This is a genomic window from Mycobacterium sp. 1245499.0, assembly GCF_001673615.1.
GTDB classification, from domain to species: Bacteria; Actinomycetota; Actinomycetes; order Mycobacteriales; family Mycobacteriaceae; genus Mycobacterium; species Mycobacterium europaeum_A.
On the sequence record NZ_LZMG01000159.1, the window covers coordinates 1 to 45,255 of the forward strand.

The 45,255-nt window shown below is 68.4% G+C and carries 42 protein-coding genes; 21 read left to right on the top strand and 21 right to left on the bottom strand.

Annotation, left to right across the window (positions count from 1 at the left end):
- The 7 genes from A5646_RS08870 to A5646_RS08900 form a co-directional block, all read left to right on the top strand.
- Positions 1 to 807: glycosyltransferase family 9 protein (locus A5646_RS08870; RefSeq protein ID WP_067021303.1), on the top strand; the 807-nt coding region annotated here is incomplete at its 5' end.
- The gene (locus A5646_RS08875; RefSeq protein ID WP_066870992.1) at positions 804 to 1,373 is read left to right on the top strand and encodes an SIS domain-containing protein; all 570 of its coding nucleotides are present in this window, start codon (positions 804 to 806) and stop codon (positions 1,371 to 1,373) included. The genes A5646_RS08870 and A5646_RS08875, both read left to right, overlap by 4 nt.
- The gene (locus A5646_RS08880) at positions 1,370 to 2,776 is read left to right on the top strand and encodes a PfkB family carbohydrate kinase (RefSeq protein ID WP_231998270.1); all 1,407 of its coding nucleotides are present in this window, start codon (positions 1,370 to 1,372) and stop codon (positions 2,774 to 2,776) included. Before A5646_RS08875 ends, A5646_RS08880 begins: the two co-directional genes overlap by 4 nt.
- Before the next feature lie 11 nt (positions 2,777 to 2,787).
- Positions 2,788 to 3,483, top strand: a complete 696-nt coding sequence (locus A5646_RS08885) for an SDR family oxidoreductase (RefSeq protein ID WP_066881964.1) — start codon at positions 2,788 to 2,790, stop codon at positions 3,481 to 3,483.
- Entirely contained in the window at positions 3,474 to 4,442 is a 969-nt protein-coding gene (locus tag A5646_RS08890; protein ID WP_066881962.1) for a glycosyltransferase family 9 protein, read from the top strand. Before A5646_RS08885 ends, A5646_RS08890 begins: the two co-directional genes overlap by 10 nt.
- Entirely contained in the window at positions 4,439 to 5,743 is a 1,305-nt protein-coding gene (locus A5646_RS08895; RefSeq protein ID WP_066881960.1) for a UDP-glucose/GDP-mannose dehydrogenase family protein, read from the top strand. The genes A5646_RS08890 and A5646_RS08895 overlap by 4 nt, the downstream gene beginning before the upstream one ends.
- Before the next feature lie 306 nt (positions 5,744 to 6,049).
- Positions 6,050 to 7,843: a thiamine pyrophosphate-requiring protein gene (locus tag A5646_RS08900; protein WP_066871008.1), complete on the top strand. Its 1,794-nt coding sequence runs from the start codon at positions 6,050 to 6,052 to the stop codon at positions 7,841 to 7,843.
- Positions 7,844 to 7,863: 20 nt separating this feature from the next.
- Here the strand turns inward: A5646_RS08900 and A5646_RS08905 are convergent, their stop codons facing one another.
- Entirely contained in the window at positions 7,864 to 8,532 is a 669-nt protein-coding gene (locus A5646_RS08905) for a UdgX family uracil-DNA binding protein (protein ID WP_066881958.1), read from the bottom strand.
- 70 nt (positions 8,533 to 8,602) lie between these two features.
- Positions 8,603 to 9,163, bottom strand: coding sequence for a hemerythrin domain-containing protein (locus A5646_RS08910; protein ID WP_066881956.1), 561 nt, complete (start codon positions 9,161 to 9,163; stop codon positions 8,603 to 8,605).
- A 143-nt stretch (positions 9,164 to 9,306) separates the two neighbouring features.
- Between A5646_RS08910 and A5646_RS08915 the strand changes: the two genes are divergently transcribed.
- The 3 genes from A5646_RS08915 (at position 9,307) to A5646_RS08925 (ending at position 12,438) form a co-directional block, all read left to right on the top strand.
- A complete protein-coding gene (locus A5646_RS08915; protein ID WP_066876916.1) occupies positions 9,307 to 10,374 on the top strand; it encodes a hypothetical protein in 1,068 nt (355 codons plus the stop codon).
- 68 nt (positions 10,375 to 10,442) lie between these two features.
- A complete protein-coding gene (locus A5646_RS08920) occupies positions 10,443 to 11,456 on the top strand; it encodes a sensor domain-containing protein (RefSeq protein WP_066876915.1) in 1,014 nt (337 codons plus the stop codon).
- Positions 11,457 to 11,469: 13 nt separating this feature from the next.
- Positions 11,470 to 12,438: an aldo/keto reductase gene (locus tag A5646_RS08925; protein ID WP_066876913.1), complete on the top strand. Its 969-nt coding sequence runs from the start codon at positions 11,470 to 11,472 to the stop codon at positions 12,436 to 12,438.
- 9 nt (positions 12,439 to 12,447) lie between these two features.
- On the opposite strand, the gene A5646_RS08930 is transcribed toward A5646_RS08925, so the two are convergent.
- The 5 genes from A5646_RS08930 to A5646_RS08950 all read right to left on the bottom strand — a co-directional run bounded on the left by A5646_RS08930 (position 12,448) and on the right by A5646_RS08950 (position 19,606).
- Positions 12,448 to 13,215, bottom strand: a complete 768-nt coding sequence (locus tag A5646_RS08930; protein ID WP_082984681.1) for an SDR family oxidoreductase — start codon at positions 13,213 to 13,215, stop codon at positions 12,448 to 12,450.
- Between the two features lie 93 nt (positions 13,216 to 13,308).
- Positions 13,309 to 15,075, bottom strand: coding sequence for a sensor domain-containing diguanylate cyclase (locus A5646_RS08935; RefSeq protein WP_067021305.1), 1,767 nt, complete (start codon positions 15,073 to 15,075; stop codon positions 13,309 to 13,311).
- A 181-nt stretch (positions 15,076 to 15,256) separates the two neighbouring features.
- Entirely contained in the window at positions 15,257 to 17,407 is a 2,151-nt protein-coding gene (gene glgX / locus A5646_RS08940) for a glycogen debranching protein GlgX (protein ID WP_066871032.1), read from the bottom strand.
- A gap of 92 nt (positions 17,408 to 17,499) precedes the next feature.
- Positions 17,500 to 18,681, bottom strand: a complete 1,182-nt coding sequence (locus A5646_RS08945; protein ID WP_066871035.1) for a zinc-dependent alcohol dehydrogenase — start codon at positions 18,679 to 18,681, stop codon at positions 17,500 to 17,502.
- 217 nt (positions 18,682 to 18,898) lie between these two features.
- Positions 18,899 to 19,606, bottom strand: a complete 708-nt coding sequence (locus A5646_RS08950; RefSeq protein ID WP_066871038.1) for a GAF and ANTAR domain-containing protein — start codon at positions 19,604 to 19,606, stop codon at positions 18,899 to 18,901.
- 303 nt (positions 19,607 to 19,909) lie between these two features.
- Here A5646_RS08950 and A5646_RS08955 point away from each other — a divergent pair, with 303 nt between their 5' ends.
- The gene (locus A5646_RS08955) at positions 19,910 to 21,220 is read left to right on the top strand and encodes an NAD(P)/FAD-dependent oxidoreductase (protein WP_066876910.1); all 1,311 of its coding nucleotides are present in this window, start codon (positions 19,910 to 19,912) and stop codon (positions 21,218 to 21,220) included.
- 19 nt (positions 21,221 to 21,239) lie between these two features.
- Here A5646_RS08955 and A5646_RS08960 read toward each other — a convergent pair whose 3' ends face one another.
- Together A5646_RS08960 and A5646_RS08965 are read right to left on the bottom strand one after the other, a co-directional pair.
- Positions 21,240 to 21,776: a DUF1360 domain-containing protein gene (locus A5646_RS08960; protein WP_066876908.1), complete on the bottom strand. Its 537-nt coding sequence runs from the start codon at positions 21,774 to 21,776 to the stop codon at positions 21,240 to 21,242.
- Between the two features lie 63 nt (positions 21,777 to 21,839).
- Positions 21,840 to 22,205, bottom strand: a complete 366-nt coding sequence (locus tag A5646_RS08965; protein ID WP_066871047.1) for a helix-turn-helix transcriptional regulator — start codon at positions 22,203 to 22,205, stop codon at positions 21,840 to 21,842.
- Between the two features lie 142 nt (positions 22,206 to 22,347).
- On the opposite strand from A5646_RS08965, the gene A5646_RS08970 reads away from it, so the two are divergent.
- Together A5646_RS08970 and A5646_RS08975 are read left to right on the top strand one after the other, a co-directional pair.
- Positions 22,348 to 22,797, top strand: a complete 450-nt coding sequence (locus tag A5646_RS08970; RefSeq protein ID WP_066871189.1) for an Hsp20/alpha crystallin family protein — start codon at positions 22,348 to 22,350, stop codon at positions 22,795 to 22,797.
- A gap of 80 nt (positions 22,798 to 22,877) precedes the next feature.
- Entirely contained in the window at positions 22,878 to 23,555 is a 678-nt protein-coding gene (locus tag A5646_RS08975; protein ID WP_066876926.1) for a PAS and ANTAR domain-containing protein, read from the top strand.
- A gap of 26 nt (positions 23,556 to 23,581) precedes the next feature.
- On the opposite strand, the gene A5646_RS08980 is transcribed toward A5646_RS08975, so the two are convergent.
- Positions 23,582 to 25,231: a GAF domain-containing sensor histidine kinase gene (locus A5646_RS08980; RefSeq protein ID WP_066876923.1), complete on the bottom strand. Its 1,650-nt coding sequence runs from the start codon at positions 25,229 to 25,231 to the stop codon at positions 23,582 to 23,584.
- A 59-nt stretch (positions 25,232 to 25,290) separates the two neighbouring features.
- Entirely contained in the window at positions 25,291 to 25,959 is a 669-nt protein-coding gene (locus A5646_RS08985) for a response regulator transcription factor (RefSeq protein WP_066876907.1), read from the bottom strand.
- 217 nt (positions 25,960 to 26,176) lie between these two features.
- On the opposite strand from A5646_RS08985, the gene A5646_RS08990 reads away from it, so the two are divergent.
- The gene (locus A5646_RS08990) at positions 26,177 to 26,593 is read left to right on the top strand and encodes a pyridoxamine 5'-phosphate oxidase family protein (RefSeq protein WP_066876921.1); all 417 of its coding nucleotides are present in this window, start codon (positions 26,177 to 26,179) and stop codon (positions 26,591 to 26,593) included.
- Between the two features lie 9 nt (positions 26,594 to 26,602).
- Here A5646_RS08990 and A5646_RS08995 read toward each other — a convergent pair whose 3' ends face one another.
- Positions 26,603 to 27,577, bottom strand: coding sequence for an NAD(P)H nitroreductase (locus tag A5646_RS08995; protein ID WP_066876906.1), 975 nt, complete (start codon positions 27,575 to 27,577; stop codon positions 26,603 to 26,605).
- A gap of 143 nt (positions 27,578 to 27,720) precedes the next feature.
- Here A5646_RS08995 and macS point away from each other — a divergent pair, with 143 nt between their 5' ends.
- On the top strand, positions 27,721 to 28,881 hold the full coding sequence (gene macS / locus A5646_RS09000; RefSeq protein WP_066876905.1) for a MacS family sensor histidine kinase: 1,161 nt from the start codon (positions 27,721 to 27,723) through the stop codon (positions 28,879 to 28,881).
- Positions 28,871 to 29,536, top strand: coding sequence for a response regulator transcription factor (locus tag A5646_RS09005; protein WP_066871056.1), 666 nt, complete (start codon positions 28,871 to 28,873; stop codon positions 29,534 to 29,536). Before macS ends, A5646_RS09005 begins: the two co-directional genes overlap by 11 nt.
- A gap of 52 nt (positions 29,537 to 29,588) precedes the next feature.
- Here A5646_RS09005 and A5646_RS09010 read toward each other — a convergent pair whose 3' ends face one another.
- The 3 genes from A5646_RS09010 to A5646_RS09020 form a co-directional block, all read right to left on the bottom strand.
- The gene (locus A5646_RS09010) at positions 29,589 to 30,917 is read right to left on the bottom strand and encodes an acyltransferase (protein WP_067021307.1); all 1,329 of its coding nucleotides are present in this window, start codon (positions 30,915 to 30,917) and stop codon (positions 29,589 to 29,591) included.
- A gap of 136 nt (positions 30,918 to 31,053) precedes the next feature.
- Positions 31,054 to 31,344 carry a YiaA/YiaB family inner membrane protein gene (locus A5646_RS09015; RefSeq protein WP_066871062.1) on the bottom strand — a complete coding sequence of 97 codons (291 nt, stop codon included), beginning with the start codon at positions 31,342 to 31,344 and terminating at the stop codon, positions 31,054 to 31,056.
- Positions 31,345 to 31,389: 45 nt separating this feature from the next.
- Entirely contained in the window at positions 31,390 to 32,676 is a 1,287-nt protein-coding gene (locus tag A5646_RS09020; protein WP_067021310.1) for a hypothetical protein, read from the bottom strand.
- A 147-nt stretch (positions 32,677 to 32,823) separates the two neighbouring features.
- Between A5646_RS09020 and A5646_RS09025 the strand changes: the two genes are divergently transcribed.
- The 3 genes from A5646_RS09025 to A5646_RS09035 are packed head-to-tail and all read left to right on the top strand — an operon-like array spanning position 32,824 to position 34,928.
- Positions 32,824 to 33,351: a MarR family winged helix-turn-helix transcriptional regulator gene (locus A5646_RS09025; RefSeq protein ID WP_067021312.1), complete on the top strand. Its 528-nt coding sequence runs from the start codon at positions 32,824 to 32,826 to the stop codon at positions 33,349 to 33,351.
- Positions 33,348 to 34,181, top strand: a complete 834-nt coding sequence (locus tag A5646_RS09030; RefSeq protein ID WP_066876894.1) for an alpha/beta fold hydrolase — start codon at positions 33,348 to 33,350, stop codon at positions 34,179 to 34,181. The genes A5646_RS09025 and A5646_RS09030 overlap by 4 nt, the downstream gene beginning before the upstream one ends.
- A gap of 42 nt (positions 34,182 to 34,223) precedes the next feature.
- Positions 34,224 to 34,928, top strand: coding sequence for a class I SAM-dependent methyltransferase (locus tag A5646_RS09035; RefSeq protein ID WP_066876892.1), 705 nt, complete (start codon positions 34,224 to 34,226; stop codon positions 34,926 to 34,928).
- 13 nt (positions 34,929 to 34,941) lie between these two features.
- Here the strand turns inward: A5646_RS09035 and A5646_RS09040 are convergent, their stop codons facing one another.
- The 5 genes from A5646_RS09040 to A5646_RS09060 all read right to left on the bottom strand — a co-directional run bounded on the left by A5646_RS09040 (position 34,942) and on the right by A5646_RS09060 (position 42,598).
- A complete protein-coding gene (locus A5646_RS09040; protein ID WP_066871077.1) occupies positions 34,942 to 36,024 on the bottom strand; it encodes a PDR/VanB family oxidoreductase in 1,083 nt (360 codons plus the stop codon).
- 2 nt (positions 36,025 to 36,026) lie between these two features.
- On the bottom strand, positions 36,027 to 36,959 hold the full coding sequence (locus A5646_RS09045; RefSeq protein ID WP_066876890.1) for an alpha/beta fold hydrolase: 933 nt from the start codon (positions 36,957 to 36,959) through the stop codon (positions 36,027 to 36,029).
- Between the two features lie 13 nt (positions 36,960 to 36,972).
- A complete protein-coding gene (locus A5646_RS09050; RefSeq protein WP_066876919.1) occupies positions 36,973 to 37,881 on the bottom strand; it encodes a metal-dependent hydrolase in 909 nt (302 codons plus the stop codon).
- 38 nt (positions 37,882 to 37,919) lie between these two features.
- On the bottom strand, positions 37,920 to 41,177 hold the full coding sequence (locus tag A5646_RS09055; protein WP_066876888.1) for a thioester reductase domain-containing protein: 3,258 nt from the start codon (positions 41,175 to 41,177) through the stop codon (positions 37,920 to 37,922).
- 428 nt (positions 41,178 to 41,605) lie between these two features.
- Positions 41,606 to 42,598, bottom strand: coding sequence for a diacylglycerol kinase family protein (locus tag A5646_RS09060; protein ID WP_067021314.1), 993 nt, complete (start codon positions 42,596 to 42,598; stop codon positions 41,606 to 41,608).
- 149 nt (positions 42,599 to 42,747) lie between these two features.
- On the opposite strand from A5646_RS09060, the gene A5646_RS09065 reads away from it, so the two are divergent.
- Complete coding sequence (locus A5646_RS09065; RefSeq protein WP_067021316.1) at positions 42,748 to 43,641, top strand: oxidoreductase; 894 nt, start codon at positions 42,748 to 42,750, stop codon at positions 43,639 to 43,641.
- A 100-nt stretch (positions 43,642 to 43,741) separates the two neighbouring features.
- Positions 43,742 to 44,659, top strand: a complete 918-nt coding sequence (locus A5646_RS09070) for a DMT family transporter (RefSeq protein ID WP_066871095.1) — start codon at positions 43,742 to 43,744, stop codon at positions 44,657 to 44,659.
- A 53-nt stretch (positions 44,660 to 44,712) separates the two neighbouring features.
- On the opposite strand, the gene A5646_RS09075 is transcribed toward A5646_RS09070, so the two are convergent.
- Positions 44,713 to 45,255: MCE family protein (locus A5646_RS09075; RefSeq protein ID WP_197505151.1), on the bottom strand; the 543-nt coding region annotated here is incomplete at its 5' end.

The following is a 45,255-nucleotide window of genomic DNA, read 5'->3' on the forward strand; positions in this document are numbered from 1 at the left end:
GCCGCGCATGCCGAGGCGCTGATCAAGCAGCTGCGCGATCTGGCCCCCGACCGGGTGTACATCTTCACGTCGTTTCATCAGTCGCCGCTGCCGCTGGCCCTGTTGTGCCGCATGGCGGCGGTGCCCTGGGTGGGCGCCATCTGCGTGGACTACCCCGGCGCGCTGTTGAACCTGCGGCATCAGGTGCCCGACGGAATCCCCGAGCCGGAGCGGGCGCTGTCGCTGGTGCGGGCGGCCGGTTGCGCCCTGCCCGCGGGCGACGACGGCGGGCTGCGCGTGCGGGCGACGGACCCGGTGCCGCCGCGGCTGGCGACCGAGATCGGGACCGGGCCGTTCGTGGTGTTTCACCCCGGCGCGGCCGTGCCGGCCCGGCGGCCCAGTGCGGGGCGCAGCGCGGCCATGGTGGCCGCGCTCGTCGACGCCGGCCACCGCGTCGTCGTCACGGGCGGCCCCGACGAGGCCGCGCTGACCGCATCGGTAGCGCGGGATGTGGCCGCCGATCTCGGCGGTCGTACCAGCCTCGCGGAACTCGCCGCGGTGTTCGCGGCGGCGCAGGTGGTCGTCGCCCCCAACACCGGCCCGGCCCACCTGGCCGCCGCGGTGAACACCCCGGTGGTGTCGCTGTTCGCCCCCGTGGTGCCGGCCGCGCAATGGCGGCCCTACGGGCCGCACGTCAGCGTCCTCGGCGATCAGTCCGCGCCGTGCCGGGCCAGCCGCGCGCGGGTCTGCCCGGTACCCGGGCACCCCTGCCTGGACCACATCACCGATGCGGAATTGATCGCCGCGGTAAAAGGAGGACAGCCATGATCGAGGTGCACTTCGATGCGCTGCAAGACGCGGTGCGGCGGACCAGCGCCGAGGCGGCCCGGCTGCGCGGCTGGGGCCGTCAGCTGGCGATGGTGCTGCCCGGCGGGGGCCGCCTGCTGGCGTGCGGGAACGGTGGCAGCGCCGCCGAGGCCCAGCACCTCACCGCGGAACTGGTCGGGCGCTTTCACGAGGAGCGGATCCCGATGTCGGCCATCGCTTTACACGCGGACACCTCCGCGTTGACCGCGATCGCCAACGACTACGGCGACGAGGAGATGTTCGCGCGCGGGGTGCGCGCACACGGCCGGGCGGGCGACGTGCTGGTCGCGTTGTCGACCAGCGGCGCCAGCCGCAACGTGATAGCGGCGGCCAAAGCCGCGCAGGACGTAGGCATGGTGACCTGGGCGTTGACCGGCCGGGGACCCAACGAGCTGGCCGGCATATGCGACGAGGCGATCTGCGTGGACGCCGGCAGCACGGCGACCGTGCAGGAGGTCCACCTGATGCTGATTCACGGGTTATGCATGGCCCTCGACGATGTCCTATTGCGGCGGGAAGCATCGTGAGCACCAAACCGCTTGTCATCGTCGGTGATTCGATCCTGGACATCGATATCTTGGGCTCGGCGAGCAGGCTCAGCCCCGAGGCCCCGGTGCCGGTGGTCGATGCCGAACGGCTCGTACAGCGGCCGGGTGGGGCCGGGCTGGCGGCCCTGCTCGCGGCCCGCACCGAGACCGCCGTGGTGTTGATCACCGGCATCGCCGACGACGACGCGGGCCGAAGGCTGCACGACCTGCTGGCCGCCTCGGGGGTGCGGGTGCTGGCACTGCCGATGAGCGGGACGACGGTGAGCAAGATCAGGATCCGGGCCCGCGGTCAGTCGATGCTTCGGGTCGATCGCGGTGACGGCGCCCCGATCGACCGGCCGGTGGCCGCCGAGGTCGCCGACGCCCTGGCCGGCGCCCGGGCGATCTGCGTCGCCGACTACGGCGCGGGCGTGACCGCGCTGCCGGCAATCCGGACGGCGTTGACCGAAGCGGCGCGCCGGATACCCACCGTCTGGGATCCGCACCCGCGCGGCGCGCCGCCAATACCCGGATGCGCGCTGGTGACGCCGAATCATGAAGAGGCGCAAGCGTTCTGTGGGGAATCGCCGGGTGACGGCCCAGAACTGCTGCTGCAGAGGTGGGGTGCGGCCGCGGTGTGCATCACTCGCGGAGCCCAGGGCGCTCGGGTCTACCTGCCACAGGCGGGCGTCCATCACATCGGAGTCCCGCAGGGCGCCGCGGCGGGTGCGGCCGACGTCTGCGGGGCCGGCGACCGGTTCGCGGTCGCCGCGGCGGTGGCGCTCGGTGACGGTGCCGACGCGGTCACCGCAGTGCGAGCCGCGGTCGGCGACGCGGCACGGTTCGTCAGCGCCGGTGGCGCTGCGTCGGTGTCGACACCGGTGTCCAGCAAGGGATCTGACGTGCTGGCCGGCGCCGCGGGCCTCGAGGACGCCAGCACGGTCGACCCGGTTGCGCTGGCGGCGCGGCTGCGCCGTCGCGGGGGCACGCTGGTAGCCACCGGCGGCTGTTTCGACTTGTTGCACACCGGGCACATCCGACTGCTTCGGCAGGCCCGCGAACTCGGCGACGCGCTGATCGTGTTGGTGAATTCGGACGCGTCGGTGCGGGCGCTGAAAGGCAGTGGGCGGCCGGTGATGCGTGACGCGGATCGGGCCCGCGTCCTGGCCGCGCTGGCCTGCGTCGACGCGGTGGCCATCTTCGACGGCCCCACCCCGGAGCGCATGCTGGAAGATCTGCGACCCGACATCTGGGTCAAGGGCGGCGACTATGTGGCCGCCGACCTGCCCGAAGCCGATGTGGTGTACCGCCACGGCGGCGAGGTGATGATCCTGCCCACGGTGGCGGGCTATTCGTCTTCCCGATTGATCGCCGCGGCAACGTCGCGCCGCGAACATAGCTGAAAGGTGTTGATATGAACCAACAATCGCTTCAAGGCGTGCTGATCTCCGGCGGCTCCTCCGGATTGGGTGCGGCCACCGTGGCCGCGGTATCCGCCCGCGGTGGCCTGCCGCTGGTGATCGACAAGAAACCGCCGGCGGCCGACGTCCCCTATGTCGCTTGCGATTTGGCCGACACCGGTGCGGTCGCGACCGCCGTCGAGTCCCTGGCCGACAAGGTGAACGGCCGCATCACCGGTGTATTCACCCCGGCCGGCATCGACTCCTGCGGCACGCTCGAGCAGGTCCCCGCCAAGGAATGGGAGCAGGTCATCGCCGTCAACCTGGTCGGCACGGCCGCGGTCATCCGCGCCGCGCTGCCGTACCTGAAGGCCACCCGGGGGCGCATCGTCACCTGCGCCTCCACGCTGGGCATCAAGGCGGTCAGCGACGCCACCGCCTACTGCGCGTCGAAGTTCGGGGTCGTCGGTTTCACTCGCGCGCTGGCGGCCGAGCTGGCCGGACAGGTGGGCGTGACGTTACTGATCCCCGGCGGCATGCACACCCCGTTCTTCGACGGGCGCCCCGAGCAGTACAAGCCGCCGGCGGACGCCAAGCTCAATCAGCCCGAAGACGTCGCCCAGACCGTGCTCTTCGCGCTTTCCCAACCGGCCGGCTGTGAGGTGCGTGAGATGGTGGTCTGCGCCTCGACGGAGTCGTCGTGGCCCTAAGGGGCGCAGCGACTCTCGACGCCGGTGCGCCGGGCAGGATCGTGGTGCTGCGCGCCCTGGGGCTCGGCGACCTGCTCACGGCGGTGCCGGCGCTGCGTGGGTTGCGGCGACACTATCCGGGGGCGCGGGTGATGCTCGCCGCCCCCGACCGCTACCGCGACCTGGCCATGCTCACCGGCGCGATCGACGAGTTGTTGCCCACCAACGAGCTGGGCGACGTCCAGCCGCTGGGCGGCCCGCCGGAGCTGGCGATCAACCTGCATGGCTGCGGACCGCAGAGCATCGAGCACCTGCTGGCCTGGGAACCGCAGTCGGTGATCAGTCATTGTCACCATTGCCATCCCGGCGTGGCGGGCCCGCGCTGGCGCGCCGATCTGCATGAGATGCACCGGTGGTGCGCGTTGCTCGAATGGGCCGGAATCCCTTGCGATTTGACCGACACGCTGCTACCCCGCCCACCACTTCCCCGCGACCAGACCGGGGCGGTCGTGATCCATCCCGGCGCGTCGGCGCCGGCGCGGCAGTGGCCACCGCAACGGTTCGCCGCGGTGGCCGCCGCATTGCGCGACGAGGGCTACGAGATCGTCGTCACCGGATCGCCGAGCGAATTCGACCTGGCCCACGCCGTCGCCAGCGCCGCCCGGTTGCCGCGCACCGCCGTCGTGTCCGGACTGCTCGACCTGCCCGCGCTGACCGCGTTGATCAGCGACAGCCGGCTGGTCATCTGCGGTGACACCGGTGTGGCGCACCTGGCCGCCGCGACCGGAACCGCGTCGGTGGTGCTGTTCGGCCCCACCTCGCCCCGCCATTGGGGCCCGCGCGGGCCCGCGCCGCACGCCGCGCTGTGGGCGGGCCGCAGCGGCGACCCCCACGCCGCGGTGCCCGACGAGGGCCTGCTGTCGATCACCGTCGACCGGGTGCTGTCCGCAAGCCACGATGTCCTGGGCGAGCCGGCATGAGCAGCAAGCCTCTCGTCGGTGTGGTGGGCGTCGGTTACGTCGGTTTGACCACCGCGGTCTGTGTGGCCGGGCAAGGACTGAATACCGTTGCGGTGGACGCCGACCCGCACCGGGTGCGCAAACTCGCCACCGGGGTCTCGGTCATCGATGAACCCGGACTGACCGAATTGCTGAGCGACGGACTCGCGCGCGGCACGCTGAGTTTCAGCACCGACTTCGCCGCGTTGGCCGACCGGGACGTCGTGTTCGTCTGCGTCCCCACCCCCAGCGCCGCCGACGGTGCCGCGGACCTGGGCGCCGTCGAATCGGTGGTCGACGGCCTCAGCGGTGTGCTGCGGCGCGGGGCCATCGTCGCGTTGAAGTCCACCGTGCCGGTCGGTACCACCTCCCTCATGGGGCGGCGGCTCTGCCACAAGGGCATTCGTGTCGTTTCCACTCCGGAGTTCCTCCGCGAGGGGCGCGCCGTCGACGATTTCAGTCATCCGGACCGACTGGTGATCGGCACCGACGATGAACTGGCGGCCCAACTGGTACAGCAGTCGTACGGTTTCACCGCGCACCGCGTGCTGCGCATGAGCCCCGAGAGTGCCGAGCTCGCCAAGTACGCCAGCAACGCCTTCCTCGCGGTCAAGCTGTCCTACGCGAATTCGCTGGCGGCACTGTCCGCGCGGGTGGGCGCCGACATCAACGACGTGACCTGCTGCATGGGCGCCGATCGGCGCATCGGGCCGGAGTTCCTGCGCCCGGGCCCCGGTTGGGGCGGTTCGTGTCTGCCGAAGGACACCGCGGCGCTGGTGCACATCGCACACCGGCACGAGGTTTCCTTCGCGGAGGTCGAAGCGGCCCGGCGCACCAATACCGGGCAGGCGCAACGGATCGTCACCGCCCTGCGGCAAACGTTTGGCCGACCGTTGTCGGGCTGTCGGATCACCGCTTTGGGCCTCACGTTCAAGGCCGCCACGAGCGACACTCGCGACTCGCCTGCGCTGGCCGCATGCGAAGAATTCACTGCGGCCGGCGCCCAGGTGGTGGGTTTTGACCCGCAATTGCCCAACATCGATCCCACCGTCTTGCAGCAAAGCGGGGTCACGGCGGTCGACGACCCCTATCGCGCCGCCAAGGCCGCCGACGCGATCGTCGTGCTGACCGAATGGCCGCAATTCCGCGGGCTCGACTGGCAAGTCATCGCGCAGGACGCGCCGCTGGCCGTCGTCATCGATGCCAGAAACTCGCTGGATCCGGCCGCGGTGCGTGAAGCGGGCCTGGGTTACCTCGGAAACGGTGTGCCACAAGGCTTTTGATCCCGGCGCCGACCGTTCCGGTCGCGCCGCCGGGCGCCGTTGCACACTCGTCAGCTGAAAACTGGCTGAGAGTCGGCCCCGCCGGCGTCGTTTCGGCGAATAACACGGCCCGATCCGGGTAATACGGCTCGGGTGGGAAGTGCCGAAGCCGCCCATGCGGTGGCAGCCTGCATATGTCACGCCCGTCAGCGGGAGCCGCGCTCGGTGGGCGCGCGCACCGTCGGCGGTGCCATGCAGGTGGTTCAAACAATAGCCACACACGCCCACCCGCCAGCACAGTAGAACCGTCTGCCGAGGAGGGAAAACATGTCCAAAAAAGAGGTTTCCGATTATTTGCTGGAGCGCTTGCGGGCGTGGGGCGTTGAACATGTATTCGGGTATCCCGGCGACGGCATCAACGGGCTACTGGCCGCGTGGGGCCGCGCGGACAACAAACCCAAATTCATCCAGTCGCGCCACGAGGAGATGAGCGCCTTCGAGGCGGTCGGCTACGCGAAATTCACTGGCCGGGTCGGGGTCTGCGCGGCCACATCCGGCCCCGGAGCAATCCATCTGCTCAACGGCCTCTACGACGCCAAGCTCGACCACGTCCCGGTGGTGGCCATCGTCGGCCAGACCAACCGCAGCGCGATGGGCGGAAACTATCAGCAGGAGGTCGACCTGCTGAACCTCTTCAAGGACGTGGCCAGCGACTACGTCCAAATGGTCACCGTCCCCGAGCAATTGCCCAACGTGCTCGACCGCGCCATCCGGATAGCGATGACCCAACGGGCCCCGACCGCGTTGATCATCCCCAGCGACGTCCAGGAGCTGCCGTACTCGCCGCCCGAGCACGCGTTCAAGATGGTGCCCTCCAGCCTCGGCATCGAGTACCCGGAGATCGCGCCCGACGACACCGCCATCGCGCGGGCGGCCGACGTGCTCAACGCCGGCAAGAAGGTCGCCATCCTGGTGGGTACCGGCGCGCGCGGAGCCCACGAAGAGCTGGCCGAGGTGGCCGACCTGCTTGGCGCGGGAGCGGCCAAGGCCCTGCTGGGCAAGGACGTCCTGTCGGACGAATTGCCCTGGGTCACCGGCTCGATCGGGCTGCTCGGGACGCGGCCGAGCTACGAGATGATGCGCGACTGCGACACGCTGCTGACGGTCGGGTCCAGCTTCCCGTACACCCAGTTCCTGCCCGAATTCGGTCAGGCCCGCGCGGTGCAGATCGACGTCGACGGCCGGATGATCGGCATGCGCTACCCCTACGAGGTCAACCTCGTCGCCGACGCGAAGACCGCGCTGCGGGCGCTGATCCCGCACCTGCGCCGCAAGGAGGACCGGTCCTGGCGCGAGGGCATCGAGAAGACCGTGGCCCGCTGGTGGGAGACCATGGACAAGGAGGCGATGGTCAGCGCGAACCCGGTCAACCCGCTGCGATTGTTCTCCGAGCTGTCGCCCCAGCTGCCCGAAAATGCCATCGTCGCAGCCGATTCCGGCTCATCCGCCAACTGGTACGCGCGCAACCTGCGGTTCCGCGGCAACATGCGGGGCTCGCTGTCGGGCACGCTGGCCACGATGGGCCCCGGGGTTCCGTACGGGATCGGCGCGAAATTCGGCCACCCGGACCGGCCCGTCATCGTGTTCAGCGGTGACGGCGCCATGCAGATGAACGGCATGGCCGAGCTGATCACGATCAAGCGGTACTGGAACGAATGGAAAGACCCGCGCCTGATCATCGCGATCCTGCACAACAACGACCTCAACCAGGTCACCTGGGAAATGCGCGCCATGGCCGGCGCCCCGAAATTCGCTGAATCCCAGAATCTTCCGGATATCGACTTTGCCGCCTTCGCCGCCAGCCTGGGCCTGAACGCGATGGCGATCAAGGATCCGGAGGAACTGTCGGACGCCTGGCGCAACGCGCTGTCGGCGGACCGTCCCACGGTGCTGGACGTGCACACCGACCCCGACATGCCGCCGATCCCGCCGCACGCGACGTGGGAGCAGTTCAAGTCGGCGACCGCGGCGGTGCTCTCCGGTGACGAGGACCGGGTGGGCTTCGTCAAGGTCGGCCTCAAGACCAAGGCGCAGGAGTTCTTGCCGCACAAGAAGAGTTGACCCGCGGGCGGGTTCGGGCCTCAGCCGCGCTTGGTGACGCCCGAACCCGCACTGCGCAGGTCGTCGACGAACGACTTGTAGACCTCGTCGTGTCGGTCGCTGCGGTCGCGCAACACCGCCGAGGGATGTACCGTCGCGACCACGGTCGGTGCGGGCTCCACGTGCACGTCGACCGATGAGGGCAACCGCAACTGCTGGCCGCGCTGGGTGGACACCCGAAAAGTGTTGCCCAGCAACGACTGTGCGGCGGTGGCACCCAGGCACACGATGACCTGCGGCCGCACCGCTTCGATCTCCGCGATGAGCCAGGGCCGGCAGGCGACGACCTCGGTGCGGCCGGGCTTTTGGTGAATGCGCCGCTTCCCGCCCTTGCGGGTGAACTTGAAGTGCTTGACCGCGTTGGTCTCATAGACCAGCGCCGGCTCGATGCCGGCGTCCTCGAGGGCGCGGTCGAGCAGACGCCCGGCCGGGCCGACGAACGGCTCACCGGCGCGATCCTCCTGATCGCCGGGCTGCTCGCCCACCAGCATGATCGGCGCGCCAGGGTGCCCGTTGCCGAACACCGTCTGGGTGGCGTCTTCGAAAAGCGAACAGCCGTGGCATAATTCGGCCGCCGTCCGCAAGGAGTCCAGGCCGCGGTCCTGCGGGAGATAGCGGTCGGCACCGGGAGCTTTCGACGTTGCGGCCATGATCTCCTTCCCAGCGGCGTGGATACCCCCGCTCCCCACCGAGCGGGGGTACACGCCAGGGGTGGCTGCCTCAGCCCTTGCCCATGATGGCGTCGCGGGCCCGGTCGAGCATCGCGGCAAACGGTCCCGCGGCCAGGTTGGCCGCCTGGGATTCCACACCGGCGTGCGGGCGGGTGGGGGCGATCGCTTCGGCGAGCTTGGCGGCGCGGCCCATCCGTTCCAGCTCGTCGCCGCTCAATTCCTCACCGAGCTTGGCGAATTCGTCATGCTCCTCATGCTCGGCGTGTTCGATCACCGCGTCGCGCAGCTTCGTCAATTCGCGGGTGAACTCCTCGCTGTCGACGTCGAGCTTTTCTAGCTTCTGCAGGACGGTCTTGGCCTCGTGCTCTTCGCGCAGCCTATTGTCGACGACGGTGGCGCCGCCAGAGATCTTGCGCTTGGCGCGCGGGTGAACGATTTCTTCCTCGGCGGTTTCGTGCACGGCGAGCAGGCGCCGCAGCTCGACAAAGGCCTTCTCGCGCGCCTTTCCGGACGCCGCCAGGGTTTCGGCGAACATCGCCTTGATCTGCTGATGCTGACTGACGAGAAAGTCGACCACGTCGGTGGGCGACTGGATGGCGTTCGGTGCCACAGTGTCCCTCCCATCTTTGGTGCGGCGCGCGGGCTGTGCGCGCTCCCGAGTCGGCTACCCGACCAATCCGACCGCCAAACGGGGTGTGGCGGCGCCCGCGCGGGGTATGTCCTGGACAAACCATCGAAAGGATTGGGTGGTCGATGGGCGCCGAACTTCGCACGGGCCAGCGCATCCGGGCGTTGCTGCGCTGCGCGGTCGTCGGCGGGCTGGCGGCGGCCTCGCTGACCACAGCCTGTTCGCGGCCGGGCGCGTCGCTGGAGAGCGCGCCCGCGGTCGACGTCTGGCGGGTAGCTGTCCCATTGCACGAACCGGTGTGGTCCTACGGCACGGGCGCCCTGATCGCGCTCACCGGCGATCACCGGTTGGCCGAGGTCACCGCCGGCGATCGCGGCAGCGACGCCAAGACGCGCTTCTCGGCACCCATGGCATCCGGGCGCAACATGCAGATCAGCCAGAAGGACCAGCGGATGGTGTTCGTGCCGCAGCCCGACCGCGGCAAGGTCGCCGCCGTCGACCTGGAAAGTCTGCGCCAGGTCGACGATTTCGACGCGGGACCGGCGCCGGCCTACCTGGCCGAAGACGCGGGCTTGCGCATGCTGCTGGCGCTGTCGGCCGATGGGATGGCGGTGACACCGGTGGACCAGTACGGCTACCGCAAGCTGCCCACGGCGACCACCGACACCAGCGCCGACACCATCGACGGCGCCAACCGCGGACGCGAACTCGACTACCACCTGTATGGAGCGTCGAGCATCCGGCATTTCAAGGGCACGACATCACCGCCGGCGCAGCACGGCTCCCTGACCATCGACGTCGCGGTTTCGGCGGGTGACGGCACCGCGGTCACCCGCAGCTACGTCGCCGGACACGACGACGACACCGTGCGCGCCGTCGACTCGCGCCGCGGCGGACGGGGCATGGAGGTACTGGCCAGCGCGCGATTGCCGGCGCCGATCCGCGCACTCGGCACCGACGACACCAGGATCTACGCCGCCACCGACCACGAACTGGTGACGCTCGAGACCGCCAGCTTCACCGGCTTTCCCGACGGGCGAATTCCCGTGCTGCGCACCATCGATTACCGGTCGGGGCTGCCTCCCGACGCGCAGCCGGCGCGCCTGTCGGGCATGGCCGTCGGGCCGCATCGGGTCTACCTGACGTTCGTCGAGGCGCCCTACGTGGTCGGCATCGCCAAACCGCGCCTGTGACGGCCGCGGTTTAGCCCCACGCCCTTGTCGGCTACATTTCGGGCAGGTTCTCCCGAAGGAGGCGCTGCGTGACCCACCCGCAGGACCCGTATTGGCAGAACCCGCTGAGTTACGACCCGCTGGGCCGCCTCCCGCCCCCCGACGTCGAACCGCTTCCGGCGACGCCGCCGCCGTACCCGCCGCCGCCCGCGCCCGCGCCCGCGCCCTATCGGCCGCCCGTCAACACCCTGGCCACCCTGTCGCTGGTCTTCGCGTTCCTGTTTGCGCCCGCGGGGGCGATCCTGGGGCACCTCGGGCTGGCGCAGATCCGTCGCTCCGGCGAACTCGGCCGCGACCGTGCGCTGGTGGGCGTGACGCTGTCGTACATCTTCATCCTGTTGGCGGTCGTCGCCCTGGCGGGATGGGCCACGCTGGGCGGCTCGACCTCGTCGCACCGGACATCCCCCGGCTCCAGCACGGCCGCCGGGCCGCCGCCGCCCACCGTGCCGCCGGAGACCATCGCCACCCTGCTGCCCGGGCTCGATGCGCTGCGCAACATCACCGGCGACGCGAATCTAGACGTCGGTCCGACCTGGAACAGCCCCGGTCGCTCCCCGGACGACGGCAGCATCGACCGCCCGGAGTGCTGGGAAAGCATCGCCGCCGGCAGCCCGGACGCCTACACCCCCGGGGTGTTGGCCGGATATCACGCCGGTGAGTTCACCGACACCCGCAGCATGCTGAAGTCCATGCAGGTCATCCAGGGCGTCGCGGCGTTCCGCGATCCGGGCGCGGCCCAGGCACAGCTGGCCACCCTGCTGTCGGGATGGCACAAGTGCGGCGGCTCGACCATCACCGTCTCCGCTCCCGGCGGGCAGCCGATCCCGATGTCGGTGAGCGCCCCCGCCGACGCCGGCAATGGCATCACCACCCTGGACCTGACGCCCAAGGGCATCCAGGTGCGCTCGGCACGGGCGATCGCGGCCAAGGCCAACGTCGTGATCGACCTGAACGTGTCCGCCAGCGGCACCACGGACAGCGCGCCACCCCGCGCGGCCGCGGTCAGCATCGCCAACTACATCCTCGGCAAGATCCCCGGCTAAGTAGGCTGTCCGCATGAAGTTTGTCGACGTCGACGGGGTCGGCCGGGTCAGCCGGATCGGCCTGGGCACCTGGCAGTTCGGTTCACGCGAGTGGGGTTACGGCGACAGCTACGCCGCCGGCGCCGCGGGTGACATCGTGCGCCGCGCCCGCGCCCTGGGGGTGACGCTGTTCGACACGGCCGAGGTGTACGGCCTGGGCAAAAGCGAGCGGATCCTGGGCGAGGCGCTAGGCGACGAGCGCGCCGAGGTGGCGGTGGCCAGCAAGATCATGCCGGTCGCGCCCTTCCCCGCGGTGGTCAAGCAACGCGCCCGCGCCAGCGCGCAGCGGCTGGGGCTGGACCGCATCCCGCTCTATCAGATCCACCAGCCCAACCCGGTGTTCCCCGACTCGGTGATCATGCCGGGCATGCGTGACCTGCTCGATGACGGCAAGATCGGCGCCGCCGGCGTCTCGAACTATTCGCTGCAGCGCTGGCAGAAGGCCGACGCCGCGCTGGGCCGCCCGGTGATCAGCAACCAGGTGCACTTCTCGCTCGCCTACCCGAAGGCGCTGAAGAATCTGGTGCCGTTCGCCGAGCGGGAGAACCGCATCGTGATCGCCTACAGCCCGCTGGAACAGGGACTGCTGGGCGGTAAGTACGGCGTGGACAACCGTCCGGGCGGCGTGCGCGCGGTGAATTCCCGGTTCGGCACCGAAAACCTGCGCCGCATCGAGCCGCTGCTGCAGCTGCTGCGCGATGTCGCAAAGGACGTCGACGCCAAGCCGGCGCAGGTGGCCCTGGCCTGGCTGATCAGCTATCCGGGCGTGGTCGCCATTCCCGGCGCCTCGTCCGTCGAGCAGCTGGAGTTCAACGTCGCGGCGGCCGACATCGAGCTGCCCAGCGCATCCCGTGACGCGCTCACCGAGGCGGCCCTGGCCTTCCGGCCCACCTCGGCGGCGCGCTTCGTGACCGACCTGGCCAAGGAGAAGCTCGGCCGCTGAGCTGCCGGCTTACGACTGATTGGCCTCGGCGAACGCCGCGGGGCTGGCTGGCGCGCCGCGCGCCACCACCAGCGGCATCGACGTCGAGGAGTTGGTCCGCAGGATCGTGTGCACCACGTCGATCAGGTCTTCGACGGGCATCAACTTGCCGGGCATGCAACCGCGCGAGGACCACAGCGGGACCGCCTTCATCGCGAGGTCCATGTCCCAGCCTTCGTTCATACCGGTCTGACCGTCGCCCTCGCCGCCCGCGCACTCCCCGACGATCAGGTTGGTGAAGCCGATGTCGGAGTGCTCGGCCCGCCACGCCTCCACCAACCGTTCCAGGGCCGCCTTGCTGACGCCGTACGCGCCCAGGCCCGGCCACGGCGGCCCGAAGGTGCCGGCGTCGGAGGACAGGTAGACCGCCTTGCCGGCCGACGCGGTCAGGTGCGGCACCGCCGCGGCGGTCACCAGCGACGCCCCGATGACGTTGGTGTCGAAGATCCGCCGCCAGGTGTCGGCGTCGGTGTCGACCATGCGGACCAGCGGCCCGACGGCCGGCGTGTAGACCACATTGTCGATGCCGCCGAGCGCGTCGGCGGCGCGGTCGATGGCCGAACGGCACGACGCCTGGTCGGTGACGTCGCATTCGATGGCGACGGCGTTCGGGCCGGCGTCCTTGGCCGCGGCCTCGATGCGCTCCCGGCGCCGGGCAAGCAGCGCGACCTGATCACCGCGCTGCGCGAGACCGACACCTATGCAACGCCCCAGACCGCTGGAGGCGCCGATCACCACTGTCCTTGACATATTCGCCCTCTCTTGTAACGCAAGACGCTGTCGCGAGAAACCTACCGGATGGCGGGCGCCGCGTGGTGATCACTGGGCCGCTTAGTTCGGAACGACGGTGTTGCGGTCACCCGATTTGGCCCCGTACATGGCCTCGTCCGCGCGCGCGGTGACCGTGTCGACGGACTCGCCCGAACGGGCGAGGGTGGCACCGATGCTCAATGTCGCGCGAATCATGTTGCCGGACAAGTGGATCGGTTCGGCGACCCGACCGCGAATCTTTTCGGCGATCTGGGCGAGCTCGTCGGTGCTGCGAACGTCGGGCAATAACACCAGTATCTCGTCGCCTCCCGTCCGCCCGACCGTGTCGCCGCGGCGAACGCTCGCCCGGATCCGCGCCGCCAGGGTTGCCAGCACGAAGTCGCCCATGCCGTGTCCCCAGGTGTCGTTGATCGCCTTGAAATGGTCGACGTCGCAGAACAGGACGCCGACGTGCGTGCCGGCGGGTTGCGGCTGCGCCAGTGCGGATTCGAGCCGGCTGAGCGCCTCGGCCCGGTTCACCAGCCCGGTAAGGGTGTCGAACCGCGCCAGCCGTTCCAGCCGCTGCTCGGCCTCGACCTGATCGTCGACGACGCGTAGCGCCGCGATCAGCCCATCGGTTTTGCCCTCGGCGTCGGTGTAGGGCCTTCCGTGGCCGTCGACCCAGTGGTACTCCCCGTCGACCGAAGACACCCGGAACCGTTGCAGAACCTGTTCGCCGCCGGCGATCCGGCGCACGGCGGCAACGAGCTTGTCGCGGTCCTCGGGGTGGATGCGATCGGCGAACGCCGAACCCGTCCAGCGCTGCAGCGGGCCGCCCAGCGCGGCCTGCACGGACGGCGAGACCCACGCGATCTCACCCCCGCGAAAGTGCACGATGATGTCCACCGCGTTGTCGGCGAGAATGCGGTAGCGCGCCTCGGCCTCGGCGCGTTGCGCACTGGCGAGCTCCTTGGCGATCAGCAGCTGCTGCTCTCGCTGGCTGAAGTAGAACGTGACCACGCCGACGATGAAGGTGCTGAACAGGATTGAGAATGTCCACTCGGCGTGCTCGCCCAGACCGAACGCCAAAAACGCCGGTCTCGACAGCGCCACCACAAGAGGAAAACCGGCAAGGATTCCCGCCAGCCGCACCAATGACCGCCGATCGGGACGGGCGAGCAGCCACGCGACCGGAAAACGGTCGGGTCGCGCCAGCGACGTCGCCGCGATGAGCACCAGCAGCGCCGATGCCGTCGAGAGCGCCTGGCCGGTCGAGGGCGAAACACCAACAAGCGCGAGCGCATCGAACAGGTAGGCGCCGACGGTGACGAGCGGAATGGCCCCACTGCCCGCCAGGCACACCGGCCAGAGCGTGCGAGTGCCGCGATCCACTCGGATCAGCGCGACGGCGACGGCCAGCAGCAGCACCGGCGCCGCGGTCTGCGGGCTGGGACGTCCCGGCCACGAGGTTTGCCGACCGCGCACCGCGTCCCCGAACAGCACCTGGTCGACACCGAGCGACCCGATGGGGGTGTACTCGAGCAGGATCACGACGGCCAACACACCCACCATCAGGGCCAGAGCACGTCCGACCCAGATGCGGTTGGGCGACGGGTGGCCTGACTGCGCCAAAATCGCGGCGCCCAACGCCGCCAGCCATAACGCGGTCCACGGCGTCATCGGCGGCCAACTCGGATAGATCCGCGTCAGCCCGTCAACCCCGGTCGACCAGCCGAGCCAGGTCACGGCGGCAATGACGAGCACCGCCAGCGGGGCCGTCCGGGCCGACCGCTGCAATGCCGATTCCGCAGCCGATTCCGCACGCGCGCCGAGGGCGGCCCTGTCCATCGGCTGTCCCTTTCATCCCCGGCAGTGGGTCTGGCGAGGCCGCGGTCGGCGGCATCTGCGCGGCAAAATAGTTGTGCGCAAAAAGTTAACCGATGTCGCCTATTCGGCGCGAGCTATCCGCTCGATCCGCAGAAACGGGGGGATGCAGCCAGGGGAACGCAGCTACGGGTGCCGCGAAAGGCTAGTCCGAGGGCAGGGCCCGCAGCACCACGGCGGTGTGCGCTTCCACGTTGAGCCGGCCACCGCCGGGCACCTCCTCGGCCGGCGTGGTCTCTTCGGGTCCGGTGAACACCACGACCTCCCAGGCGGCGCCGAATTCCTTTGGTGGCAGGGTGAATTCGATCGGCTCGTAGTGGGCGTTGAAGCACAGCAGGAACGAGTCGTCCAACACCCGCTGGCCTCGCGCATCGCGGTCGGGGATGCCGTGGCCGTTGAGGAACACCGCAACGGATTTGGCGAAGCTGGCGCCCCAGTCCTCGTCGGTCATCTCGGTGCCCTCGGGGGTGAACCAGGCGATGTCCGGCAAGCCGTCCTGCCCGCGCCGGCCCACCGGCTTTCCGGAGAAGAATCGGCGCCTGCGGAACACGGGATGCTCGGCGCGCAGCGCCGAGACCGTCTTGGTGAATTCCAGCAATCCGGCGTCGGCGTTGTCCCAGTCGATCCAGGTGAGCTCGTTGTCCTGGCAGTAGCCGTTGTTGTTGCCGTTCTGGGTGCGCCCGAGTTCGTCGCCGTGACAGATCATCGGTACGCCCTGGGACAACAGCAGCGTGGTCAGGAAGTTGCGCTGCTGGCGGGCACGCAGCGCGTTGACCTGCTCGTCGTCGGTGGGGCCCTCCACACCACAGTTCCAGGACCGGTTGTGGCTTTCGCCGTCGTTGTTGTCCTCGCCGTTGGCCTCGTTGTGCTTTTCGTTGTAGGACACCAGGTCACGCAGCGTGAAGCCGTCGTGGGCGATGACGAAGTTGATCGAGGCCACCGGCCGGCGCGCGGTGTGCTCGTAGAGGTCCGCCGACCCGGACAGCCGGTAGGCGAACTCGTCGAGGGTGGCGGGTTCGCCGCGCCAGAAGTCGCGGACGGTGTCCCGGTACTTGCCGTTCCACTCGGTCCACTGCGGCGGGAAGTTACCCACCTGATAGCCGCCCGGGCCGACGTCCCACGGCTCGGCGATCAGCTTGACCTGGCTGACGGTCGGATCCTGTTGCACGAGTTCGAAAAACGTCGCCAGGCGGTCGACGTCGTAGAACTCGCGGGCCAGCGTCGAGGCCAGGTCGAAGCGGAACCCGTCGACATGCATCTCGGTGACCCAGTACCGCAGCGAGTCCATGATCAGCTGCAGCGCATGCGGATGCCCGACATTGAGGCTGTTGCCGGTGCCGGTGTAGTCCATGTAGTACTGCTTGTCGTCGTCGACCAGCCGGTAGTACGCGGCGTTGTCGATGCCCCGCATCGACAACGTTGGGCCCAGATGGTTGCCCTCGGCCGTGTGGTTGTAGACCACGTCGAGGATGACCTCGATGCCGGCATCGTGCAGCGAGCGCACCATGGCCTTGAACTCCTGGACCTGCCCGCCGGGCGTGGTGGAGCTGGAGTACTTGAAGTCGGGCGCGAAGAACCCGATCGTGTTGTAACCCCAATAGTTGGACAGCCCCTTGTCGACCAGGGTCGAGTCGTTGGCGAAGTGGTGCACCGGCATCAATTCGATGGCCGTGACACCGAGTTCCTTGAGGTGCTCGATGATCACCGGGTGCGCCACCGCGGCATAGGTGCCGCGCAGCGGTTCCGGGATGTCGGGGTGGGTCTGGGTGAGCCCCTTGACGTGCGCCTCATAGATCACCGTGTCGGCGTATTGGTGATCCGGTGGACGGTCGTTGCCCCAGTCGAAGTAGGGGTTGATCACCACCGACTTGGGCATGCTTTCCGCCGAGTCGTCGTCGTTGCGGCTGTCGGGGTCACCGAAGTTGTAGCTGAACAGCGACTGGTTCCACTCGAAGGAGCCGTCGATGGCCTTCGAGTACGGGTCGACCAGCAGCTTGTTCGGGTTGCAGCGCAGCCCCGCCTGCGGGTCGTACGGACCGTAGACGCGGTAGCCGTAGCGCTGGCCCGGTTCGATGTTGGGGATGTAGGCGTGCCAAATGAAGCCGTCGATTTCGGGCAGGGTGACGCGGCTCTCGACGCCCTCGGCGTCGAACAGGCACAGCTCTACCCGCTCGGCCACCTCGCTGAATACGGCGAAGTTGGTGCCCGCGCCGTCATAGGTCGCGCCCAGCGGGTAGGCCCGGCCCGGCCACACCTCTCCGGTGGGCGTGGGAGCGAGGGCGTCTGCGGTGGTCATGGCGCTTTCAATACCCTGCTGTCGCCGCCGTCAAACTGTGGGCCACGCCTCGCGTTGCCGGAACTGAGCGGAAAGCCTTGTGGCATAGGTGATCACGGCTTGAGTATGACCTTGACCGCACCGTCCTGCTTCTTCTGGAAGATGTCGTAGGCGTGCGGGGCCTGGTCCAACGGCAGCACGTGGGTGGCGAAGTTGTCGACGCCGAGCGGGTCGTCATCGGTCAGCAGCGGCATGATGTCGTCGACCCACCGCTTGACGTTGGCCTGCCCCATCCGCAGCGTCACCTGCTTGTCGAACAGGGTGAGCATCGGTAGCGGGTCGGCGGTCCCGCCGTACACGCCGCTGAGCGAGATCGTTCCGCCGCGCCGCACGATGTCGATGGCCGAGTACAGGGCGTTGAGCCGATCCACCCCGGCGGTCTGCATCAGCCGCTTGCCCAACGCATCCGGCAACACGCCGGTCACCTGCTGCGCCAGTTTGGCGGCCGGCGAGCCGTGGGCCTCCATGCCCACCGCGTCGATCACCGAGTCGGTTCCCCGGCCGTCGGTCAGGTCGCGGATCGCGTCACCGATTGAGGAGTCGAGCCGCCCCAGATCGATGGTGTGGATGCCGCGTTTGGCGGCGCGGCCCAGCCGTTCGGGCACCAGGTCGACGGCGATGACGCGGTAGCCCAGGTGGTCGGCGATGCGGGCGGCCATGTCACCGATGGGACCCAGCCCGAGCACCGTCACCGAGCCACCGTCCGGAATGTCGGCGTAGGCGACCGCCTGCCATGCGGTGGGCAACACGTCCGATAGGTAGACGAACCGCGAATCCGGCGGGCCCACAGGCACTTTGATGTGAGTGAATTGGGCCTGGGGCACGCGTAGCAGCTCGGCTTGGCCGCCCGGGATTTCACCGTAGAGCTCCGAATAGCCGAACAGCGCCGCCCCCATGCCCTGGTCGCGCACCTGCGTCGTCTCGCACTGGGTGTAGAGCTGCTGGCCGCACATGTGGCAACTGCCGCAGGAGATTTGGAACGGGATGACGACCCGGTCCCCCACCCGCAGGTCGCCTGTTTGCGCGCCGACCTCCCGCACGATGCCCATCGCTTCGTGCCCGAGGATGTCGCCGGGGTTCATGAACGCTCCGAGGATCTCGTAGAGGTGCAGGTCGGAGCCGCAGATGTTGGTCGAGGTGACTTCCACAATGGCATCCGTCGGTTGCTCGATCTTCGGGTCGGGCACCGAATCCACCCGCACGTCGCGCTTGCCCTGCCAGGTAACAGCCTTCATACGGCTGGCACATACCCGTCTTGCACTCGTCGAAACCGCGCCGCGGCTGGGGGCTCATCCGGCGCGGGCAGCGCTCGACGGCGAGCCGGCGGGCAATGATCGCGGCCGGCCGCGTTTCAGCCAGGCGGCCACGGCGCAGTGCCCGCGAATGATCAAACCAAAGATCTTGGGCGCCAGCAGTTTTGATCGTCGTGCCGAACTGCCCCGAGACTCGTGGTCAGTGGCGGTGGCCCTTGAGCGGGTGCTCGCTGTCTATCAGCGCCGCCGCGATGTCGATGAGCCTGATGTTGGATTTCTGCGAGACCCGGGTGAGCAGTTCGAACGCTTCGACGGCGTCGAGGTTGAATCGCTCCATGACCACGCCCTTGGCCTGGCCGATGATGTCGCGGGATGCCAAGGCGCTGCGAAATTGGTCCTGCCGGCGCATCATCGACCACGCCAGCGCGATGTGCGTTGCGAACACCGCCCCGACCTCCACGGCGTCCTCGCTGAAGGCCTGCGGGCGCTCGGCATAGAAGTTGAGCGCTGCCATGCTGGTGCCGTCGATGAACAATTCGTACGACAGGATCGAGCGGATCGGCGTCCGCTCGAGCGCCAACCGGCGATAGCGCAACCAGCGCTGTTCGGCGTTCAGGTCGGCGATGTGCATGATGTGGTGCTCCCAGGCGGCCGCCAGACACGGCCCTTCGCCGGCGCTGTTCTGGATCGCGTCGAGCACCATCGGGTAACGATGCGTGGCGACCACGCTGCTGACCGACTTGTTCTCCTCGGCCAGGGTGATACCGGCGTACTGGGAGCCGGTGACGTGGTCGACCCCGCTGTCGATGAGCTCGTGCAACCCGGACGCGGTATCGCTTTGTTCGCGCTGCAGATTCGCCACCAGCTCTACGAGCTGAGCGACGATCGTGGCATTGCCTTCCCGCATAAGTTCACCCCCGGAGCCGCCTGGCCCGCAGAGCCCCTTCTCGCCTTCATGGCGCCATCCATACGCGTGCGAATGCAAACGCCCAACGAGAAGTCTATGGGCCATCCAACGAAGCGCAAGGCCGCTTAACGAACCGGTCCGAGGGATACCGGCCCGTCACCCGGGCTACCCGCAGAGCCCGAACCCTCCGTAGCCAACCCTGACGTCAGAAACCCTTCCCAGCCAATGTCTTTCGCGGCCACCGGATACCAAGACGGGACGGGCCTCGCGACCCGTCTCCGATACACGCCTACACTCGGGACGGTGACCTCCATTGTGATCGTGGGAAGCGGCTTCACCGGATTCACCTGCGCCCGTCGCCTGGCCCGCATCATGCGCCGGCGACGCGTCCCCGTCGACATCACGATGATCTCCCCGGTCGACTACATGCTGTACACGCCGCTGTTGCCCGACGTCGCCGGCGGGGTCGTCGATGCCCGCTTTGTCGCTGTCCCCCTGGCCAATTCGCTCAAGGGGGTGCGCGCGGTGCGTGGCCGCGTGGACGCAGTGGATTTCACCCAGCGCACGCTGACCTATTGCGATCCCGAAGAGCGCAGCCATTCGATGTCCTGGGACCGGCTGGTGCTGACGCCGGGGTCGGTGACCCGGCTGTTCGATGTGCCGGGGCTGGCAAGGCACGCGCGCGGGTTGAAGACCACCGCCGAGGCCCTGTACCTGCGCGACCACTTCGTCGAACAACTGGAGCTGGCCAACATCGAGGACGATCCTCGAGCGGCCGCCGCCCGGCGCACGGTCGTGGTGGTGGGCGCGTCGTATTCGGGGACCGAACTGGTCGCACAGCTGCGGGCGCTGGCCGACGCGGCGGCCAAACAGATGGGCTTCAACCGCGCCGAGGTGCGGTTCCTGCTGCTGGACCTGGCCGACCAGGTGATGCCGGAGGTGGGAAAGCGGCTGGGTGACGCCGCGCTCAAGGTGTTGCGCAAGCGCGGAATCGACGTCCGGCTCGGCATCACCCTCAAGGAGGCGCACGCCGATCACGTTGTGCTCAGCGATGATTCGCGTATCGACACGCGCACCATCGCCTGGGTGACGGGGGTGACCGGCGCACCGCTGATCCAGGACCTGGGGCTGCCGACCGAAAGGGGCCGGCTCAAGGTGCAGGCCGACCTGCAGGTGCCGGATCACCCCGAGGTGTTCGCGGCCGGTGACGCGGCCGCGGTACCCGATCTGACCCAGCCGGGGAAGATCACCCCGCCGACCGCCCAGCACGCGACCCGGCAGGGCAAAGCGCTGGCCCGAAACGTCGCCGCCAGCCTCGGCTATGGCAGCAGTAAGGAATACAAACACCGCAACCTCGGCCTGGTGGTCGACCTCGGGCCGCGCTATGCGGTGGCCAATCCGCTCAACATCCACCTGTCCGGGCTGCCCGCGAAAGCCGTCACCAGGTCCTACCACCTGTATGCGATTCCCCGCGGCGTCAACCGGTGGGCGGTGTCGCTGGCCTACCTGACCGACGCGCTGTTCACCCGTTCGGTCGTGTCGATCGGGTTGACCTCCGAGGACGACGCGCAGTTCACGGCCAGCGAAGGCATCCCGATGCCGAAGACGAGCTGAGCCGACCGCGTCTCGGGGTTCAGCCCTCGGCCGACTGCTGGGCCATCGCGTAGGCGAGCTGAAGAAAGTCCGCGCCCGCCAGCGCGCTGAACACGCCGGCGACCAGCCGGGTGAACCGCGGCGCGAACACCAGGCCGATGGCAAATCCGGTGGCCACCCACATGTCCAGGCAGAACGGGCAGGTCAACAACTCTCCCAGGCTGTGCCGCAGCGGGCTTTGCTCGCGGACCTCTTCCTGGACTTCGGCCGGGCCGCCGGTGCCCGCGTAGCGGGTGAACGGCGCGCGCAGCGGGCTCGTCACGGCGTCCTTGGTCAGGGTTCGCGACAGCTTGTGGGTGCCCAGGGTGAGAATGAGCAGGTCCTGGACCCGCCACCGGGTGGGCAACGTGCGACCGGTGGCCAGCGCCGCCAGCACCGCGGCGACCACCACCGTGCTGTAGACGGCCATGACGGCCAGGTAGCCCCCCAGCGGCCGGTCGTTGTCGCCCCGGTAGGCGTCCGCTTCTTGGCGTGCGCCATCGACGACCTGGGCACCGGTTTCCGTCAACTCAGCCATCGCTTCTCCTAGAACGCATAGCGGGACGGGTACCCGGCCTGGGCCGCTGCAATCGGCGACGGCTCAGACGGTGTCCGGCTCGGAGCGCTTCGCCGTTTTCGCGGCCTCTCGCAATGTGCGGTTGGTGGACCGCAGATCGGTATTGGCCGCCGACAACGTGGCATTGTGGTCCTCGAGATCGAGGATGCGCGCGACGCCGGCCAGGTTGACCCCGGAATCGACCAGCGCTGTGATGCGCTTGATCCTGGCCAGATCATCGGCGCTGTACCGGCGGGTGCCGCCTTGGCTGCGCGACGGCGCGATCAGGCCGTAGCGTTCGTAAAGCCGCAGCGTCTGCACCGCAGTCCCGGACAATTCGGCGGCCACCGAGATGCCATACACCCCATGGTCGGACGCCGGAGCATCCGCGTTACCGCGGTAGTCGACCATCGCGCCTCCCCTTTACCTTCCCGCTTAGAAAATCTGTTTAGCATACTTGCGTCTTTCTGTCGACGGTGCTATACAAAATCTATGTCATTGGACATAGGAAATTGCCGACCCACAGCCTAGATTGGAGTGAGAGGTGACCACCATGCTGATGCGTTCAGACCCGTTCCGTGAGCTCGACCGCTTCGCCCACCAGGTCCTCGGTACCGCCGCCCGTCCGGCGGTGATGCCGATGGATGCATGGCGCGAAGGCGAGAACTTCGTCGTCGAGTTCGACCTGCCCGGCATCGACGCCGACTCGCTGGACATCGACATCGAGCGCAATGTGGTGACGGTGCGCGCCGAACGACCGGCCGTCGACCCCAACCGCGAGATGCTGGCCACCGAGCGGCCGCGCGGCGTGTTCAGCCGCCAGCTGGTACTCGGCGAAAACCTCGATACCGACAAGATCGAGGCGTCCTATTCCGAAGGCGTTCTGCGCCTGCACATCCCGGTGGCCGAGAAGGCCAAGCCGCGCAAGATCACGGTCGGCCGCGGCGACGGCCACAAGGCGATCAACGACAAGGCCTCGGAACGCGAGGTCATCAACGCCTGACCGACGGCGGGCCGGGCGGCGGCCGTACCCACACCGGCATGCGGCCGCCGCACCCCCGGCTCCTGGCGACCGGATACACGATGAAATGGGAACTCGACGGCCAAACCGCCAACGTTGAAGAGGCGTTGGGCGGCGGCGCCGCGCAACCGGCGGGGTGGTTTCGGTTCTACTTCACCGACCAGCGCTGGGAATGGTCCGAGCAAGTGCAACGCATGCACGGCTACGAGCCCGGCAGCATCACCCCGACCACCGAACTGGTGCTGTCCCACAAGCATCCCGAGGACCGCGGCAACGTCGCGGCCACCATCGATCAAATCGTCCACACCCGCCAGGCGTTCAGCACGCGCCACCGGATCGTCGATACCCGGGGAAAGGTGCACCACGTCGTCGTCGTCGGAGACCGGCTCTTCGACGACGACGGTGACGTGATCGGAACGCACGGGTTCTACATCGAGGTCTCCGCGCCCTACGAACAGGCGCGCGAGGACGCCATGAGCGCGAAAGTCGCTGAGATCAGCGAGAATCGGGCCGGCATCGAGCAAGCCAAAGGCATGCTGATGCTGATCTACGGCATCAGCGACAGCGCGGCTTTCGAGTTGCTCAAGTGGTTGTCGCAGGAAGCCAACGTCAAGCTGCGACCGCTTGCCGAGCAGATCGCCCACGACTTCCGCAACGCCGGCCTGCCGCTGAACACCCAGTCGGAATTCGACCATCTGCTGTTGACCGCGCACGAACGCGTCCAAAGTAACCGCCAATAGCGGTTGCAGCCAAGGCTTTTCGGTGCTCAGTGGTCGAGCATCGGGGCGACCCAGTGCACCCGGGTACCGCCCCCGGGCCCACCGGTGATCGCACAGCTTCCGCCGAGTTGCTCGGCGCGCCGCTTCATGTTGGCCAGGCCGCTGTATCGGGTGTTGCCGGCCGGTATGCCGCATCCGTCGTCGATGACGTTGAGGATGAACATGTCCGCGACGCTGATCTCGACGGTCAGCCGCGACGCTCCCGAATGACGAAGGGCGTTGCTGACGGCTTCGGTGGTGACCGCTTCGGCGTGATCGGCCAGCTCGGCGCTTACGGCGCTCATCGGCCCGTCGATGCGCAGGGTCGTGCGGACATCACGGTTTCCCGTCAGGTCGGCCACCACCCGCTGGATGCGCTGCCGGAAATCACCACTGGCGGCCACCGGGGATTTGAGCGCGAAGATCGTGGTGCGGATTTCCTCGATGATCGTCTGCAGATCGTCGAGCGTGCGGTTGAGCCGGTCGGCCACCTCCGGCGAACGCGCCCGGGCCAGGGTGCCCTGCAAATTCATCCCGGCCGCGAAGAGCCGTTGGATGACGTGGTCGTGCAGGTCGTGCGCGATGCGTTCCCGCTCGGCCAGAATGCTCAACCGCCGGGCGTCCTCGCGCGCCGACGCCAGCACCAGCGCGATCGCGGCGTGGGTGGCGAAGTCACTGACCAGATCCAGATAGCTCTCGTTGAACGGCGGCTGCTCGGCGCCGCGGGCGACGGCGATCACCCCGACGACCTCGTCGCGGGCGCGCAGCGGCATCAGGATCGCCGGACGCTGCCCGACGTCGGTGAAGGACTGGATCGGGTAGCGCAGCTCCTCGGTGATCAACGGTTCCCCGGATCGGAACACCGTGCCGCTGGTGGAGCCGTGCACCGGAACCCGCTGCCCGAGCACCTCAGAGGCGTGCAACCCCACCGCGGCGGACACCACCAGCGTGTCGACCTCGTCGTCGGACGCGTCGGCGTCGGCCGGCACCAGGACGATCGCCTGTTCGGCCTCGGTCAGCAGACGCGCGCGTTCGGCGATCAGTTGCAGGGGGCGCCGATGCGGTTCGGGACGCGCCAGCAGCGCGGTGGTGATCTCGCGGCTCGCCTCCATCCACTTCACCGACGTCCGCTCGCGTTCGAAGAGCTGTGCGTTGTCGATGGCGACGGCGGCCCCGAACGCCAAGGCCCGCGCGGCAACCTCGTCGGGCTCGGAGAACACCAGCGCCGGATCGACGTGGGTGAGATACAGGTTGCCGAATACGGTGTCGCGGATAGTGATCGGGACCGCGAGGAAGGCGCGCATCCGCGGATGGTGTTCGGGAAAGCCGACGGCGGCGTGGTGCGTGGTCAGATCGTCCATCCGCAGCGCGGGCGTATCCAGCAGCGACAAACTCAACAGGCCCTTGCCGACCGGCAGGTGCCCGATGCGCCGGACCGTCTCGACGTCAATGCCCTCGTGGACGAACGAGATCAGGTTGCCCTCGCGATCGCGGATCGCCAGCGCGCCATAGGGGGCGGAGGTCAATTCCCTTGCCGCGCTGATGATCCGGTGCAACGTGGCGTCCAGATCGAGACCCGCGCCGATCTCGACGATGACCCGCAGCAGCTGCTCCATCTGATCACGCGAGGCCAGCAGCTCGTCGAGCTGGGCGTGCATCTGGCTGACCAGCTCGCGCTGCCCGAGTCCGGCGAAGGCCGAGCCCTTCTCGCCGCCGCTCACCCCGACCAGTCCGGCGCACTCGACGGTGGGCCGGACCGCTGATTCAGTTTCGACGCGAACACCGCCGCCTGGGTGCGGCGCTCCATGCCGAGCTTGGCCAATAACCGGGATACGTAGTTCTTCACCGTCTTCTCCGCGAGGAACATGCGCGCGGCGATCTGTCTGTTGGTCAGTCCCTCGCTGAGCAGTCCGAGCAGCGTGCGTTCTTGCTCGGTCAATCCGGACAGCGGGTCCTTGCGCGCGGTCGTGCCGCGCAGCTTGGACATCAGCGCGGCCGCGGCGCGGTTGTCGAGCAGCGATTTGCCGGCGCCCACCTCTTTGATGGCCTGGGCCAGCTCCATGCCCTTGATGTCCTTGACCACGAATCCGCTGGCGCCGGCCAGGATCGCCTCGAGCATCGCCTCATCGGAGGTGAACGACGTCAGCATCAGGCAGCGCAGGTCGGGGTGATCCGCCACCAGGTCGCGGCACAGTTCGATGCCGTTGCCGTCGGGTAGCCGAACGTCGAGCACGGCAACGTCGGGCTGCAACGCCGGGATGCGCGCCTTCGCCTCGGCCACCGTGCCCGCCTCGCCGACGATCTGGAGATCCGGATCGGAGGCGAGTAGATCGGAAAGACCGCGACGGACGACCTCATGGTCGTCGACCAGGAACACCTTGACCATGGCGAGCCCTTTCCTGCCGGTCTGGCAACTGGAAAGATTGCGACCGACCCACCCAATATCCCATATTTCGAAGGCAGCCGCCGGGACGCAACGGGTTCAACGACTTTGGTCCCCACGGGTCGGGACCTTCGGCCGACGCCCCGGCCGGTGATGCGCCAATAGTGTTGCGGCCGTGGTCTATTGCGGCGTCAACCGCACCCGCGGAAAGGAGCTTTCGATGACCGATGAGGGAGTCGTCATCCTGCCGGTGCACGAGTGCTGGGAACTGCTGGGCAGCGCGGCGCTGGGGCGGCTGGTCACCTACGCCGACGGCCAGCCCGATATCTTCCCGGTCAACTACGTCGTCCAGCGCCGAACCGTGCTGTTCCGCACCGCGGGGGGCACCAAGCTGGTCAGCTCCGCGATCAACAATCGGGTGCTCTTCGAAGTCGACGACCACAACGTCGCCGAGGCGTGGAGCGTGATCGTCAGGGGCAAGGCGCGCTCGCTGCACACTCCGGAGGAACTCGAGGAGGCCGAGCGCGCGCAGGTGCTGCCGTGGACCAGGCCGGAGAAGACGCACTATGTGCGCATCGTGCCGGAAAGTGTCACCGGCCGCAGGTTCCAGTTCGGATCACCACCGAGTGACGTTTAGCGCCCGCGGTCAGCTCGCCCACTCGACGAAGTCGTCGAGGTCACGTCGCGGCGTCGCCGGCAGCGGATCGGCGTTGATCGGCGCCCAACCCACCCGGAGCAGCATCTGCGGGTAGTTGCTGTCGCCGAAGATGTCGCGGCGTACGGCCTCGCGGGTGCCGGCCGTCTCCAGCGGTTCGGTGACCGGGCAACTGGCCAGGCCGGTTGACGTCGCGGTGAGCAGCACCGCGCTGGTGGCCTCACCGGCGCGGAGCTGGGCCAACCGGTCGTCGTGGCGGGTGCCCAGCGCAAGCACCACCGCGTTGTCGTCGGCCGGGGACGAGTCCGGTGCCATCGGCAGCGCCGCACCCGCGAACAGCCGGCTCGGGATCTTGGCCTGCGGGTCCGATATCGGCGCATTGCGCGCGGGCACCCCGGCGACCGAGAAGTAGCGCCCACTCCATGCCGCCAGCTCGACGAGATAGTCCTGGGTCAGGTGATCACGGACCGACTGCGCGACGATGCCGTGCAGCGCCTCGATGTCTTCCACCTGACACATCGTGACGCCGGTGCGCGCGGCCCGCGCCGCCATCAGCGCGATGTCGCCCATGGGCACCGGCCAGGAGCTGTAATAACGCCGATCGGTGCGCCGCCGCGGTATCGCCGCGGCCAGTGCGATGTCGACGGAATCGGCGGGGTACGGCGAAAGCTGCAGCGTGGCGAGGTGATTCGGGTCGGCAACGTTCGGCAGCCGCAACACCTTGGACCGCCACCCCACCGCCGCGAACGCCGCAACGCAGTGGTGCAGCGCCGTGCCGCAACTCAGAACCAAGTCGCGGCCATCGGGGTCGGTGTTGGGCAGCTGGCGGCCGGCGTCGGCGTGCAGCTGCAGGCTGGTCGCGTCGACGCGCCACCGCCACGGTTGGGTGTTGTGCACCGACGGGGCGCGTGAGGCCAGCGTCAGGGCGGTTCGGATCGTCCCGGCGTCCGGAAAGCGGTCGTTCATGCCATGGTCCCCCTTCTCTCCTAGCGCCTTGCCGGTATCCACCATCACGCGTTGTTCTCGACAGCACGAGGGCAGGACGGCTCTAACTCGAGGGACTTTCGGCCAATCTCCGTGGCCGCCCCGCCGCGGGGCCCTTCGCCCCTATGCTGACGACGATGGCGAACCACGGCCCCGATCCCACCACGCCCCTGTGGCGCGCGGCCCAGGTGTTCCGGCTGCTGAGCTGCATCTACGCCACCGGCTTTCAAATCGCGATCAATCCGGATCTAATGCGGCCGGTGCTGGGCTGGGTGCTCTTCGGCGCGCTGATCGGCTGGAGCGCGGCCTGCGCGGTCGCCTACCTGCGCGGCTTCGGACGCCGGCCGGCGTGGGTGCTGGCCGAGCTCGTGGTCGTCGTCCTGCTGATGTGGTCGAACAGTCTCGTCGCGAGCCCGCACTGGGCGGCCGAGAACCAGACCTGGCCGACGACGTTGTGGGCGAGCAACCCCACGATCTCCGCCGCCATCCAGTTCGGCCCCGCCGGCGGAATGCTGACGGGCCTGGCGGTGATGGCCACCAATTTCGCGGTCAAGGATTACCTCGCGCTCAACCTCGGGCACAACGCCACCGTCATCATCGAACTGGCGATCGGCATGGCGATCGGGATGGCCGCGCAGACAGCACGGCGCGCCCACGCCGAGCTGCAACGAGCGGCCCAACTGAGCGCCGCGGTGGCCGAACGCGACCGATTGTCCCGGCAGGTCCACGACGGAGCGATCCAGGTGCTGGCGCTGGTCGCCAAGAAGGGCCATGAGATCGGCGGCGCCACAGCAGAACTCGCCGACCTGGCCAGCGAGCAGGAGCGCGCGTTGCGGCGCTGGCTGGCGGGCACGGACATCGAGGCGGATGCCGACGGGGTGACGCTCGACCTGCGCTCACTGCTGCGGTGCCGGGAATCCGATCGCTTCTCGTTCAGCCTGCCCGGCACCCCGGTGCCGCTGGGGCGTTGGGCGGCAACGGAACTCGACGCCGCGGTGGGCAACGCGCTGGACAACGTCATCGCCCATGCCGGTCCGGAGGCGCACGCGTACGTGCTGGTGGAGGACCTCGGCGATTCGGTCGTGGTCAGTGTCCGCGACGACGGGGTGGGGATTGCCGCCGGCCGACTCGAGGAGGCGTCTCGTCAGGGACGGCTGGGCATCGCCCAATCGATCGTGGGACGCCTGACGGCGCTGGGCGGCAGCGCCGAATTGCACAGCGCCCCAGGGGAGGGCACCGAGTGGGAGTTGTGCGTGCCACGCCGGAAGGAACGCCATGGCGGATGACGAGACGCCGACGAGCGTGATGGTCGTCGACGACCACCCGATCTGGCGTGACGCGGTCGCCCGCGACCTGGCCGAGGAGGGCTTCGCGGTGGTCGCCACGGCCGACGGCGTGGCCGCCGCGGGGCGGCGGGCCGCCGTGGTCAAGCCCGACGTGGTGGTGATGGACATGCAGCTGACCGATGGCGACGGTGCGCAGGCGACCGCCGCGGTGCTCGCGGTGTCACCGTCGACGCGGGTGCTGGTGCTGTCGGCATCCGACGAGCGCGATGACGTGCTGGAGGCGGTCAAAGCCGGTGCGACGGGATACCTGGTCAAGAGCGCCTCGAAAGCCGAACTGGCACAGGCGGTGACGGCCACCGCTGCCGGCCGCGCAGTGTTCACCCCCAGCCTGGCCGGGCTGGTGCTGGGCGAATACCGGCGCATCGCGCAGAGCAAGGACGACGGGCCCGCCCGCCCCAGCCTCACCGAACGAGAAACGGAGGTGCTGCGCTACGTGGCAAAAGGACTGTCCGCCAAGCAGATCGCCGAGAGGCTGTCGTTGAGCCACCGCACGGTGGAAAACCATGTGCAGGCGACCTTCCGCAAGCTCCAGGTCGCCAATCGGGTGGAACTGGCGCGCTACGCCATTGAGCACGGCCTGGACGAAGAGCCGTGACCCGCGGGGCGGGCGGATAACCGCACTTGCCCCGCGGGCCGACGCCTCTGGGCTACCGCGTCGCGGCGTGGCCTCCGCCGACCGGTACCGCGCCCTTGTGCTGGGCCATGATTCGCGCGCTCACCAGTGCGGTCACCACCACGGCCATGCACACCAGCCCGTCGTCTTTGAGGCCCCACCTGATCGCCGCGAGCAGCGCCACGCCGGCCGCGCACAGCAGGGCACCGACGGCCACGCCCCGGCCCCGTGACGTCACCGCGGGCGCGCCGTCCCAGCCGGACAGCGGGTTGTTCTCCAGCGGCCGCAGCGCAACGAACAGCACCGCCACCGTGACGACCACGATGAGCACCTGCGCGAGGCTGATGGCGAGGAAATCATGCGCGCCCGGAAAGCGTGGGCAGCCAAGGTAATCGAAGATCAGGTGCACACCCAGCAGCACCGGCATGTGCCACAGGTACAGGGTCATCGCGCCCGAGTTGCCGATGGCGGTCCACCACCACACTCGCGGCCGCTGCGCCCAACGCGCGATCGCCGGTGCGGCCGCGATGGCCAACGCGCTCAGGATGATTGCGTGGCCGGCCAGCAGCAGTGACGGCGGGCTGGTGTTGGACAGGTGGTGATCGCCGGTGCCGACCATGCTGATCTGATACGGTCCCCAGTGCACCAGCGCGACATCGACGGCGAGGAAGACGGCGGCGACGGTCAGCGCGGCGCGGCCACCGAGCAACCGGCGCCGGTAAGCCACACCGAACATCGCGGGAATCACCCAGACGGCCAGGTTCAGATAACCCAGTGGCATCAGCGCCGGCCACTGCAGGCGGATCACGTCGATCAGCGCGATCGTCCCGAAGACCGCCGCCACCCCGGCGGCCAGGCGCCCGGCCGTGGTGATGCGGTACAGCACCGGCATGGCGGCCAGCACCAGAACGTAGGCCCCCAAAAACCACAGCAGCTGCGTGCTGACACCGGCGATCGGCTCGTAGACGTGTTGCGGCAGCGCCCGATACAGCACGGTCAGCGTCACTGCCCAGAACGCCAGATAGTAGAACACCGGCCGGAACAGCCTGGTGCAGCGCCTCATCAGCCAGTCGCCCCAATTGGTGCCCGGCGCCCAGGAGGACACGCACGCCGCGGCGCCGGCGAAGAAGAACAGCGGCATGATCTGCAGCAGCCACGTCATCGCCTGAAACAGCGCCGAGGTGGTGAGCAGGTTGTCCCAGATCAGGACATTGTTGCGGATGATGCTGGCCGCCATCACGGTATGGCCGAGCACCACGCCGACCAGCGACGTGATGCGGATGACGTCCAGGACGCGATCACGATCGGCCGGCGTACTCGCGGCCACCTCGGCGACGTCGGGAAACCTGACAAGAGTGGTCATGGGAGCGGAACTGCCCTTCTGTGGTGTGAACGCCGAAGCGTTGTGGTGGAGCAGGAATCGTGCGATGAGAAAAGCATCGCCGGTGGCGCGGGCGCGGGCGTGCGCACTTCTACGCGTAGGCGCTGAGTAGTTCTACTCAGCCCGCGGAGTTGAGCGGGTCGTAGTCGGCCAGCAGCTTTTCGATGCGGGCCTCATCGAGTCGCACCCGGACGGTCGCGGCCTCCTGTTGGTCGCGGATCACCTTGGCCAGGGTGAACGCGCTCGACACCAGGAACAGGAAGGTAACACCGAGGAACAATCGCGGCCACGGGTCAAGCGGCAGGAAGTAGATCCCGCCGAGCGCGGCGAGGAAGCTGATCGCGAACGCGACGGCGGCCTGGACGAAGAAGGCGGCGGTGGTTTTCGACGTGCTGTTGGGGATGGTCATGCCAATCAGACTGCGGCAGCACACCACCCGCGAGGATCCGTAAGACTACTCAGATTCGGCGGTGCGATCGCCCGGCCGCGCCAGCAGCACCGCAGCGGCGCCCGCGGCAGCCACCCCGATCGCGGCGGCGATCACCGTCGCCACCTCCACCGAGGCGAACCCGGAGTCGGCGAGCGGTTTGACCACGGCCACCACGCCCAGGGCGGGCATCACCAGCCGAACCCACCAGGCCACCACGCTGTCCCCGGGCAGTCGCGAATTAGCCTCTGTGACAAACACATACAGTGCCATCAACAGCAGGGGTGCTGCGCCCAGGATCGCCAGGCCGATCCAGCGCGCGCCGTGCGCCGAGACGACGGCGCCAACCAACGCGACGAGGGCGACGACCGCCAGCCGCAGGCCCGCGCCGGCCGGCGCCCCGCGCATGACCGCCAGGCCCGCGGCGGCGCGCACCGCGGCCCAGGCGGAAACCAACGCGGCGGCCACCGCCAACGCGAGGCCGGCCACCGCGAGCCACCGCCGGCCCTCGTCGGCATAGAACTCGGGCACCGCCTCGGCCAGCATCTTGGCGCTCCATCGCCACGGGCCTATCACGCCCTGGTGATCGCCCACCCACAACACCACCGCCACCGCGGCCACCAGCACGACGGCCAGCGACATGGATCGTCCCGGCCTGGCGACGCGCGGGATGCGGACGGTGAGCAGTTCGACGCCCAACATTCCCAGGCCGAAGCCGACGAGCTGGCCGGACAGCGGGCGCGGTGTTGCGGCCGTCCCGATGACGACGGGGTCGGTGCTCAACGCGACGAGGGCGGTCACCGACACCGCGAGGCAGCCGTAGAGGAGCAGGCCGGCGAGCACGAGCGGCATCGCCAGCGTCGCCACGACGCGCGTCGACGCCCAACAGGCGGCGGCACCGACCACCACCGCCACGACTGCGGCGCCGACCGGCAGCCACGACACGATCTTGACGGGGTCTTGATCGGGCCAAAGCAGCTGCAGCAGTTGCAATCCGAGCGTGGCCGCGAACTCCGCGGCCAACACCAGGTAGGCAAGCAACTGAACGATGCCCGCGGCCGTCCCCGCTTGGCGGCCCAGGGCGGCGCCGATCAGCTCGGCGGTGCTGCGCGCGTGCGGCGCGTGGCCGCGCAGCCGCGCCAGCGCGTAGATCACCGGAATCATCACCACCGCGCCCACCAGGGCGCCCAGCCCGTACCACGCCGCGGACGCGATCACGGCCATGCTCAGTGCGGCGGCCCGCCAGGTTCCCAGCACCGGCTCCCCCGAGCCCGTCTCCAGCCGCGCCGGCGCGGGTAGCGATTTCTTCGGCATCGCCTAAGCATGACGTAGCGGCGCTGAATTGATCAACGAACGCGCCTCGGTCGCGCCCGCGAACCAGCAACACGACGCCTTGCATATGACTCAATAAATCGCTTAGTATCTAAGCGACTTTACCGGTATGTCGGAAGGGGTCTCAAAGTGCCCACGGCGGTCAAGACAAAGCGAGCCCGTCTCGTCGACTTGCTGCTCGGCTCGCTCGCGCGTCGATACAGCACGGCCGCAGTGCTTTTCCACCACGCGGTCGCCGAGAAGCTAGGGCTTGGCCCCACGGACACGAAGTGTCTTGATCTGCTGCGTGAGCGATCCGCGATGACGGGCAGCGAACTCGCCGCGGCCACCGGGTTGACCACCGGTGCGATCACCGGTGTGGTGGCGCGCCTGGAGAAGGCCGGTTACCTCCACCGCGATCCTCACCCGCAAGACGGACGCAAACAAATCCTGCGTCCGGTCGAGGCGCGGTTTCAACAGGTACACGACGTGTTCGAGCCGTTTCGTGGCGATCTCGCGACCCTGTTGTCGGAGTTCGATGAGCACCAGCTCAACGCCATTGCGCGGTTTCTCGCCGAAGGAACCGAGATCACGTTCAGACATGCGGCGCTACTGCGAGCTCAGCCGTTTTCTGCCGACGACAGATCGGGCGGCTACCGTGGCAAGGCGCCGCGATGAGCGTGCTGGAAGTCGAAGGGGCCCAGCTGTATTACGAGACCCGCGGCGACGGCCCGCCGATGTTGCTGATTCCCGGCGCCAACGGCGATGCGGGCGTCTTTGAGCCGCTCGCCGACAGATTGTCCGCACACTATCGGGTAGCGACATACGACCGGCGGGGCTTTAGCCGCAGTCGCCTTGCCGGCCCACAAGATTACTCACGGCGATTGTCCACCGACGCCACGGACGCGCGGCGCCTCATCGAGCACGTGGCGGGCGGCGGAGAGGCCACCGTCTTCGGTACCAGTTCTGGAGCCGTTGTGGCGCTGCGTCTCCTGCTCGAGCACGCCGACGTGATCGATACCGCCGTGTTGTTCGAGCCGGCCGCCATGTGCTTGCATCCGCAAGGCCGGCAATGGATCGAGTTCTTCGCCTACGTCTATGACGTATACCGGCGCGCGGGAACGGACCCGGCGTTGAAACTGTTCCGCGAACGTACGTTTCCGGCGGTAGACCACGCGGTCATGCAGCGGTCCAGAAATCCAAACTCCCCGCACGCGGTGGCGAACGCGGTCTACTGGTTCGAGCGTGAGCTTCGCGAGTACACCTCGGCGCAGGTGAACACCGAAGCCCTGCGCCCATGGGCCGATCGCATCGTCCCCGCGGTGGGGCGGGAATGCCGAGGCTATCCCAATCACGAGGTGAGCCGTCGATTGGGCCGCCTGCTCGACCGCGATGTGGCCGAAATGCCGGGCGGACACGTGGGTTTCGTGACCCATTGCGACGCGTTCGCTGACGCCCTGCTCACCCGACTGCAACAGGAAACCTCGGCAAGACACGGAACACGGTAAGCGAAGAACCGAACGGGTCGACGCGGGAAGGCAGATGGCGGGATGGACGTACCGTTCACCACCAGATACGGGATCGAGGCGCCCTATTGGCCGGCGGGATTCGCGCTGGGCGGCGTAGCGCTGCTGGCCGTGGCGCGCTCTCGCGGTCGCTGGTGGCGTGCTCCCGCCGCGGCGTTGTTCGCTCAGGCGGCGCTGTATCTGCACACCACGTTGCGCGGAAAACACGTCGCGTGGCGCCGGGAACTGGACCGGCTGGCATTGAATGGCGATGAGCGCCTACTCGATGTCGGCTGCGGCAGCGGTGCGGTGCTGATCGCCGTCGCCAAGCGGCTCCCCCGCGGGCGAGCCGAGGGTGTCGACCTATGGCGCAGCAGGGACCAGTCCGGCAACGATCCCGCGCGTACGCGGGAAAACGCCCGCGCCTACGATGTGGCGGATCGGATCCGGCTGCACACCGCAGACATGACCGAATTGCCCTTTCCCGACGGCTCCTTCGACGTCGTCACCTCGGCGCTCGCGGTGCACAACATCTCCAACTCCGCTGACCGTCGCCGCGCGGTGGCTGAGATGGCCAGGGTCCTCAAACCCGGCGGCAGGCTTGTCCTGGTCGACATCATGCACGTCACCGACTACGCCAGGGTCCTCGCTGACGCGATGACCAACCTCAACTGCCGCGGTCTTGGCATCAACTATTGGTATGGCGCCCCGTGGCTGCCCGCACGCGTGCTGACGGGCACCCGGCGCTGACTTCAGGCATCGATCACGCGTCTATTTTCACGCGCCCGGATTTCGCGCGGGAGACGCAGACCAGCATCTCGTCGTCACCTTCCGCGGTGCGGCCGCGCCGATCGACTTGCCCGTCAAGCACTTTGACCTTGCAGGTGCCGCAGAATCCCTGCTGGCAGGAGTACGCGGTGGTCGAATCGCGGTCGAGCATCACGTCCAGCGCCGACCGGTTCGCCGGCACCTGAAGCACCCGCTGCGAGCGGGCCAGTTCCAGCTCGAAGGGCACCCCGTCGACCACCGGCGGCGGGCCGAAACGTTCGTAGTGCAGCGGCGCGTTCGCGTGTTCGTTGCGGGCGGTGCGCACCGACTCCAGCATGGCGGTGGGACCACACACGTAGACGGCCGTCGCCGGCCCGGCGCCGGCGAGCAAGTCCGACGCGGTGGGGATCCGGCCCCGCTCGTCGTCGGCCCACACCGTCACCCGGTCCGGCGCCACGGCCAGCACCTCGTCCAGCAGCGGCATGTAATCGCGGGTGCGCCCGGCATACACGGCGCGCCAATTGATTCCGCGCTGCTGGGCCGTCTGGATCATGGGCAAAATCGGTGTCACCCCGATGCCGCCGATCACGAATAGCACCTCGCGCTCGTCGGTGACGAGATAAAACGCGTTGCGGGGACCCTCGAACTCGAACCTGTCCCCCACCTTGAAGGTGTCGTGCATCTCGATCGAGCCGCCGCCGCCGTCGGCGATGCGGCGCACCGCGATGCGATAGTCGGTGCGTCGGCCGGGCGAACCACACAGTGAGTACTGCCGGCGGCGTCCCGATGGCAGCCGAACGTCGATGTGCGCGCCGGGCGTCCAGGACGGCAACAACCCACCGGCCGGGTCGGCCACCGTCAGGGCGACGACGTCGGGGGCCAGAAGCTCGCGGTTGATCACCACCGCGGTGGTGGTGCGCTGAACGGGCTGCACGCGCGAGGACGTCCACCGCGACGCCGAGGCCAGGCCGCCGAACAGCGCGCCGACCCCGTACAACGCCGTGTACATGCGATCACGCTTGCGGCGGCCGTAGAGGTCGGCCGGAATGCTGTCCCAGATGCTTTGTGCCACAATCAACCTCACGCCTGGCCGATGCCGCGACGGTCCGCGGACTGGGCGATCAGGTCAACCCACTCGCCGGTGAGCCGGGCGATGACCTCGGGGTATGCGCTGACCACCCAGTGGCCGCCCTCGATCGGGACGACCCTGCCGCCCCTCGGGATGGAACCGGTAAACCGTTGCAGGGCGGGCGATACAAAGTAATCCTGGCGGGCGACGAGCACCTGCACCGCAACGGTGGTCTGCGGCAACCGTTTTCCGGGCGCGAGCATCGGCTTGGGCATGTTGGCGCGGTACAGGTTGAGCCCGTTGAGATAGTCGCGGATGGAGCGGCTGGTCGCGGCGCGCCGATGCCCGGCGCCCCGCGGCCGCCCGATGAGTTCCACCGCCGCAAAGACCGCCACGGTCGCCCGCGACCAGATCGCCAGCTCGGGCACGCCGGGGCACAGAAAGAACCAGATGTAGCTCGAGGCCAAGGCCTGCTTGAGGACGTCGAAGACGCCGCGCGGCGACCGCGGGGACCGCAGGAACCTGCCTGCGTAGTTCAGGTGCGGGCCCGAGATCGACGTGAACGAGGCAACCTTGTTCATCACCGCGTCGTCGGTGACCGCCGCCCAGGCCTGAATCGAGCCCCAGTCGTGGGCCAGCAAATGAACCTGGTCGACCCCGAGGCTGTCGATCACCGCGTCGATGTCCGAAACCAGCTGGCCGAAGCGGTATCCCGCCCGCCTGGCCGGCTTCGACGAATCCCCGGCGCCGCGCACATCGTAGGCCACGACATTGAAGCGGCGGCCCAAGATCTCGGCGACCCCGTCCCACACGTGGTGGTTATCCGGGTAGCCGTGGATGGCCAGGACCGTCGGACGGCCCGGGTCGATGTCGGTGTAGGCGTGCACCGCCAGTCGCACGCCGTCGGAGGCGGCGACCGTGGTTGGGGCCACTTCGGTGGTCATCGTCAGTGCCGTTTCAGTGCGAGGCCCGGGCCGCGGGCGACCGGGCCAGGTAGTCGACGGCGCGCCCGACCCCGCCGAGCTGTGACGGATGAAAACTCGGTGTGTAGTAGGCGCCGATGACCCGGAGGAACTGGAACGGCCCGGGCACCAACCCGCGGCGCGCCGCGCGAAAGTAGTCGCGCCAGCGCGGCTTGGTACCGGGCGGCAGGTAGGGATCGACCGAGTACATGAACCGCACACCGCGGACGAACAACCACAGCAGCGCCGGCGTGATCAGCAGCTGCGTGCGCACCTGCCGCCAGTACCCGCCGCGCAGGTGCTTCATGGTGTCGAACGCGACCGCCTTGTGCTCGACTTCCTCGGCGCCGTGCCAGCGCAACAGGTCGAGCATCACCGGGTCGGTGCCCATTGCGTCGTGTTGTGGGGTGTCGAGAATCCATTCGCCGAGGATCGCGGTGTAGTGCTCGAGGGCGGCGACCATCGACACCCGCTCGAGCAACCAGCTCTGCCGGCGGCGGCTGCTCCACCGCGGCCGGTCACCGATGAGTTGGGTGAACAGCCAACGCATTTGGTCGGTGAACGGCGTCACGTCGATGCCTCTGGCCGCGAAGTGTCCGAGCACCCCCGCGTGCGCCTGGGAGTGCATGGCCTCCTGGCTGATGAAACCCTGCACATCGCGACGCAATTGATCGTCTTTGATCAGCGGCAAGGTGTCCTTGAAGGCGTCGACGATGAATTCCTCGCCCGCGGGCAGCAACAAATGCAGCACATTGCAGAAGTGGGTGGTGAACGGTTCGTTGGGCACGTAGTAGAACGGCAGCGTCGACCAGTCGAAGTCGACGTCACGCGCCTGCAGGACGATCCGCTCGTGGTCGAGCGAGGCGTCATGCGGGCCCGTTGCCTTGTCATCGACGGTGAACATCTTCGCCACCCCTTTCCGTCCTGCGCCAAGTCGTGCGGCTAGGCGCTGCGTTGCGCGTCGTCCTCTACCTCAGTGATCAGACGCTCGCTGCGCAAGAACCGGACCAGATGATCGACCGTCTCGGTCAGGGCCGGCTCGCGCAGCCGGACCTTGGTCAGGCCCCGCCGATGACGGTACTGGGTATTGTCGTAGCGCTTGTCGCGCATGGCCGCGATCTTGTCCGCCGACCGGGTGAGGAAATCGACCAGCGGATACATCTGGTCGTTCGGCGTGCAGCGGCGGTTCAGCTGCTCGGTGAACGACGGGATGTCGTGGTACTCAAAGCGATACCCGTAGCGTTCGGACAGGATGCGGGTGACGTCGGTGAGGTTGTAGTAGTCGTCCGCGGTCATGTTGAAGACGCTGCCCGACTCGTCCGGCAGGCCCATCAGCGTGACGATGTGATCCGCGATCAAGTCCGCCGGCAGCAGGCTGATCTGGTTGAGCGCGTTGACGGCGACCCCGTGCTCGATCATGAACGCCGTCAGGCGCACCAGGATGTCGTCCTGGCTGCCGAAGCCCGCCCGGGTGGGCGAGATCAGCGAGGGCCGGTAGATGCGGACGTCGAGTCCCTTGCGCTGCGCGGCCAGCGCCAGCTGCTCGCCGACCCACTTGGTCTGCGAGTAGCCGAAGTCCAGGCCGGCCATCTTCTCGTTGGCGTCCCACTCCCCGACCACCGGTTCGGTGCTCCAGCCGTAGATGAACGTGCTGGAGACGAGGTGGAAAGCCTTGCGGTGGTTGATCATCGCCAGCCGCAACAGTTCACGGGTGCCCTCCACGTTGGCTGGCCGCAGCGCGTCGTAGGTGCGCACGTAGTTGACCAGCGCGCCGTTGTGCACGACGACATCGACGTCCTTCGCCAGTTGCTGGAAGGCCGCCTCGCCAATGCCCAGCGCGGACTGGGCGAGGTCGCCGCAGACGACGCGCACCCGGGCGCGGACATCGGCTTCCAGCGCCGGGGTCCACAGCTGGGCGCGCCGCAGCGACGCGACGATGCGGTCCAGGCCGTGCGCGGGGTCGGTGGCGCGCACCAATGCGTGCACGGTGTAGGAGGTCCGCGACAGCAGGCTGCTCACCAGGAACGGCCCCAGGAATCCGGTCGCGCCCGTCAGCAACAGGTCGGTGGGCTCGCCCGGCCGCGCCGGCGCCAACTCCGGCAGCGGCAGCGCCGCGTCGGCCCGCATCTGGGCGGCCTCGTGGGCCTCGTACTCGGCGGCAATCTTGTCCAGCGCCCCGCGCAGGGCCTCGAGCGGCTGGCCGGAGCCCTCGCCGAATTGCCTTATCAGGCCGAAGAATTCGGACACCGTCAACCGCTGGAGCAGCCGGGTGTTGACCTCTTCGGCGAGCTCCCCCGCGCCGTTCTCCTCCAGCAGGGCCTGCAGGTCCGTGCGGAGCTCGGCCAGCGCCAGCGAGTCGATGCCGAGATCGGCGAACGAGCAGTCCTCGTCTCCGGTGAGGTCGTAACTCTCGATGAGGTTGCGGAAGCGTTCCAGCGGACCGGCGCCGGCACCCAGTTCGCCGTGTGTCCGGTTGGCGGATTGGTTGACCCAGGTGGCGAAGGCGGGCAGCTCGTCGTCCAGCCACAGCTGGCGCGTCGAAGCGCGCCGGATCTTGCCCGACGTGGTCTTGGGGATGCTGCGCGGCGGCGCGAAGACGATCGCGTGCGGATCGATGTGGCAGTGCCGGCGGATCGCGCGGGCCACGGACTTGGCGTCCGGAAGGTTGTGCTCGTCGCGCACCTCGGCGACGACGATCAGCGCTTCGGACTCGTCGTGCTCGACCGCGAAGGCGGCGACGCAGCCGCTCCGGACGTGCGCGGCCGTGCGCTCGACGACGGCTTCGATGTCGGAGGGGTAGCAGTTGACGCCGCGGACGATGATCAGGTCCTTGCTGCGGCCGCAGACGAAAAGCTCACCCTCGTAGAGGAAACCGAGATCGCCGGTGCGCAGGAAGGTGTGTTCGTCATCGCCGGCGATGTGGGCGCCGAACATCTCGGCGGTGAGCTCCGGACGGTTCCAGTAGCCGGCGCCCTTGGAGGGCCCGGCCAACCAGACCTCGCCGACCCGCCCGTCGGGCAGCGCCTGGCGCGATTCGGGATCGACGATGCGGACCAGCGTCTCCTCGATGGGCTTGCCGCAGCTGACCAACGCGACCTGGTTGCTGTTCTCCGGCAACGCCTTTTCGACGCGCGCGACGTTGCGCTCCAGCCCGCGCTTGTTGACCGCGATGGTCTGGCGCCCGCGGATCGACACGATCAGGGTTGATTCGGCCATGCCGTAGGCGCCCGTCAGCGCCTCGGGCCGCAGGCCGTACTCGGCGAACCGCTGCCGGAAGCGAGCGAAGGTGTTGGCGCGCAGCGGTTCTGCGCCCACCACGATGCATTCGAGGCTGCTCAGGTCCACGCCGGCCAGCTCCGCGGCGGGCAGCTTGTCCTCGCGCAGGCAGTACTCGAGCGCGAAGTTGGGTCCCGGGGTGTGGGTGGCGCGCACGTCGCTGATGAGCCGAAGCCACGACGAGGGCCGGGCGAGGAAGTCCAGGGGCGACATCGCGTGGGTGGACCCGCCCAGCAGCACGATGAACATGTAGGCCGAGATCAGGCCCATGTCGTGATGCTGCGGCAGCCACGAGGCCAGTACCACGTCGCCGGTGAAGGCGGAGCCATTGGCGATGACGTTGGCGTGGGTGACGATCACACCCTTGGGATTGCTGGTCGACCCGGACGTGTACTGCAGGAAGAGCACCTCGCCGGGCGTGTCCGCGACCGGGGCGCCGCCGAAGTCCTGGGCACCGTCGGTGGCGAACCAGGGCAGGTCCGGCAGGCCGGCGTCGGACTCGTCCGTCCAGACGCCCTGCCCGCGGCGCTGGCCGAGCAGCAGGCGGAAGTCGTACTCGAACTGCTTCGTCGACAGCACCGCAGTCGCCTGGCAATCGCGCGCGATGAAGCTGAGCTTGGCCAGTCCGGAATCGAAGGACATCGGCAAGGGCGGGCTGACCGGAACGGCGATGACCCCGATGCGCGCGCACGCATACAGCGCGGCGATCATTTCCAGACCGGGTGGGTAGACCAGCAGCGCACGATCGCCGGACTTGAGGCCGGCCTCTGTGGACAGGTAGGCGGCCAGCTCGCGGGTGCGTTCGGCGAAGGCCTGGTAGGTGTAGTGCTCGAGTTCGCGGCCGTCGGCATCGACGAACCGGAAGAGGGTTTGGTCCGGCCTCTGCGCTTCCCACATCTGCAGGTAATCGATCAGCGTCTCCATCGTAGGAGTGATCCCCCTTCCAGGTTGGCTTAGCCCGAGAACGACTTCCGTCGTGAATATAAAGACTAATGTAGCGCCGTGAGGCCGTCCTGAGCAAAGCGTAGATAGGCATTAAGGGCCGTCGCACACCACATTCACAGGTGAAACTTAAATGGCAGAATTAAATGCACTAATGCTGATCTCCGCGCATACGGACTTCAGTATCTCAGTGGCATGCGAGCTGGCGTTACGCCGGTTCGACCACCTGAGATACTGAACTACGTATCTACGAATTCACGGAATTCGATTGCGCCGCCGATCGGACGCACGGTCACAACAATATTATCTTCGTCACGCCCAATGGCGAAATTGCAAATCGAAAAACGCAATTCGATTCGCGCTGCAGAGCCCACCACGGCGACCGCCCGCCGAACGGCCTGCGTGCCGGGCTAGGCGGGCCGGGCGATGCGGATACGCGGGCCTGGCCGGACCACCAGTTTGACGATGCCCAAAAAGCGCTCCCCGTCGATGATGGGCGACAGCGGTTCGTCCTCGGCCTCGATGACCATCTCACGGCCGTTGACATCGCGTAGCCCGGCGCCGCGGAGCATGCCGTTGGTCAGGGCCGTCGGAAGCTGCGCGACGATCCTGGACGGCCGCAGGTATCCGGCCTGAAAATGCAGCGCACCGGGCTCGGAAGCCTTGGGGAACAACCGAAGTGGGCCGCCGATGCGCAGGTCGATCGCGCCGGCGTGCAGCAGGCTGTGCGTGCGCGACGGGACCTCGTCGCCGTCGATCACCACGCGCGCTTGCGTCGGGGTGAACAGGATGGACGCATAGTTCGGCGTCTTCACTCGGCTGGGGGCGACCTTGGAGGTGATGTAGTCGCCGAAGCTGCGAGCGATCACCCGCGCGACGGCCAGCCGGCCGTGATCGGGAGAGTCGTAATACCGGTCGTAGAAACGGTTTCCGACGCCGCCGGCGGCCAGCCCGAAGCAGAGCCGATGAAACGCCGCGCCGTCGGCGGTGGCGCCGTCGAGCACCAACGTGTCCAGCTCCACCTCGGGCGGGGGCCGATCGTTTTCGGCGGCCGCGGTCAGCGCACGGATGATCGCCTCGGGCCGCCCGCGCACCCGGGCCTTGCGGGCGACGGCGTTGACGCTGCCACCGTTGGTCGGGACGAACGCGGGCCAGCGTTGCGGATCGCCGATGCAGTGCTCGATCTCGTTGATCAACCAGTGCAGTGCGCCGTCGCCGCCGTCGCCCACCAGGTGGGTGACCCGCGGCGCCAGCTGCGCGATGGTGTCGCGCAGCTCCTCGATCGAGTTGGTCTCGTGCACCTCGCCCCAGGGGCCGACGATGCGACGCAGTTCGGCGATGCGATCGCGGGAAGCGGAGCGATTTTTCCGCGCTTTCGGATTGACGATGACGCCTAGATGCATCCGGCGATCCCCGCGGCAGGTGGGGTTTCGCTGGTCATCCCAGGCACGATACCTGGGCGCGGCGGGTGACCGACATCGCTCCCGCCCGCCGCCGCACGGCCCGTCGGCCCACCGGCCGGGGTCGCAAGCGCGAAGTTAGGGTGGCTGCCATGGCCGATTGGACCGCAGCACAGCTGCCCTCGTTCGCCGGACGGACCATCGTCATCACCGGGGCCAACGCCGGGCTGGGCGAGATCACCGCCCGCGAATTGCTCCGGGTGGGTGGCCACGTCATCCTCGCAGTCCGCAACACCGACAAGGGCCACGCGGCCGCCGCTCGCATGACCGGTTCGGCAACCGGTCCCGCGACCGGGACAGCCGAGGTGCGTCAGCTCGACCTGCAGGACCTGTCCTCGGTGCGGCGCTTTGCCGAGAGCGTCGACAAGGTCGACGTCCTGATCAACAACGCCGGCATCATGGCCACCAAGCACGCGGTGACCGTCGACGGGTTCGAGGGTCAGATCGGCACCAACCACCTCGGCCACTTCGCCTTGACCAACCTGCTGTTGCCCAAGTTGACCGACCGCGTGGTGACGGTGTCCTCGCTGATGCACCACTTCGGCTACATCAGCCTCAAGGGCCTGAACTTTCAGTCCCGGCCGTATTCGGCCTGGCTGGCCTACAGCCAATCGAAGCTGGCCAACCTGTTGTTCACCAAGGAGCTGCAGCGGCGGCTGGACGGCGTCCCCACAGCGCTGCGGGCCCTGGCCGCCCACCCCGGCTGGTCGCACACGAACCTGCAGGGCAACTCCGGCCGGAAACTGGGTGACGCGGCGGTGCTGGCCGTCGACCGGATCGTGTCCACCGACGCCGACTTCGGCGCCCGCCAGACGCTGTACGCGGTCTCGCAGGATTTGCCGGGCGACACCTTCGTCGGGCCGCGGTTCGGGCTGTACGGCCGCACCCAGCCGACGTGGCGGAACTGGCCGGCAAAGCGCGCGGGCACCGCGAGTGCGCTGTGGGAACTGTCCGAGCGGCTCACCGGGACGAAGTTCCCGCTCTGACGCCGTGTTCGCTGGCCCGGTGACCTTCGACGCGCCGGAGGTCCGGGTGGTGGCTAGATTGGATGGGTAGCGCCATCGCACCCAGCCAGGAGGTAATGCCATGTCGGACGCGCATCTGGCGGCCATTATCGCCCTGTGTGCCGCGCTGGCGTCCGCGATCGGCAACGTGGTGCGGCAGCGTTCCGCGCAGGAGGTCACCGACAAACGGGTGGGCCACCTGACGTTGTTCGGCATGTTGCTGCGCGACAAGCGTTGGTGGCTGGGCGGTTTGGGGGACATCGGCAGTTACGTGCTGCTGGCCGCCGCGCTCGACAAGGGCTCGGTGTTGCTGGTGATGTCGTTGCAGGTCACAGCCCTGCTGTTCGCCCTGCCGATCTATTCGCGGATGACCGGTAACCGGATCACCCGCCGGGAGTGGACCTGGGCGCTGGTGCTGGCGGTGGCGTTGGCGGTGCTGATCGCGGTCGGGGACCCGACCGGCGGCCAGCAGCGGGCGCCGCTGCACATCTGGATCGTGGTCGCCGTGGTGATCGGCCCGCTGCTGTTGCTCGGGCTCCTGGGCGCGCGGATCTGGGCGGATCGCCCGGTCGCGGCGCTGCTGTTGGCGGCCGTCGCCGGCACGTTGCTGGCGGTGTTCGCCGTGCTGATGAAGGGCGTGGTGGACATCCTGGAGCACCACCCGGGTCAGGTGTGGGTGTCATTCGAGCTGTACGCGCTGGTGTTCTGCGGGGCGGCGGGAATGGTCTATCACCAATCGGCGTATCGAGCCGGCGCGCTCACCGCGTCGCTGCCGACGATCATCGTGGCGAAGCCGGTGGTGGGCGGCATCCTGGGCATCATCGTGCTCCGCGAGACGTTGGCAGCCGGCGGCTGGGAATGGTTTGTGCTGGCGGCCACGCTGGTTGTGGTGATCGTCGCGACGGTCGGGTTGGCTCGCGGCGAGGCCGCCTCGATGTCGGCCGGCGCAGGCCGGGACGTGAAATCCAGCGCGCGGCCGCCGGCGACCACCCAGGCCTGACAGAGGCCGAAACTGGTTGTACGAAACGCGTTCTCACGACGCCGGCGTCCGCTTTACGGATTGATGGTGTTGTCGCCGACCTGGCGGCCCCAGACGTATTCGATGGCATAGGGCGATCCGGTGTCCAGGTGGTTGTAGGGCGCGATGCTGTTGCCGGTGTCCATGATCAGCTCGGGCGCCGGCCACAGATCGCGGGTGACCTTCTGCCAGCAGCCAGGAGCGCCGCCCGGCCCGCCGCGCGCGTTCACCCGCGGCAGGTTCTCCGGCCAGATGTACGGGTTGGGTGCGCCGCCGACGACTCCGGCGATGCCGCCGACCAACGACGCCAGGACGGGCACCGCGGACACCGGGTTCGCGATCAGTCCCAGCCCGGAGAGCACCTCGGTGTCCATGTTCAGCGAGTAGCCGTTGAAGCCGCCCTCGGCCGCCCCGGTGGCGGGCAACGCATCGTGTTCGCTGCGCATCAGGCAGTAGATTTCGGGGCTGTAGGTGTCCAGCAGCTGCGCCGTCGGCACCAGGTCGGCGGCGCCGCGCGCCAGATACGGCCCACCCTTGTTGAACAGCTCGGCACCGGTGTTACCAAACCCGGCCGCCGA

Excerpts from the sequence above, each read along its gene's own strand:
- A5646_RS08875 (WP_066870992.1), top strand. The coding sequence starts at position 804 with ATGATCGAGGTGCACTTCGATGCGCTGCAAGACGCGGTGCGGCGGACC.
- A5646_RS08885 (WP_066881964.1), top strand. The coding sequence starts at position 2,788 with ATGAACCAACAATCGCTTCAAGGCGTGCTGATCTCCGGCGGCTCCTCC.
- A5646_RS08895 (WP_066881960.1), top strand. The coding sequence starts at position 4,439 with ATGAGCAGCAAGCCTCTCGTCGGTGTGGTGGGCGTCGGTTACGTCGGT.
- A5646_RS08900 (WP_066871008.1), top strand. The coding sequence starts at position 6,050 with ATGTCCAAAAAAGAGGTTTCCGATTATTTGCTGGAGCGCTTGCGGGCG.
- A5646_RS08905 (WP_066881958.1), bottom strand. The coding sequence starts at position 8,532 with ATGGCCGCAACGTCGAAAGCTCCCGGTGCCGACCGCTATCTCCCGCAG.
- A5646_RS08915 (WP_066876916.1), top strand. The coding sequence starts at position 9,307 with ATGGGCGCCGAACTTCGCACGGGCCAGCGCATCCGGGCGTTGCTGCGC.
- A5646_RS08925 (WP_066876913.1), top strand. The coding sequence starts at position 11,470 with ATGAAGTTTGTCGACGTCGACGGGGTCGGCCGGGTCAGCCGGATCGGC.
- A5646_RS08935 (WP_067021305.1), bottom strand. The coding sequence starts at position 15,075 with ATGGACAGGGCCGCCCTCGGCGCGCGTGCGGAATCGGCTGCGGAATCG.
- glgX (WP_066871032.1), bottom strand. The coding sequence starts at position 17,407 with ATGACCACCGCAGACGCCCTCGCTCCCACGCCCACCGGAGAGGTGTGG.
- A5646_RS08945 (WP_066871035.1), bottom strand. The coding sequence starts at position 18,681 with ATGAAGGCTGTTACCTGGCAGGGCAAGCGCGACGTGCGGGTGGATTCG.
- A5646_RS08950 (WP_066871038.1), bottom strand. The coding sequence starts at position 19,606 with ATGCGGGAAGGCAATGCCACGATCGTCGCTCAGCTCGTAGAGCTGGTG.
- A5646_RS08960 (WP_066876908.1), bottom strand. The coding sequence starts at position 21,776 with ATGGCTGAGTTGACGGAAACCGGTGCCCAGGTCGTCGATGGCGCACGC.
- A5646_RS08965 (WP_066871047.1), bottom strand. The coding sequence starts at position 22,205 with ATGGTCGACTACCGCGGTAACGCGGATGCTCCGGCGTCCGACCATGGG.
- A5646_RS08970 (WP_066871189.1), top strand. The coding sequence starts at position 22,348 with ATGCTGATGCGTTCAGACCCGTTCCGTGAGCTCGACCGCTTCGCCCAC.
- A5646_RS08975 (WP_066876926.1), top strand. The coding sequence starts at position 22,878 with ATGAAATGGGAACTCGACGGCCAAACCGCCAACGTTGAAGAGGCGTTG.
- A5646_RS08980 (WP_066876923.1), bottom strand. The coding sequence starts at position 25,231 with ATGCACGCCCAGCTCGACGAGCTGCTGGCCTCGCGTGATCAGATGGAG.
- A5646_RS08985 (WP_066876907.1), bottom strand. The coding sequence starts at position 25,959 with ATGGTCAAGGTGTTCCTGGTCGACGACCATGAGGTCGTCCGTCGCGGT.
- A5646_RS08990 (WP_066876921.1), top strand. The coding sequence starts at position 26,177 with ATGACCGATGAGGGAGTCGTCATCCTGCCGGTGCACGAGTGCTGGGAA.
- A5646_RS08995 (WP_066876906.1), bottom strand. The coding sequence starts at position 27,577 with ATGAACGACCGCTTTCCGGACGCCGGGACGATCCGAACCGCCCTGACG.
- macS (WP_066876905.1), top strand. The coding sequence starts at position 27,721 with ATGCTGACGACGATGGCGAACCACGGCCCCGATCCCACCACGCCCCTG.
- A5646_RS09005 (WP_066871056.1), top strand. The coding sequence starts at position 28,871 with ATGGCGGATGACGAGACGCCGACGAGCGTGATGGTCGTCGACGACCAC.
- A5646_RS09010 (WP_067021307.1), bottom strand. The coding sequence starts at position 30,917 with ATGACCACTCTTGTCAGGTTTCCCGACGTCGCCGAGGTGGCCGCGAGT.
- A5646_RS09015 (WP_066871062.1), bottom strand. The coding sequence starts at position 31,344 with ATGACCATCCCCAACAGCACGTCGAAAACCACCGCCGCCTTCTTCGTC.
- A5646_RS09020 (WP_067021310.1), bottom strand. The coding sequence starts at position 32,676 with ATGCCGAAGAAATCGCTACCCGCGCCGGCGCGGCTGGAGACGGGCTCG.
- A5646_RS09030 (WP_066876894.1), top strand. The coding sequence starts at position 33,348 with ATGAGCGTGCTGGAAGTCGAAGGGGCCCAGCTGTATTACGAGACCCGC.
- A5646_RS09035 (WP_066876892.1), top strand. The coding sequence starts at position 34,224 with ATGGACGTACCGTTCACCACCAGATACGGGATCGAGGCGCCCTATTGG.
- A5646_RS09045 (WP_066876890.1), bottom strand. The coding sequence starts at position 36,959 with ATGACCACCGAAGTGGCCCCAACCACGGTCGCCGCCTCCGACGGCGTG.
- A5646_RS09050 (WP_066876919.1), bottom strand. The coding sequence starts at position 37,881 with ATGTTCACCGTCGATGACAAGGCAACGGGCCCGCATGACGCCTCGCTC.
- A5646_RS09055 (WP_066876888.1), bottom strand. The coding sequence starts at position 41,177 with ATGGAGACGCTGATCGATTACCTGCAGATGTGGGAAGCGCAGAGGCCG.
- A5646_RS09060 (WP_067021314.1), bottom strand. The coding sequence starts at position 42,598 with ATGCATCTAGGCGTCATCGTCAATCCGAAAGCGCGGAAAAATCGCTCC.
- A5646_RS09065 (WP_067021316.1), top strand. The coding sequence starts at position 42,748 with ATGGCCGATTGGACCGCAGCACAGCTGCCCTCGTTCGCCGGACGGACC.
- A5646_RS09070 (WP_066871095.1), top strand. The coding sequence starts at position 43,742 with ATGTCGGACGCGCATCTGGCGGCCATTATCGCCCTGTGTGCCGCGCTG.